The organism is Streptomyces albidus (ex Kaewkla and Franco 2022) (assembly GCF_013870515.1).
GTDB classification, from domain to species: Bacteria; Actinomycetota; Actinomycetes; order Streptomycetales; family Streptomycetaceae; genus Streptomyces; species Streptomyces albidus.
In genome coordinates this window covers 56,163-113,833 of record NZ_JACBXA010000002.1, presented here as the reverse complement: position 1 = coordinate 113,833, position 57,671 = coordinate 56,163, and the positions used below count along the sequence as shown (strand labels likewise).

The following is a 57,671-nucleotide window of genomic DNA, read 5'->3' as shown; positions in this document are numbered from 1 at the left end:
CGCGTACCTGCTCCACGAGCGGACGCACTCCGGAGGCGTCTCCCCCAAGGAAGGTCCACCCCTTGCCCGGAACCGACGCTACGACGCCTTCCTCGGCAAGTGTTCGAAGTGCTCGCCGCACCGTCGTCCGTGACACACCATGCCGGCGCATCAGCTCCGCCTCGGACGGCAGCACGGCCGCTCCGTTCGCTGTTCGGAGTTCGCCCCGGAGCACGTCCGCGACCACCAGATACGTCCCGCGTGGACTTGCCACCCGCACCCCTTCCGCTCGCGCCTCAACAACCCAGGTTGTCATGACTCTGGTCTCCCCGGTACGTGCCCTGCAGCGACGTCAACGGTTGCTGCAGGGCACGTACCGGGGGGGGCCTGCTTCCCCGTGTCGACTCCAGATGGGTGGCGGCAATTCCTCGCACCACGGCTCATTCCTCGTGGGCGAGGGGCGATTGCTGTGCTGCCAATTGTTCAATGAGCTGAGAACGACCATTTAGATCGAGGGCTTGATCGGAGGTCATCTCATACGCTTCGAGAGCTCTGATTTCCATCCGCCCTGCAGCAATGTCACCGGTGAACGCAACCACGAGCGCTCTGAACGACCGGAGGTCCACGATGAGGTCGGGCAAGTTGTATTCGGCCGTGATCGGCAACAGAGTGCTATTGATCATTCGTAGCGCTTCGTATGGATCACCTACCTCGAACAAGATGAAGTCGACGACGTCCTGCCCAGAGTCGATGGCCTGGCGCCACGCACCAGTGGCGAGGAAGAGCTTCATCGCAGGGTGAGCCCAGGCCCTTTCCCCCGAATCTAGATTTCCCATTTTCCGACAAGTACGCACGTAGGCAGCAATGCAGTCGGCGAGCCGCTTATAGTCATCCGAGGATGCATTTCCTTGGGCAATGTGGGCCTTCAGGTCATCGACGGAGAGTTGCGCATAGTCGCTGGGCAGACCGAGGTGTGTTACGTAAGACTGCTTAACGCTTTCCACGACGGAAATGCTGACTTCGTAGTCACCTAGATAGAACAGGGCGGCAGCATACTCATAGCGCAATGACCGATCGAACCGAGATGGGCGGGGCACCTGCTCGATGGCTTCATCGAATACCAGCTTCACACCCGCGCGGTCTCCGCCCTCACCAAGAAGTCGAATCTTTCTGGCGGCCACCAGGATCTTGTCACGCAACCCGAACTCGGAGTGACCAGCATCCAGGAGTTGCTCCATGGCCTCAACGTGGTGCGCGAAAGCGTCAAAGTCGCCGTTCCCACATGTCCGGGAACTCAAAGCGCTGTGCGCAGCGAACCGCATGGCCGTGTCTTGGCCAAGATCTTCAGAGATCTCAGCGAGAATCACCCAAAGCCCAGGCGGGTAGCCGCTTTCGTAAAAGCCTTCTTGCTCAGTCAGGTCCAGCAGGGTGTTGACCTGACCTGTGCGAGGAAGGAGCATCAGCCACCGCGACACCCGCGCAAAGTCATGGTGCTCTTCAAGTATCTGACACAGAGTGCGCAGCACCTGGTCCGTCTTCCCTCTATCAAGTTCGCCTCCGAACGAAGCCGCAAAGGAAAGCACAGCGTCATGACACTTTAGGTACCCGCCACCAAAAGACTGCAACAGACCATAACCGACAAGCTCGCGCAGTGCCCTCGCATTCGCAGATGAGGAATTTGTCAGCTCGGCAGCTTCAGTCAATTGCTGCAATTCCTCTCGCGTTATTGGCACCTCAGCCAACGCAAGAAGACCGGCGATGGTCTTCGCTGTCGTAGTGAGTCGCTCCCAGGAGCGCTCCAAAATGCGGTCCTGAGCAGAGGCCAGCGTGTGGGTTTGCGCTTCGAACGCATCGCAGAAGTCCTTGGCATCAGAGCCATATGCAATGCGGGTCAGGCGTGCTGCCTGAAGGACGAACAACGGCAGGCCGCCGGTCAGCCTGCGAATGCGCTCAGCGCTCGGGTAATCCAGCCCGCAGCCTTCCGTGACGAATGCTGCCGTAACCGTGTCGGTGCTCCACCCAGGCAGCGACTCAGCGCTGACGCTCATGTAGGCCTCGAACGTGAGTTGATCCGGCCAAGGCTGAGCCAGCAGGACAAGTTGAACTGCGTTCAGCGCGTCAATAAGTGTACGAATGTCGTCTATGGCCAGCCGATGGATATTGTCGAGCACCACGACGGGCCTCTTTGGCACCGCCGCTAGGCGGAGATGCACCGCCCTCAAGAGCTCCAAGCTGGTGCCGTTAGGTAGCGGCGTGTCAGCCGGGTTGTCTAGGTGCCGAGCAGCCAGCTCGCGGGCCATGGCCTCGGCCACAGCTTCAACCGACGCACTGTCAACATCGCAGTACGTGACCGGGAACGGGCACTCCTCAGCGGCCTTGGCAGCCCAACTGCTCTTGCCAACACCGGAGTAACCGACAATCAATCGCACCCGCTGCTCGCCGATCAGCTCCGGCTCGTAGTCATGCGGCAGGTAGCTATCGGGCACCTCGGGAAGAGTCCTCAGCTCCTCAACGAACCGCTCGCAAAGCGCCGACAGGTCTGCCGCTTGGAAGGTCTGATCATGGGCTCCGGTGCAGGCGTATTGCACCTGCGCGGCGAGCTTCCACACCAGCGTCTGCGCCTTCAACGAGGCGAACGGCACTCTCCCCGCTTCAGTGGTGCACCACTGAAGCATGCCGTCAAGGTCTTGGGACGGCGCCGGCAGCCAACCGTCCTGCGCGGGTGGTCCGCCAGGCCACAGCAGGTACACATCGTCCGGCCAGTCCGGTTGCCCCATCTTGACCTTCAGATTAGGGCCCGGAGGGACATTGCTGACCACAATCAGCGCGGGCGTACCGCTGCGGCGGCCTTCCTGGTGCTCCATGCGAATCTGACGGAATTGAGCAACCGCGCCGACAATATCGCTCCATCCGATCGCGTCCTGACGGGTCTTCACCTGCAGATAGAGCCGCCGCCCCGGAAGTGTGACCTCAAGGTCCTCATCAAGCTCCACCGAGAGGCACTGTGCACCCGCTTGCTGCAAACGGAGTAGGCATCCGACCGCATAGAAGTGCTGATAAGTGAACCCGCGGTGCGTAGCCCTGATCCGTCGCTGCTGCGCTGCATCGAGTGGCTCACTGGACTGAACTCGCTCTCCCTGCCCGGCATCCCGAGGCCCGTTCGTCTCCCCCTGCATCACATCAGCATATCCGCATCAAACCGTCCGGTTCCGGCGCATGACGGGTATCTCAACGCGCCGTCACCAACCCGCTGTGCAGGTGCCTGGGCCCGGGTGCGTGCGCTGTCGAGTGACATCAGTGGCCGACATCAACGGGGGTGCACTTCGCCACACGTCCACGGACGGTGAGGGCGTGCATGGCTGTCCCTCGAAGCAGAACAACGCGCGTGGAACGCGCCTGGGGGTCAAGGGGTCGTGGGTTCAAATCCCGCCGTCCCGACTACACGGTAAAGCCCGCTGACGGAGAGCGAATCTCCAGTTCAGCGGGCTTTCTTCTGCGCTCATACAGGGTCAGCGCACGATCCGCAGATGCTGTTGCGGGGACGGTTTGGGAACCACTTGGGGACCAGAAGCTGTGCGGGCCCTGGATTCCCAACTCCGCATACGCACGTACTCCCGCTGTTCCTCGGAACAGTTCAGCAGCCGGTGAGGACCGTGGCGCGGTCCTGCAGTCCCGGGGCTATCCGCTCAGCGGCGCCACAGTGATGTGTCGAGGGGTGCGGGAGGAGTGTCGTGCTTCTCGTGCCCGGCAAGGTCGGTGGCGGGGATGACGATCGCCCCGAGGCCGTCGGCGTCCAGCGCCATGTCGGCTGCGGCGAGTTGCGCGTGCAGGTGGTTCAACGTGCGGGGACCGAGGAGCTCGGTAGTCACGCCGGGATGCGCGGTCACTGATCCAAGCGCGAGCTGGATCATGGTCAGGTCGGCGCCAGGGGTGACCTTGGTGAGCTGTTCGACGGCGTCGATCCTGGCCCGGTTGGACGGGATAAACATGTCGAACCGTTCCGGCATGATTCTCAAGCGGTAGGTGGTGACTTCGCGGCCCTCGCGGACCGCGCCCGGCAGCCAGCGGACTCCACGCGAGCGCACCGAGCCCGTACTCCTCGGTCGCCGGCAGCACATGGGCCTCGATTCCGCGCTGCAGGATGGAAACAACTGGGCTGTTCGGTGATCGGCGCAAAGCGATGACATCTGCTGCCTGGACAGACAGGTCGGCACTCACACTTCGATCTCTTCTGGGACGTCTGGAAGGTGTCGCTGTTGGTTTGTCGGACGGCGCACCGGTGGTCCCTGACCTCAGCTGTGACGGCCACCCCTGCCGATGGATCGCGGCAGCCGCACTATGTGGACTTAGCCCTGCAGGCGTTTGACCCGCACCTACCTTGGCGAAACGCACGACGATTACAACCTCTGGGCCAGCGGCCGAGGCATACGCCTCCCGTGGAGGACCCACAGAAGGGTGCTGTCCTTGCTCCGACTCAGGTCACTGGATTCGGTGGCTCCGGTCACCATGCGTTGATGACCGGCGCCTCGGGTTCGTGCTGCCGCCAGGCCTCGTTGAGGCGCATGAGCCGGTCCGCGGCGGCGATGCCGCGCAGGGACGCCACCTTGCCGTCGCTGACTTCGAACGCCACGGCGCCCACCACCCGGTCGTCGACCACGGCGAGGACAGCCGGGGAGCCGTTGACCAGCGCGATATGAAGTGCGGGCGAGCCGCCGGCCAGCCGCCGCTTCGCCGGCGTGGGCTTGAAGCCGGCCCGCACGTAGGAGGCGACCCGCTCGCGCGTCTTGTACCGCAACAGCCGCTTGCTTAGTCCGGCGCCGTCCGAGACCGCCGTCACGTCGTCGGTGAGCAGCGCCACCAGCCGTTCGGTGCGCCCCGACGTGGCGGCGGCGAGGAATTCCTCGACGACCCGGCGTGCGGAGGCGGGGTCGGCCTCGCTGCCGCGGCGGTGCTCGGCGGCGACCCGGGTCCGGGCCCGGTGGACGTGCTGCTGGCTCGCGGATTCGGTGATGTCGAGGATCCCGGCGATCTCGGCGTGGCTGTAGGAGAAGGCCTCGCGCAGGACGTAGACGGCCCGCTCGACCGGCGAGAGGCGCTCCAGGAGGGTCAGTACGGCCAAGGACACCGATTCGCGCTGCTCGAAGGTGTCGGCGGGGCCGAGCATCGGGTCGCCCTCGAGGAGCGGCTCGGGCATCCAGGCTCCGGCCGCGCGCTCGTGGCGGGCCTGCGCCGAGCGGAGCCGGTCGAGGCAGAGATTGGTGACGACCTTGGTCAGCCACGCTTCCGGTACCTCGACCCGTTCGCGGTCTGCGGCCTGCCAGCGCAGGAAGGTGTCCTGTACGGCGTCCTCGGCGTCGGCGGCAGAGCCGAGCAGACGGTACGCGAGCGAGGCCAGCCGGCCCCGGCTGGCCTCGAACCGATCGACGGCTGCGCTGTCCATGCGGAGCATGCTATGCAGCGGCACTCGCACCGGCCCGGTCAGGCGCGGTAGCCAGGCGGCGCTTGCGCTTCGGCATGCCGAAGGTCGGGTGGGCGATGCCCCATCCGGCCCCCTTGAGTACCCCAGACTTGAGCCGCGCGGCGGTCCGGCCGCCCAGATACCAGGACTTCGACCGGACGTTCCCGTCCACCATCTGGAAGATCGCGTCCCGCCGCCCGAGGCTGATGTGGTTGCCGTGGTACTTCAGACCGGTGGTCGGGACGGCGCTGCCCGTCAGGCGCGCGATGATCGCGGCGGTCGCCTGCATGTTGGTGAAGCCGGCCGAGGCGCAGGACATCGGCAGCGGTCGGCCGTTCTCGCCGATCGCGTAGGCGCAGTCACCGGCCGCGTAGACGTCCGGATGCGAGACCGAGCGCATGGTGCGGTCGACGACGATCTGGCCGGTCTCGGCGACCTCCAGGCCGCTGGCGGCCGCGATGGGGTGCACGGCGAACCCGGCCGACCACACAATCACGTCTGCAGGCATGGACGTACCGTCGGCGACGAGCGCCCGCGTCGGCTCGACGGCTTCGATGGCGGTGTGCTCGTTGACGGTGATGCCGAGCCGATCGAAGGCATCGCGCAGGTGACGGCGGGCCTTCGGGGCGAGCCAGGCGCCCAGCTCGCCGCGGGCGACGAGCGTGACGGAGAGGTCGGGCCGGGACTCGGCGAACTCGGTGGTGGTCTCGATGCCGGTCAGCCCTTCGCCGACGACCAGCACGGTGCCGCCCTCGCTCAGGCCGGCCAGGCGATCGCGCAGACGCAGTGCCGAGGAACGGCCGGTCACATCGAAGGCGTACTCGGCCACGCCGGGGACGTCATGGTGGGCTACGGAGCTGCCGAGCGCGTAGAGAAGCGTGTCGTACGCCAGCTCGCCGTCGCCGTCCTCGCCGCTCGCGGCGACGGTCCTGCGCTCGGGGTCGACGCTGGTGACGCGCGCCAGGCGCAGCTGCACCCCGGTGCCCGCGAATACGTCGGCGAGCTTGCGGAACGCGACGTCCTGGCCGATTGCGACCTGGTGGAGCCGCATCCGCTCAACGAAGTCGGGAACGGCGTTGACGACGGTGATCTCCGTGTCGGCAGGAGAGAGCCGCCGGGCCAGGTTTCCGGCGGCGAAGGCCCCGGCGTATCCGGCGCCGAGTACGACGATGCGGTGCTTCATGGCGTTGCTCCTGTCTGAATCGCGTGCCCCTTGAGCGGGACAGCGCGGCGATTCCTGACAGGAGCCGGATGTGACGTGAGTCACCGAACCGGTGTGGACGGATCTCCGCGGGAGCTCGGGAGCTCCGGAGCCGTACGGGAGGGCTGCCGATGCCGATGCCGATGCCGAGAGTGCCATCGATTGGGACATCACGGTCGACTCCACCTCGGTCCGCGCCCATCAGCATGCCGCGGAGCTCCGAAGGTCCCACCGGTTTCGATGTCTCGCCCCCTCCTGCACGAGCTCGTTAGAGCGAGGTATTGAGGTCGGAGTCAACGTGCCGTGGAGATACCGGCGGGCTGAGGACAGGCCCGGTCCTGCGGGTGCAACGCCAGATGATCGCGGTGATGACGATGACGGCGAGAGCCGGAACAAGCTGTGTGGCGGAGCCTACGCCGGAGGAGCGATCCGAAAGTTGTCCACCGAGATCGATGCGCAGTAGTGGCGCGCCGAGGAGGACCACTGTGTTGAGGACGGCGTGGAGGACGATTGCTGTCTCCAGGCCGCCGGTGCGCCAGGTGATGACCGCCAGGCACGTCCACAAGACGAAATACCAGATGTTGATGTAGATGTCGGTGGAGCCGTGCACGGCCGTGAACAGCATGCTCGACAGGAGTACCCCGGCGATGACTCCCGCTCTGGAGCTGCGGGTCCAGCTGCCGATGACGCGGAAGATCAACCCGCGGACTCCGTATTCCTCTCCCGTCGTCTGCAGCGGCGTGAGAAGGAGGGTGGCGACGAATATGCCGATGAGGTCGGACCGCGCCCAGGGCACCTCGGCGCTGGGGGCCAGGAGGCCGATCACGTTCACGATGACCCAGACAGGGCCGAACACGAGGAGGGTTTTGCCGAACGTGTCGAATCGGAACCGGGAGGTTACCGAGTGCAGGGAGGCGCCGGGGATGCCGTAGAGCCAGCGCTGGATGAGCATGCTCCACGGGATGAGCAGGGCGAGCGAGATCATCGAACCGGCGTGGAAGAGCGGGGTGTAGTCGTCGCCGCCGAGAATCGGCGGGGTGTTGCCCATCTGTTTGTCGATGGCTCCCAGTGCCCTGCCGACGGCGGTGGGGAAGACCACCAGTCCGGCCAGTAGCAGGAGGATGGCGAGGATGCCGCGTGGGACGCGGCGCCTTTCGCCGGCGAGAACGCGGTGATATTCGACTCCGCCGGGTATGGCGTGGTCGTTCCGCGGTTGGCCGGGGCTGAGAAGCCAGCCGGCTGTGGTCGTGGTCATGCGTCTTTTCCTTCGTGGATCAGTGGCCGGCTATGTCGAGGAGGGGGTGTGTCGCAGGCGCAGCGCGCGCTCCATACTCGCCAGGACTGCACCGGCACCCAGAGTGATGTTCAGCCAGAGCGGCAGGTGGATGGGCGATTGGAAAGTCCCGGCCCTCTCCGCTACCGGCGGGATCTGTGAGACAGGTTCGGCGAGTTGCAGCAGGTTCAGGCCCACGCCGATCAGCAGCAGCAGCACTGAGGCGATGCCGATTGCCCGGCTCAGCGCGGGATGATCGGCATCGAGGCGGGCCCGGCGCCCCTCGGCCGAGGCGGGATCGGGAGTGAGTTGACGTGGCTGGCCTGCAGTAGGGCAGTAGTGGCAACGCTTGATCCCGTAGTTGCTCATCGTCACCTCGATGACGCCGCCCTCCACCGAGAACACCGCGGGTAGCTTCGACTCGGCCTCGTGCCTGCCGTCCAGGAACAGGTGTGCTCGGACTTTGCTGTTGTCCAATCGCGCCCAATGCCGCACGTCAACGGCGTTCATCCTGGTGCGGCCATCAGTGCCGGGGATCCGCAGCCAGAACAGCGAACGCAGGGGCAGCTGCCACCAGCGGAACCGCTGCAACTGTCTCCCGTCCCCCGGCCTGAGGCGCTTCGACGCCGCCCACCGCTTCCAGGACATTCGTTTGCACCCTTCATCCATCGGTCGTCAGCGCTACTAGTACAGCGTGTTAGTGCGCACGCTAACACGCCGTACTAGTACCGTGGGAAGGACCGAAGAGCGACGGAGAGCGGAGTATGGAGACACGGGAGCGGATCCTCCAGGCGGCGGCCGAGATGATCGCCGAAGACCTCGCAGCGAAGCTGAGCGTGCGTGCGGTCGCGGCGCGTGCAGGCGTGAGCACCGGCTCGCTGCGGTTCCACTTCCCCACCCAGCGCGCCCTGCAAGACAGCTTGCTCTCGCGGATCTACGGGCACCTGCTCCCTGGCGACCCGATCCGGGACCGGGAACTACCCCCCCGCGAAAGGCTGTTGAACTGCCTGCGGCAAGTGCTGGCACCCCTCGGTACAGGTCAGGACGCGCGAACCGCGTGGGGCACGATGTATCAGACCTTCATCGAGCCCGAGCCGACCGAGCAGGTACGCACCGCGTACCTCGGTCATGACCAAGAAGCCGTGCGGCGCGTCGAACACTGGCTGACCGTGCTCGCCGAGGAAGGCGCGCTGCCCCAGGGGGACCACACCCGGAACGTCAGATTCCTTCTCACCGTCCTCAACGGGCTCTCGGTCGAACGCGCCCTACCCACCCACGAATCCGTCCTCGCCGCCGAGACCGAGACCCTCTGCGCTGCCGTCGACTGCGTCCTCGGGACCAGCCCCACGCCCCCCATGCCGCCGAGCCAGCAATGAAGCCCCGAACAGGGGGATTTCCAAGATCCCGACAGAGTCACGGAAGATGCCCGGCCGGTAGCGATCACCCGCGCCCCCGCCTCGCGTGCGAGTTGGACCGCGATCGACCCGACGCCGCCGGCGGTGCCGTGGATCATGACCGTCTGCCCCACCTTGAGCCGCCCGTGGTCGAACAGACACTGCCACGCGGTCAGACCCGAGATCGGCAGCGCAGCGGCCACGCTGTGGTCGACATCCGCGGGAAGCGAGGCCAGGTTGCGGGCCTCCACCGCGGTGTACTCGGCCAGCGATCCATCACGGGCCCAGTCGGCCAGGCCGATAACCGCTGACCGACAGTGAGGCCGGTCGTTCCGTACCCCAACTCGGCAACCACCCCCGACAGTTCGTGGCCAGGCACACTCGGCGTCCGGTCGCGGTCCGCGGTCGGCGCGGTCGGCGCGGTCGGTTCACGTTGTGGGGACGGTGGTGGCTTGCATGGAGGTTCCTCTGGCTATGCAGCGGTGCCCAAGCACCCAGATGCCCGCTTGAGTGGACAGGGCACGCGATGCGTCGTGATCTCGACCGTCTGCTCCAGCCAGTCCATCCGCGTGGGCCTCTTCCGAGGCAAGCAGCGTGTCGCGAAGGGTCCCCGCTCCCCACTACGCACCCGCCAACTGCCCCCTCGCTCGGCCTTCACCGGGAGGGACATCACGCCGTCTCGTGCCTCAACTGCGCCCGAACCTCGTCTCGAAGCGCCACCCGCGCACATGCGGCCCAGAAGCGAGGGAAGCGCCTGGGGCAGCTGGCCCGTGGGCTTGTGACAGCCACCTTGGACGGCTGCCTCGAACAATGGGGTCGAGGGTGGCGCGACGAGTGGCAGGACCTCGGCTCGTGGCGGAAAATTCAGGCAATGAGTCACGTTGCCGACTGGCACTGTCGCCGGATCGGACGAGCGGGCTCCGTGGATGGTCAGCCGGAGCAGCCGCAACCTCAGGGGAGAGATCTCGAGGAAACGGAGGGTGGCGCGATGCCCCGCACGCAACTGTCTCCGTCGTACGGCACCGAGTCCTGGCCGAAGGCGCCCCTGGAGGAGTGGGCCGAAACGCGCGACACCCTGCACATGTGGACACAGATCGTTGGCAAGGTCCGGCTGGCGCAGGCACCGATGATCAACCACTGGTGGCAGGTGCCGCTGTATGTGTCCGCGCGGGGCCTGAGCACCTCGGCCATCCCGTATGGCGAAGGCACGTTCGAGATGGAGTTCGACTTTTGCGACCACCATCTGCATGTGCGCTCCAGTGACGGAAGGGAGCGCAGGGTCGCCCTAGCAGCCAAGTCGGTCGCCTCCTTCTACCGCGAGACCGTGGCCGCCCTCGACGCACTCGCCATCGCGGTGAGGATCCGGCCGGTCCCCGTCGAGGTCGAGCCGGCCATCCCGTTCCACGAGGACACCGAGCACGCCTCGTACCAGCCCGACCACGCCCACCGGTTCTGGAATCAACTCACCTCCGCCCAGCGTGTGCTGACGGAGTTCCGAACCAGGTTCATCGGGAAAGTCAGCCCGGTGCACTTCTTCTGGGGGGCCATGGACCTCGCGGTCACCCGATTCTCCGGACGGCAAGCGCCGCGGCACCCCGGCGGCGCACCTCACCTCGCCGACTGGGTCATGGTCGAGGCCTACTCGCACGAACTGTCCAGCTGCGGCTTCTGGCCTGGCGGATCGGACGAGGGCACCTTCTACTCGTACGCCTACCCGGAGCCCGGGGGCTACGCCCAACACCCCGTGCGACCCACGGCCGCCGCATTCAGCGCAGACGCAGGCGAGTTCCTCCTCCCCTACGAGGCCGTACGCACCTCCCAGGACCCCGACCTGGCGCTGTTGGAGTTCCTGCAGAGCAGCTATGAGGCCGCCGCCCAGCACGCGCGGTGGGACCGCGACGTCCTCGAGGATCGCCCCGAGCGGCGCTCCTCGCCCCGCTGACCGCAGCCGCACCAGTTCCTCCGTGAGGGAGACGCCGCATGGGTGACCACAACATCGATCCGAGAGCGCTGGTCGAAGGGTTGTCCTGTGCCGCACTGGTCGACGCGATGGGCAACCTTTTCCGGCATCGGGCACACATCTTGAGCCTGGTCAGCCCCACTCCCGAACGCCCCCTGTTCGGTCCGGCGGTAACGATCGCCTACCTGCCCTACCGTGACGACTTCACCGAGACCAACGAGCTGGGGTTCGAAGGCTTCTTCCACCGCACCGTAGGGGAAGCTCCGCGAGGCAAGGTGCTGGTCCTCTCCAGCGGCGGCTACCCGGACGCCTCGCACGGTGGAGGAACCAAGCTGTCCAGCGTGCACAACTACGGGCTGGCGGGCGTGCTCACCGACGGCCGACTACGCGACTTCAGCGAACTCGCCTCTTACGACTACTCGACCTGGTGCGCCGGCGAGGCCACCCGTTGGGGCGGCGACACCGTGGCTCCGGCAGCGGCCAATATCCCCGTCGAGGTCGGCGGCGTCTGCATCACCCCCGGCGACTACGTCTACGCCGACAGCTCCGGCGCCGTCGTCATCCCTGCCCACAGACTTCCCGACGTGGCCGCCGAGGCCCGCCGCGTCGACGCCGAAGACAAGGCATATCTCTCCCAGACGCGTACAGACGACCTCACGTAGCCGGTCCACGGCAGGGAAGGTGTGGACCTAGTGTGAGCGCATCCGGGCAGACAGTGCCCCCGGCAGGCAGCCGGTCGGGACACCACCCGCTCAAAGCCGCTCCGTCGACCTTGGGCAGAACCACGTGCGGGCGTGTGCAGCGCCGGACGTACGGCGGTCGAGGGCGACCCGGATTTCGGCGCGGTGCACGGCGCCGGACTGCGCACCGCACTGGCCGAGATGGACTACGACACACCACGGCACGGCGGAGGAACCGCAGCTGATCGTCGGCGATCTCACCACTCCGGACCAGCGCGCGCCGCCGTGGTGAAGTTGATGCGCCGCGCCTCGCCCCCGACGGCGGCGCTCGCCCTGAACCTCGGCATCAGCACCGGTGTGCTCGTGGAGCGCATCGCGAGCCGGCGGAGCTTCGCTCTCGTCTCTCTGGACGAGCACGAACTCTCCATGGGACTCGGCGTATCGGCCGTCGTCCGCGACCCCAGGAGGCCGGCAGGCAGGCGACACTTCTTGCCGTCGAGCGGATCAACGAATCGGACCGGCCGACACGCACCGTTACCCTGCCCAGCGTCCTGATCAAGCGAGGAACCGGCGAGATCCCCAACCCGTCGGCGGACGCGCCCAACTCCGCCTCGTCCTCCGGCAATCAGGCGCCTGACATCCACGCCCGGCGAGGGAGAGCAGGGGCGGCGGTAGCGGGAAACCGATTGCCCCGCTCCGTCGCGGCCGCCAAGCGTCGTGACCATGTCCGCAGCCATCCAGGCGATCATCAACGGTGTGTGCGCCGCCGCGCCGTGCGCGAACAACGGTTGGGCCCTCGCCTTCTCACAGCAAGGGGGCTAACGAGTTCGACCGCTTCCGCGAGTGCCGAGTCGCGAGGCGAGGTGGCGTTGACGGTCGCCACGATCGGCGAGCCGCCCACCGGCGCTGACAACCACCGGCCACCGGAGCTGACGGACGAGGGCGGCCCGAAGTGCGCTGATCCGTCGAAGCGAGTCACCGCCGAAGCGTCATCTCGGAGGCAAGGTGGGTCAGGCATACCTCGCCGCATGAGATGCGCCGACTGCCTGAAAGTGCCAATGACCGGACTGGAAGTTCAGACCTTGCCCTCGGGTACAAGTAGGCCTGCATGGCAGTCGCCTCAGAGGCCGAACTCCGTGGGCGACAGTCCGAGAGCCGCGCAGACCTCGCGCAGGACCTGCTCCTCCGCAGGGGCCACCCAACCGTCTGCCCCGGCCACCACAACGCCGGTCTGGACCACGGCACGGGCCTCGGCCGGCTTCTTCGCCGCCTTGGCGATCTCCTGTAGCGCCTCGGCCTTGCCATGCGCGAAGTTCGCCGCGAGTTGGTCAGCGTGCTTGTTGAACCGCTCCCGGAGCTGGGCCGGAGGGAAGTTCTGCAGGACGTCGTTGTTCAGGATGAGGGATTCAACGTGCTGGCGCTCGGCCGGATCGACATGCCCGTCCGCGGCGGCGACCAGGGCGCACGCGGCCATGCTCGCATCCCGGAACGCGCCGCTCTTGAGTTCCGCCTTGAGGGAGGTCAGCTGGGTCTTCAAGGCGCTGACGAGCTGCGCCTTGGAGCCTCCCGAGCCGGATCCTCCGCCGGGTCGCGCCTGACCCGCCCCACGCCTGCCCGGCGACTGCTGCTGGAGCCCCTTGGCCTGATCCTTGAGCCGGTCCCACATCGCCACTGCTGCCACCTCGACTTCGCCGTACGTCCACCGCGCCCGTCACGCGGCACCCTGCCAACGTGGCCCGCCCCGGTGAAGTTCCGTGACCGGGCGAGCGCCTGGCTGCCCGTCAGACACTCGGGAGCAGCCGGGGCACCCATTCTGCCGAGGTGGCGAACCACGACAGCGAACGGGGATTGCAGATCATCACGGCGGAAGGGCGCCACTTCCTGTGTTGGCCTGGTTGCCACATCCGGTCGCGTGCAGCAGCCTGCGTCCTCCTCATCGCCCCTGCCAGGGGTGGCGACTGTAGCGCGCAGGAACCCGGGGTGGACGACCCTCCCAATCGGCGACTCGATCGAGGACTGCGCTCGCAGCCTGGTCTGAAGCGCCGCGCGAAACCCTGGGGTGCCTCCCCATGGTGCACACGAGGGCTCGCGAGTACGGTTGGACCCATAAGCGACAAAGGGGACCAATGAGGGGACCCGCTATGTCAACCATGACCGATACCGAGCTCAAGGCGCGCCACCGCAAGATGTGGGCGTCAGGCGACTACCCGGCGATGGTCGAGACGTTCCTGCTGCCGCTCGGGCCCACGCTCGTCCAGGCGTGCGCGATCAGCCCGGGGATGAGGGTCCTTGACGTCGCATCGGGAACTGGCAACGCCTCGATTCCCGCGGCGCAGACCGGTGCCGACGTCACGGCGAGCGACCTGACACCTGAGCTTTCCCAGGCCGGGCGCAAGCGCGCCGTTGCCGAGGGTGTGACGCTCGACTGGGTCGAGGCCGATGCTGAGAACCTGCCCTTCGAGGATGGCTCGTTCGACGTCGTGATGTCGTCGATCGGCGCGATGTTCGCGCCGCGCCATAAGGCCGTCGCCGATGAGTTCGTCCGCGTCTGCCGCCCGGGCGGCACGATCGGGATGCTGAACTGGACACCGGAAGGCATGATCGGCGCACTGTTCCGCATGATGGGACCATTCGCACCGCCGCCACCGCCGGGCGCCTCACCGGCGCCGCTGTGGGGCAGCGAGGAGCATGTGGCGGAGATGTTCGGCAACCGCGTCGACTTCGGCACGCTGCGCCGTGAGGAACTGAAGATCACCGCGTTCGAGCACCCGCGCGACTACGGCGAGCACTTCAAGGCGTGCTACGGCCCCGCGATCGCCGTGCGGGCCAACGCGGAGAAGAACGGACAGGCCGACGAGTTCGACGCGGCGCTGGACGCGTTCTGCGACGAGTGGAACCGCGGAAGCGATGAGAACGCGCGCTTCGAGAAGGAGTACCTCATCGCTGTCGGAATCCGCGCGTAGACGCCGCGACAGGCGCGACTTCACCGCTCCCGAGCGGCAGTTGAGGACAGTCACCTCCGAACTCTCGCTTGCGAGCGGCTCGGCAGGGGCCGCGTCAACGGCCCGCAGCGTCCAGGGCCGCCTGGCTCAGCCCAGCGCGTCCAGCAGGGCGGTGACACAGGCATCCAGCCGCTCCTCCACGGCTCGCGTCGTCAGCTGTGCCCTCCCTGCCTCGCGCCATGGCTGGGACACCAACGCAGCACGGTGGCGCTGGTAGTTCGGTATCGACGAGCGTGAGTTACCGCATGGCTGTGGCCAGGACGTCGTCGCCCAGGCGCCGGAGTACGTCTGTGGCCAGGCGGTGGCGGACAGCTTTCCGTCTCGTTCCGAACGCACCAGGCCGGCTTCCCGCAGCTGGCGCACCGTCCGGGAGACCTGCGGGGTGGTGGAGCCGAGGCGGGCGGCGAGTCCGGCAGTCGCGGTGTGGAGGAGCCCGAGCCAGGGCGCAGACGTCGATCGTGGGCCACCCATCTCTCACGCTCACGTTGGCGCCGGCCAAGACGCGGAGGGCGCTTGGTCGTGTCCGCTCAAACCATTGACTCCTGTGCCAGGCCGAGCGCCGTCCAGGCAAGGGCTGTCGCACCATCGGTGAGGGTCCGCTCAGCCACCTCGCCGATGCAATGATCGGCGAACTCCCTCTGATGGTTGAGCACTGGAAAGCAGTCGAGACCGATGTAGGGGTGAATGGCGGGGACGACCTGCGAGACGTTGCCCATGTCCGTCGACGCGCGGCACATCTGCATCTCGGGACCTTCAGTGACGAACTCGCGCCCCAACTCGACGGCGTTCTGCTCGTACAACTTCAACGCCGACTCATGGGTGCGGAAGTCGGAGTACGGCTGCGACTCCGGCTCGATCTCCAATTCGCACCCGGTGGCCAGGGCACCCGCCTCGAAGCAGCGGCGCACCTTCTCCTCGGTTTCGGCGAGTTCCGCCATGTCCTTCGCACGCACGTACCAACGTCCCGCCGTCGTCTGTGGGATGGCGTTCGGTGCCTCGCCGCCGGAGGTGACGATGCCGTGCACGCGGACGCTCGCCGGCAGCTGCTGGCGCAGCAGTCCGATCGCGACCTGGGCGATCGTGAACGCGTCCGCCGCGTTCCTTCCGTGGGTCGGGTACGCGGCCGCATGCGCGGCCTTGCCCGTGTAGCGGATCGCTGAGTGCGACACGGCGAAGGGGACGGCGCGGGCGACGTCCACCGGGGCCGGGTGGGCCATCATCGCGAAGTCGAGGCCGTCGAACGCGCCGCGGTCGAGCATCTCGATCTTGCCGCCGCCGCCCTCCTCGGCGGGAGTACCGAAGACCTCGACGGTGATTCCGAGTTCGTGTGCTCGCTGGGCCAGTGCGATCGCTGCACCCACCGACATCGCCGAGATGAGGTTGTGCCCGCACGCATGCCCGATCCCCGGCAAGGCGTCGTACTCGGCCATGAAGCCGATTCGCTTCGCACCTGATCCGAGCCGGGCGTGGAAGGCGGTCGGCAGGCCGACGAAGTTCTCCGTGACCTCGAAGCCGTTCCGGTGCAGGACCCCGGCCACGTTCCTGGCGGACTCGATCTCCTTCCACGCAGTCTCGGGGTTGCGGTACAGGCTCTCCGACAGCGCGATCAGTTCGCCGCGAATACTCTCGACGTCGCTTTGGACGCGCTTCTTAGCCTCATTCATCGCCGGGCACCCCGTACGCCGGGGCCGTGCTGGGGTCGATGCCGCGCGTCACGTAGTCCCGGCGCTGTGGCAGCCACATCTCCAGCAGCACCTCCAGATCGGAGATCGGAGTCTCGCTCCAGTCGACGCGGAGGTCGGTCTCGCGCCACCCGGCGTCGCGAGCGACAGCGAGTCCGGCCGAGTGGAGGTCGCCGGCTTCGCCACCGGCAGCCAGACCGGCCTTCAGCGCTGTGAGGAGCCGCCGCTCCAACTCGCCGACGGCGGACTCGAACCCCTTCAGGACGGCGTCGACGACACCGGTGCTGTCGAGCAGATTGCCGGCGGCCACCGCGTGCTCCGACGTCCGCGAGTGGTGGACACCGAGGGTCCGCCCGCCGGAATGGACCGCCGGAGCGTCCTGAGCCCCGATGACGGCCACCTGACGGTAGTCCATCGTGTCGTCGTGCTCGCGGAGCCCTGCCAGGGCCTCGTCGGCCGAAGCTCCCTCGGCGAGCCTGTCGAGGAGCCAGTCACCGAACCGGGGGTCGGTGATGTTCTGGGAGGCCACGACGCCCACACCACAGCGAAGGTGGAGGCAGCGCGCAGCCACGCAGGGAGAGGATGAGGTGACCGCCATACCGAAGGCGCCGGAGCCGTCCCTGGCCACGATGGAGAACGTCATGCACGCTCCCCGAGAACGGCCGTGGCATCGATCTCTACGAGCCACTCGGGACGGGCGAGCGCCTGAACGACGATGCCGGTCGAGACCGGGTGGACGCCCTTGAGCCAACGCCCCATCACGCGGTACACCGTCTCGCGGTAGCGGATGTCGGTAAGGTAGACGACGACCTTGACGATGTCCTCGAGCTCGCCGCCGGCCTCTTCCAGCAGCATGGCGATGTTCGACATCGCCTTCTCCGCCTGGGCCTCGACGTCGCCGATGCCCACACTCTCGCGGGTTTCCAGATCCTGACCGATCTGCCCCCGCAGATATACGACGCCACCGGCGACGACGGCCTGGCACAGGTCATTGTCGAGGTTCTGCTCGGGGTAGGTGTCCTTGGTGTTGAAGGTACGGATTCTGGTGTGCTTCATGAGCGTTTCCCCATCTCTGGGAGCTCCCGGGCCGAACTGCAGGGCGCTGCAAGGGCCGTTCGAGACCTCTGAATTGAAGTCGGCGGACAGGTGGGTGACGGCGTGATCGAGGGGTCGCCCCGAAGGTGACGCAGCAGCGGGAGGCTCCAACTACGCGGTCGCCGCCGCCTCCGCGGAGTTGTAGGCGCGGTAGGCCCGGCGGATCATGATGTGGTCGACGAGGAATCCGGCGTCGTGCCAGACACCCCAGAGGAAGCTTGATCCGCGCCGTGACTGCCACGGCAGGCCGAGGAAGAAGACGCCGGGCTCGGAAGAGATGCCACGACGGTGCTGCGGTCGCCCCGTCTCGTCGAACGCGTCGACCTTCAGCCAGCTGTAGTCCTGTGTGAAGCCGGTGGCCCAGACGATCGAGGTCACGCCCGCCCCGGTGAGGTCGAGTTGGAGCAGGGGGTTCGTCACGCACTCCGGGTCGGGCTGGAGGTGGTGGGCCCCTGGCTCCTCGGGCAGGTCGAGGCCGTTGCGTTCGATGTAGGCGTCGGCCTCCTGGAGCAGTGACAGGTAGTTGGCGTCGCCCTGCGAGATGTTCTGCTTGAGGTCCGGAGCGAACCGGATCTTCCCGTCCTCGTAGGACTCGGCCGTCCCGACCAGCTTGATGCCGTCCGCGGCGAGGTTGCGGAAGTCGACGGTGTGGCCGCCGCGGGCGCCACTGACCGCGATGGTGACGTGCTCGGCGCCCTGGGGCGGCGTTGCCGCCTCCCACTTGTTCAGGACACCGAGCCACCAGACGAAGTCACGGCCGCGGTAGCGCCGCGGGGGCCGGTCGTGCGGGCCGACGGCAAGGTAGACCTCGCGGCCCGACCCTCGGAGTTCGTCGGCGATCTGCACTCCCGAGGACCCGGCCCCGATCACGAGGACGGCCCCTTCCGGTAGCTGCCGCGGGTTGCAGTAGGTGCTGGAGTGGATCTGCTGGATGCCGGCCGCGTCAGGCACGACGGCCGGGATCACCGGCTTCTGGAAGGGACCCGTCGCGGCCACCACGTAGCGGGCGTCGATGGTGCCCTCCGAGGTGACCACGTGGAATCCGGGCTCTCCGATGTTCTTGGTCACGGATATCACCTCGACCCCGGTGCGGATCGGAGCGTTGATCTTCTCCGCGTACTCCGCAAGATAGGCCGCCACCTCTTCCTTCGTTGGGAAGGCGTCGGGTGCGCACGGGAACTCCAGGTTCGGGAAACGGTCGTGCCACGCCGGGCCGTTGGCCACGAGCGAATCCCAACGGGACGTCCGCCACCGCTCGGCGACGCGGTCGCGCTCCAGGACGACGTGCGGGACGCCGTGGTTGCCGAGATGCTCGCTCATGGCGATCCCGGCCTGACCTCCGCCCACGACGAGAACTTCCGTGGCTGTGCTCGACATCCGTACGTACCTCCACTGCATTTGGTCTGTTGCACCGCCGGTCGGCGACTCGTCCGGGAAGGACTCACTTTGTCCTGCCACCGGTGAGGTGGAGTGAGGAGTGTCTGGCGTCCTGGCCTGGCGGCGATACTGGCGTCGGGACACGCAGGAACTCGACGAGTTCTGCTTCAATGCGCAGCACTTACCTGGCTCCCTTTGTCTCCACGGCCATTGCCCCGGTCGGATGTTCACCACCGTACGGAGAAGCGGTCTCGTCATCCAGAATGGATTTCCGTAGGTCCCTTCGGTTATCTCAATACCTCGGGCCTGAGGAGATGCACGGCCATCTCGATGAATGTCGCGACCCGTTTGCTGGGCACTCGGTCGCCCGGCGTGACCGCGACGACATCCAATCCCTCGTGTCTGACTGTGAGTTCCTTGGCCACGTACGGCAGGCCCTCGTAACTGACCGTCGTCTTCGGCCGTTGACTCAGCAGCGAATACCCCGCACCCCTGGCGACCAGGCAGCGCACGAGCTCGGAATTGGGCGTGCGGAAGCGGATGTCGGGGGTCACACCCTCCGCCTCGAAGACGGACAGGAAGTACTGCCCACCCGGCTCGAGGTCGAAGAGGATATAGGGCTCCCCCGCCAGATCACGCAATGCCACGGAGTCCGCCTGGGCAAGGCCGTGCTCAGGATGCAGCAGGACGTAAGGCGGCACGGACGTCAGCTTGGTGGCGGTATGGCCGAGGTCCGTCAAATGATTCCGGAACCGGTACGCGTACATGACGGCCACGTCGCTCTTGCCCTGTTCCATCTGTTCCAGGAGCGCGTGCTGCGACCCTTCCGAGAAGTTCACGTCCACGGCCGGGTAATGGAGCATGAACTCGGTGACGACGGCGGGAAGAAGGAGGGGCGCAATCGTCGAATAGCAACCGATGTGAAGTTCCCCTGCCAGCTCCCCACTCAGGCCTGCCACACGGCGCTCCAGGCTCGAGACCTCCCGCAGCAGGCGCCTGGCCTCGGCGAGGACCATCTGGCCGTCACGGGTGAGCGACAGCCCCCGGGCATGCCGCACGAAGAGGTTGATCTTGAGGACGCGCTCGAGGTCGGCAATCGCGGAGGAGACCGTCGACTGCGAGAGATGGAGAGCCTGCGCCGCGGCAGTCACCGTCCCATGCTCGGCGACCGCGACCAGGTAGTCGAGCTGCCGCAGGGTCACGTTGATCATGAGCACTCCCGTCCGCCACGGTGCACCGACAGCGGGGCCGGCCTGGCGGCCGCCGTCATCGCTGCTGCTCAGCGTACGGGTGCAGAGACTCGGCTTCCCGCGGAGACGTCCGACTCGTGGAGGAGGTCGGTGCCCTTGGTCTCCGGGATCGTCAGGACCGTCAGCAGGCCCACGATGCCGACGACGATGAGCGTGTAGGCCGGGATCATCGGGTCATCCGTTGCCGAGATGAGCCACGTGTTGATGTACGGCAGGGTGCCGGCGAAGGCGGCACCGGCAATCGCGTAGGCCATGGACAGGCCGCTCTGCCGGGTGCGGGTGGGGAAGAGCTCGGCGACGGTCGCGGAGTGCGTGCCCAGGATGATCGCCAGAATGGCGGCCAGGCCGGCGGTCGCCGCGAAGGCAGCGGACTCGGAGCCTTGGCGCATGAGGAGGAACAGGGGCACGGCACCCACGATGAGCATCCCGGCAGCGCTCAGCAGGACCGGCCTGCGCCCCACACGGTCGGAGGCGATCCCGGAAAGCGGGATGAGGGCGATGGCGACCAGTGACGCGGCCGTCGAGAGCAGAGCGGCCTGATCGGGGTGCAGCCCCACAACCTCCTCCTGGTAGGTGAGGAGGTAGACCAGCACCACGTAGAACGTGCAGTTCATGAAGGTCTCGACACCGATGGTCTGGAAGAACTGCTTGCGGTTGCTCTTGAAGACCTCGGTGACGGGCGACGCGGGAATGGTGTCGAGCTCCTCAAGCGCGCGGTACTCCGGGGTGTCCTCGACCTTCAGTCGGATGTACAAGCCGACGAGGGCCAGAGGAACCGTCAGGAGGAAGGGAATACGCCAGCCGCCGGCGATGATCGCCTCTTCGCTCAACGTCGCGTGGAGCGCCCACACGACGAAGGACGCGAGCAGGAAGCCGAGTACGGAGCCGACCTCGATGGCTGAGGTCCCCAGCCCACGACGCTTCGCCGGGGAGTACTCCGCGAGGAAGGCAGCAGCTGAACCGAACTCACCACCGGCCGCGAGACCCTGAATGATCCGGGCGACGACGAGGAGTATCGGCGCCATCACACCGATCGTGTCGTAGCCGGGAATCAGACCGAGCAGCAGAGTTCCGGCGGCCATGGAAATGATGACCAGGGAGAGGGTCTTCTTGCGGCCGAAGCGATCACCCAGGTGGCCGAAGATGACCGATCCGAGAGGCCGGACAAAGAACGCGATGGCGAAAACGGCGAAAACGGAGAGGAGGCTGGCGGTACCGTCCTGGTTGGGGAAGAAGATGTCCGCCACCGTCGTGGCCATATAGGCGTAGACCGCCCAGTCGAACCAGTGGACGAGAACGCCGATGGACCCAGCGATGACACTGCGTCGTAGACCCTTTTGCGTTGTCCGGTCATCCGCAAGCGTGGTTGCCATCGATGCTCCTACATCAGCGGGGATCTCCCGATAACCGGGGTGCGCAGCAGCGTAGATGGCCATCCCGGTCCCAACCAGAGGAAAAAATCGATGGTGCCCCCGGTCTGATCGATGCCTCTTGCCACTGAGACTGCAAGACGTTCGGCATGTGCAGCTAATGGGATCCTGCGGACGATGGGCTTTACTGCGGAAGGCGTTCGTAAAGAGTCTGGCCCTTGATTGCGCCGCGGCGGCTGTCCCGGTTCCACGCCTGCGATTTGGAGCGGCGGGCAAGTCGTCGAGTGTCCGGGTCGCCACATGGCAGGCCGTGGGTCAGGTGCTGGGACGAAGGTCCCACGCGTTCTGGAGAGCTGACTGCGCATCTTCCCCAAGAAGGCCGTGCGTCATCTCGCCTGGCAGGGTGGGAAGCTCAGCCCAGTGAGTCACGTTCTCCTCACTGGCAAGGCCGTAGGGCAAACGGACAATCCCGTCGGAGTCGACGAAGCAGTCTCTGTGCTCTGCCCCGTCCTCACTCCAGTGCAGAGTCATGAAGACCATTGGCCTCACCAGCCAAAATTCTTCACCCAGCCCCGTATCGGACTCAGCGGCGCTGTCAACTGGATACCGGCCCGTGATCGCTGCTGCCACCGGTGCACCACTCCAAGGCAGCCTCTCGCGTGCGTCCACCCACGTCACCACGACGTTCAGATTCGTCATCTTCCCTCTCGCTCAGGCACCCGACACTCAGTGGTTCGAGCCATACCGCCGGTCAAGGCAGCGCGGCGTCGCCAGCACGTATGTGGTTCTCGATGCGCCGGTCTTGAAGAGTTCGTGCCTGACAACCGCCCGCCACAACGTCCACCTCCATGCCTGGGCAATACCCATCTGTCGAAACTCATGTCTGCGCCTGACAGCATCTCAATTCGCCTAACTCATACAGCCCTTGACGTGCTGAAGGTGTTGCTCACTTCGAGCGCAACGACCCAGCATGGGTGTTGAAGCGCCGCTGCTGTCACGACCAGCGGGCAGCCACCAACTCCGCCCGTACCTGCTGCGGCGCGGCCGATACACACACCCCTCGGGAACCCATGACCACGGTATTGATCACCGGAGCCAGTTCCGGCCTCGGAGCCTGCTTCGCCCGCCAACTCGCCGCCCGCGGAGCGGATCTCGTCCTCGTCGCCCGCGACGAGGCCCGCCTCACGGCAGCCGCCGACGAGCTGCACTCCCGATACGGCGTCGGAGGCGAGGTGCTCGTAGCCGATCTTCTCGAGCGGGACGGTTGCGCACGGGTCGAGGCCCGCCTCGCCGCCACCGCCGGCGATTCCGTCTCCCCCGTCGACGTCCTGGTCAACAACGCCGGCTTCGGCCTGCCCGCGCCCTTCCCCCACAGCGCGATCGAGGACGAGGAGCGGATGCTCGACCTGCTCACCCGGGTGCCGATGCGCCTCACCCACGCCGCCACCCCAGGCATGACCGCGCGCGGGCGCGGCGCCATCATCAACGTCTCCTCCGTCGCCGCGCTCCTGCCCACCGGTACATACGGCGCCGCCAAGGCATGGCTCACCGCGTTCAGCGAATCGCTGCGCGTGGACCTCGCCCCGCACAACGTCAAAGTCCTCGCCATGTGCCCCGGGTTCACCCGCACCGAGTTCCAGGAGCGTGCCGGGATGGACCTCAGCAGCCTGCCCGACTGGGCCTGGCTCGACGTCGATGCCGTCGTACGTCAAGCACTGCACGACCTCCACCGAGGCAAGCCGGTCAGTGTCACCGGCTGGCAGTACAAGGCGTACGCCTTCGCGGCGCGCCACCTCCCCCGCGCCGTCGCGGCCAAGATGGCGCGCTCCCGCACACCCAAGAACTGACACACCACGTTCGCGTCACGCACTGATTCGAGCCAGGGACGACCCATCCCTCAAAGACTTGGGTGGGGCCTGACAGCCTGCCAATTGTGCTGATCCGTAAGGCACTTGGCGTCTTGGGCGTGTGCTGCTCGCTTCCAGACCCAGCGTGCACGGACCCCTCGAGCCTTGCTGACACCTGGCGCGAAAACGCGAACGCCACGACAGCCACCACACACCCGCGTCGACGAATCAGACAGCACTCCGCGCAGTCCACGAGCAAACGGAGATCGTGCCAGGGGATACCGACGGGCCGGAGACGTAGTGGCTGAGTCCCTCGGCTCATTGTCGGCCACCACTTGTTGGCCTCTTGCTCGTTCGTTCTCCGCTTCGCTGGCCCCTCGGGGGTTCCGGGTGCTCTAGCTGTCCCGGCTCCCTGCCAAGTATTCGCAGTGGGGCTGCGTGTACCCCTTGGGGCGCTCTCTTTACGGATGTGGTGGTGGAGAAGAACCCGTGGATTCGACTCTGGCCGGGAAGTGTCGACGCTGCTACTTTGGCTCAGCCATTCGTCCAATTATCGGGGGCTCTCACACTCACGGAGCGCCAATGAGCGACAACACGCAGGACGCGGCGGAGACCACCGTCGACGCGGGCCCTCACAAGTTGCCGGTCAGGACCCTCGTCGCAGCCAGCATCGGCAACGCCATCGAGTGGTACGACTGGACCATTTATGCGACATTCCTGATCTACTTCGCGACGCAGTTCTTTCCCGGCGACAACCCCGAGCTCGCTCTGGTGAACACGACGGCGACGTACGCGGTCGCCTTCTTCTTCCGCCCGGTCGGCGGGTGGCTGCTGGGTCGCCTGGCCGACGTCCGCGGCCGCAGGACGGCCATGATCTTGACCATCCTGATGATGGCCGGCGGCTCGCTGGCAATCGGCCTGCTGCCCACCTACGAGCAGGTCGGCTGGCTGGCTCCGATCCTGCTCCTGCTGGCCCGCATCTCGCAGGGCATGTCGCTCGGCGGCGAAGTCTCCAACGCCTCGGCGTACCTGGCCGAGATCGCCCCCCGGGGACGCCGAGGGCAGTACTCGTCGTTCTTCTACATCTCGACCGGCTCGGCACTGCTGCTCGCCTCGCTGCTGGGGGCCTTCCTCTCGTCCGTGCTCACCGACGACCAGCTACGCGAGTACGGGTGGCGTATCCCGTTCATCGTGGGCGGACTCCTCGCGGTCGTGGGTGTGTACTTGCGGCGCACCATCTCTGAGACCGAGCGGTTCGAGCAGAACAAGAACAAGGCCGCGCGCACGAAGCGGCCCCTGCTGACGACGATCACGCAGCACCCCAAGGCGGTGGGGCAGCTGGTCGGCATCACGCTGCTGAACACGCTGAACTACTACACGTTCTTCAGCGCGCTCACGCCGTACGCCGTGAATTCCCAAAAAGCCGACGACAACGACGTGTTCATCGCGCTCTCTGTCGGAACGGCGCTCTTCATCGTGCTGCAGTATCCGTTCGGCAAGCTGTCGGACCGGTTCGGACGCAAGCCGCAGCTGCTTTTCTGGTCCGCGGCCCTCGCCTGCCTGATCATCCCGCTGTCCAAGCTCATCACCCCCGGGGCCGGGCTGCCGCAACTGCTGGTCGTCTTCTGCACGGGTCTTGGCCTGTACGCCCTGATGTCATCCATCGCACCGGCCATCATGAGCGAGCTGTTCCCGACCGAGCTGCGCGGCGTGGGCATCGGCGCCTGGTACAACATCACGGTCGCGATATTCGGCGGGACGGCGCCGCTGGTGATCACCTCCCTGTCCAACGCAGGCCACCCCGACCTGTTCTTCGTCTACGTCACCGTCGGCTCGGTCATCGCGTTCCTGACGATCTTCACGCTACGCGAGACCGCCCACGAGGAGCTCCGGTGACCGCCGTCCTCGACCTCCTGACCGAGCTGGTGCGGGCGCGGACGGTGGCGTCCGGCGAGGGCGAACTGGCAGCGCTGTGCGCCGCCCGGCTGCGCGACAACGGCTTCGATGTGTCCACGCCCGGCTGGGAGGAGGGACGCGACCAACTCGTGGCCCGCACCGGCTCGGGCTCCTCGCCGCTCACAGTGACGGGACACCTCGACACGGTGCCGGCCGACCCCGATCAGTGGACGGTCGACCCGTGGGCCGCACAACGGGACGGCGACCGCATGATCGGGCGCGGTACCAGCGACATGAAATCGGGGGTGGCCGCCGCCGTTGTCGCAGCCGTCGACCACACCGCGCGTCCGCACCACTGCCACGGCCTGCAGCTGGTCCTGACCGCAGGGGAAGAGACCGGTTGCACCGGAGCCTTCCGCCTCCCGCAGTCGTCGCTCGCGACTGGGGGTCCGCTGCTCGTGGCCGAGCCGACGGCCAACCGGCTCGTCCTCGGTCACAAGGGCGCGCACTGGATGCGCCTGACCGCCAGGGGCCGCGCCGCGCACGGGTCGGCGCCCCAGCTCGGCGACAACGCGGTCGTGCGGCTGGCCCGTGCCGCCACCGCGCTGCATGACCACGACGTCTGGCCGTCCCACGCGGCGTTCGGCCCAGTGACTGCGAACGTGGGTCTGCTGCGCGGCGGCGTCCAGCCCAACGTCGTACCCGACTCCGCGGAGATGCTCCTCGACGTCCGCACTGTCCCGGGTGTGGCCGGAGACGACGTGCGCTCTGTCGTCGCCGAGTTGAGTGGTGACGGCGTCCGGGTCGACGACCACGTGGTCCTGCCCGTCGTCGATACGGACGAGCGCGACCCGTTCGTCGGGCTCGTGCGCGAGGCTCTGATCGCCGCCGGCAAGGACGATGAACCTCACTCCCCCGCCCGGTACTTCACGGACGCTTCGGTGCTGGCACGACTGCTGTCGCCGTCCGGGGAGGGTGGCCCGGCACCTACCGTCGTGCTCGGCCCGGGTGAGCCCGACCAGTGCCACGTCGTCGACGAGTGGTGCTCGGCGTCGAAGGTCGAGGCCGCGGTGGAGATCTACCGCCAGCTGTTCGACCGATGGTGCCACGGCCGGTGACCTCGCAAGAAGGGAGCCGGATGACGTCCGCCGATGCCTCGCAAGTTCCGACTTAAGCGATCTTCTGGGGGCAAGGGTCGTGGGTTCAAATCCCGCCGTCCCGACAGTAACGAGAAGCCCGCTGACGGAGAGCGAATCTCCAGGTCAGCGGGCTTCTATGAGTTCGTAACCAAGTTGGAGCACGACCTCGACCCAGTAGGCGGCTTCGCGCAGCACGGACCGTACCCGCACCCAGCGCGAGGTCGCCGGTTCGATCCGCCGACAAGGAAGCGACGGTCACGGTCGGAGATGCTGCCCACAGCCGATGCGGTCGGTCCGGTGACGCCGCCTCCCGCATCGGTGCCGGGCAGCCGTCGACGTCACGGCCGTTGCTTGAGCTTGTCGACGATCGCGTAGTCCTCCAGATGCGAGAACTGGTCGTACGTCTTGTCGCCCGGAGTGCGGATGCTCGTGGACCCGAGGACTTTGTGAGTGTCTTCATCGAGGACGAGCAGGCTCTCTTCGAACAGGGCGTTCTTGGACCAGATCCCGATCGCGGGGCGTCCCTCGCCATCCTTCACCGGCTTGGCCTTGATCCCGGGGACCATGGCGAGCGCTTCGAAGGCGGTGGCCCGCAGCTCGTTGGGCATCACCGGCGCCCGCGCCACCATTCCCTTCAGCTGGTAGTGAAGGTCCCTCCACTCCTCCTTGCTCACTCCCTTCAACGACTTCGGCTTCAGCGGCGGATCGACCGGGCTGCACAGTCTGAGAATGAGTTTGACCGGGTCCGTCGGGAGTTTCTTCAGCTCGCTCCAGTCGTACTGCGGCGGCTGGGTCCGGTTCTCCCCCGGGTTGGTCCAATTGCCCTTGCCGAGAAACACGATCCACGAGTGCTTCGAGCCGTCGACGGACGTCCAGCTCTCGTCCGTGTAGGTCTTGCCCTTGCCGGTCTTGCGTTCGGTCTCCTCGGTGACGCTCTTGGTGTAGATGAACTGGTCGTCCCGCGGGATGTCGGGCTCCGAGCCCTTCCGTGCCTCGTCCGCGGCACTACGGAGCACCTTCTCCGCGTACGAAGGCTTCGGACGCGCAACGTCCGCCGAACTGTCCTGCCTGTCACCGATGTTGTCGGCGACCACTGCCGTGGCGATGACCGCGACGGCCGCCGCGGAGGCCACAGCGACGCTCAGCAGTGGGCGTCTGCGTACGGGATTGCGAGAGCTGTCCTTCGTGTCGGTCATGAATCCCCCTGTGATGATCGGTCGTCGCAGCTCCGTATCGGCTGCGGTCGCTTCCTCGTCGATCGCGGCCTGGAGCCGCTCCCGGCCGGTGGTCAGCCGGTCCGGGCCGGGGCGAGAGATCTCCGCCCGCATGTGCCGAAGCGTTGTCATCTCATCCACGGTTGAACTCCTCGCGTGCCGCGGTGGGGTCGACCCCACCGAGCGCTTTCCGGACCTTCTTGCGAGCCCGGTTCAGTCGGGAGCGCACCGTCCCGACGGGAATCTCCAGCGCCTGTGCCACCTCGTCGTAGGTCAGCGACTCCCACGCGATCAGCAGGAGCACGTCCCGGTCGCCCTTGGAGAGTCGTGCCAGAGCCGCACCGAGCTGCCGGGTCACCGCGGCTGCCGCCACCCGGCTGTCCGAGCGCTCGTGGTGTCCTTCGACCACGGGGTCGACCGCGGTCTTCGCCAGCACGCGGTACTGCATGACCTCCGAACGACGGTGTCCGGCGATCAAGTTGCTGGCTATCCCGTAGAGCCACGGGCGTGCGGCACCCCGCGACGGGTCGAAGCGGTCCCGGCGGCGGAACGCGACCAGAAAGGTCTCCGCCACGACGTCGTCCGCGGTTGTCTCTCCGAGGCGACGCGCGGCATATCTGTGAATGTCCGGCGCATGCCGGTCGTACAGCTCGGCGAACCGCTGCGGATCGGTCTGTGACGCCTGCACCAGGACCGAGTCCTCCAAGGGGTCCGGCCGGCGCTCCACATGGGAGGGCGCTGTCACATCGGGCTCCGTTCGTCTCGCCTCGCCGGGCGAAACAGAGCCCGGTCACTCCCTACTCCGCACGAGCCCGCAATCGAGTTCACGCTCTCGCCCGATCACTTCCGTCGAGGAGCCTTCTCAACGCCCGGAGAACTGCCCCTTGTTGTCGTCTGGAGCGTGAGCCGGGGAGTCATACGCATCGCTGGAGGGCGTCAGTCGGGTCGGCCCGAAGCGGTCCTTTGCCGTGGCAAGTACGCACGGCGAAGCCGGCGAGAAGCCGGGTGCCTGCGTCGCCGTCACCGTCTCGGGCGCTCCGGAGATGCCTTGTTTGATCGGCCGAGGGCTTGTCTCTGCCTGAGCTCTACATCCCGGCCGGCTCTGAACCGATCGGCCTGCGGGCGGCAAGGTCGCTGCGCGGGCCCGCTGATCTTGTCTCCGGATGGCTGGAGGCGTCGGTCACCCTTCGTCCTTGCGGGGAGGATTCTGCTCTTCGCGCGCCTTGGTTCGAGCAGTGGCCTGGGAGGGTCGCTGGTCGTCGTTGGCTTCTGTCGAGTGCTGGGACCAGTTGCGCGCGCGCAGCGCCGTCGGTGACAGGCCGGTGGCCTCCTTGACCTTGCGCGCGAAATGGAAGCTCGTCTTGAACCCCGAGCACGCCGCGATCGATCCGACAGGCAGCCCCGAGCTGGTCAACAGCTCGATGCCGTGAGTGACGCGTCGGTCCCACAGGTAGCGCATGGGTGTGGTGTTCATGTGCTCACGGAACAAGCGCACCAGGTGCTCAGGGCTCACCCTCGCGACTGTGGAAAGTGCCGTCAGGTCGATGTCGTTCTGGACGTTGCGGTGGATGAACAGCCGGGCGTCCTCGATGGGCGCCGGCAGCGCAGCGGGCAGATTCTCGAACTCGGCGATGAAGCGCCACAGCAGTGCCGTAGCCAGCGCGTCGACCAGTGCGCCTTGGGCGGTGAGGCGGGTCTGTTCGGTGATCAAGGCCTCGCGCGCCATGTACGTCAGGGCGGAGGACAACGGTCGGGTCGGGCGCAATGCCTCCAGCCACCGGTTCATTTGTGGGGTGAGCTCGTCGAGCTCACCGCGGACGAGCGTCTGGCGAGTCTCGGCGCCCTCGGCGAAGCCGATCACCTCGGTGTGCCCGGGCAGCAGGATGCACATCTGCCCCGCGGGGACGGTGTACGGGTCGCGGTCGTCCACGTTCACGACCATCGTTCCGGCATGGATCAGCATCAGCTGAACATTGCTCTGCACGCGAGGCCCGATTCGGGAGCCGGGAGGGTGGACAACGCCGCGGACCACAGAATTGACGATTCTCAGGCGCCGAGAGACGGCATCAATTCCAGACACAGGCTTGCTCACCCTGGCCATGTTACCGGCGCTTTTCCGGTGGTGAGATCTCGGCATGAACGAGATTGAGACACAACTTCTCGTGGTCGGCGGTGGTCTGGGCGGCGTCTCGGCCGCTCTGGCCGCGGCGCGACGTGGCGTGAGCGTTGTACTGACCGAGCCGACCGACTGGCTCGGCGGCGTCCTGACGAGCCAGGGGGTCCCCCCGGACGAGCACGTGTGGATTGAGCAGTTCGGCTGCACAGCCACCTACCGAGAATTCCGTGAGGCGATTCGCTCCTACTACCGCCGCCACTACCCCTTGACCGAGGCGGCCCGCCGCACGGTGGCCCTCAATCCCGGCTCCGCCAAGGTCTCCGACCTCTGCCACGAGCCGCGCGTGTCCCTGGCCGTACTCGAGGCTCTCCTCGCGCCGCACCGGGCCTCCGGGCGCATCCGGGTGCTGATGGAGCACGAGCCGCTGTCCGTGACGAACACGAACGACCCCGACACCCTGGAGTCGATCACTCTGCGTGATCGTCGTACTGGTGATCTTACGACGGTGAGCGCTACCTGGTTCGTCGATGCAACGGAGACTGGCGATCTGCTTCCGCTGGCCGGCGTCGAGTACGTCACCGGCGCCGAGTCCCGGGATGTCACCGGTGAACCGCACGCTCCGGAACTCCCGGCCCCGCTCAACATGCAGCCGATCTCGGTGTGCCTCGCCCTCGACCACGTCGAGGGCGAGGACTTCACGATCGCGCGCCCCGACAACTACGAACACTTCCTGACCTCATCGGCGATGCACTGGCCGGACGGCCGGCTGTCGCTGACCGCGCCCCATCCCAAGACGCTCGCGCCCTCGCACCACACGTTCTTCCCGAACCCCGTCGAGGACCACACGCTCATCCGTCCGGACTACGCGGACCAGCGGGTGGGGCGTATGGACCGCAACCTGTGGACCTTCCGCCGCATCGCGGCAGCCCAGAACTTTCTGCCCGGTGCCTACGAGTCCGACGTCACGCTGGTGAACTGGCCTCAGGTGGACTACTGGGACGGTCCCGTCTTCGATGTTCCCGCGGAGCAGGTGGAGTTCCACCTGCAGCGGGCCCGTGAGCTGTCGCTGAGCCTGCTGTACTGGCTGCAGACCGCCGCTCCGCGTCCCGACGGCGGCATCGGATGGCCGGGGCTGCGTCTGCGTGGCGATGTGCTGGGCGACAGCCCCGATGGGCTGGCCAAGGCGCCTTACGTCCGAGAGTCGCGTCGCATCGTGGCCGAGCACACGGTCGTCGAGCAGGAGATCTCCCTGGAGATTCGCGGGAACCGCGGCGCCGTGCAGCACCGCGACAGCGTCGGCGTCGGCATGTACCGCATCGACCTGCATCCCTCCACAGGCGGCGACTCCTACATCGACATCGGCTGCTGCCCGTTCGAGCTGCCCCTGGGCGCGCTCATTCCCGTGCGGGTCACCAACCTGCTCGCCGGCGCGAAGAACATCGGCACCACCCACATCACCAACGGCGCCTACCGGATGCCCCTGGTGGAGTGGAACATCGGCGAGGTCGACGGCCACCTCATCGGCTTCTGCGCGGCCCGAGACGTCGCCCCCTCCCAGGTCCGCGCCGACGACAAGCTGCTCGACGAGTTCCAGGCCGAGCTGGACGCCGCCGGCGTTGAGCGGCACTGGCCGAAGATCGTCGGCTACTGACGATCACCACTGAAGCGCCTCGGCGCTCGGCCTGCATTCCAACCTGCCGGCCGGCAACGGACCTCTCAACACCCCGACCACGCCGTACGAAGAAGTGAGGCGGACCATGCGTAGCACCAAGACCGTCGCCGCCGCGACTACCGCCGTCCTCATGGCGGGAGCTCTCGGCGCCTGCTCAACCTCGAAAGGCGGGTCCACCAACGCCGCCGGAGAGATCGAGATCACCTGTGCGACCTGCCAAAAGTCCACCACCGACCCGTTCCTGCAGTTCAACTTCGAGGCAGCACAGCGCTTCAACAAGGCCAACAAAGGCAAGTACCACGTCAAGACACTGCAGAACGCGAACGCCGGCTCAGCGGACGCCAGGCTGCAGTACTACCAGCGCCTCGCGCTGGCCGACGACCTGCCCGACGTCTTCCAGCTGAACAACGCAGAGATCAAGTCGTTGTCGAGCACGGGCAAGCTGCACGACTTCGCGCCCGACCTCAAGTCCGACGCGAAGTGGGCCGCCTCGTTCCAGCCCCGCGCCTTCGAAGCGTTGTCAGGCAAGGAGGGACAACGGTGGGCCATTCCGCAGCAGCAGGATCCCATCGGGATCTTCTACAACAAGAAGCTCCTGGCAAAGGTGGGCTACGAATCGTTCCCCACCACCTGGGACGACTTCGAGGCCATGGCCGCCAAGCTCAAGAACGCAGGCGCGACCCCGATCGCCCTCGACGGGGACTGGGCGACCCTCTTGATGTGGTCCAACCTCATAGGCACGCAACCAGCAGGCCGTGACTTCCTTACCTCCGAGATCGCCACCAGCAAGGACTGGTCGACCAACAAGGCCGCCGTCAAGGCCACCGAGCGCCTCCGCGACTGGCAGGCCAAGGGCTATGTGAACGCCGACTCCCTCTCCGGCGACTTCCAGAACGCCGCCTCGAAGTACCTGGCCGGCAAGGCCGCGACCGTCCCCAACGGGCCATGGTTCGTCAAGACCAACCTGAAGTCGGCAAACGCCGCACCAGGGCTGTACGACAACACCGAGTACGCCCCGTCCCCCGGATGGGACGCGGGACGAGGGCTGATCGTCGTCTCGGGCGCCGGCTGGGTGTCGGGTACGAGCGACCAGACCGAACTCGAAGCGGTGGGCGCGTTCGTGAGGTTCATGTCATCCACAGACGAGGTCGTCAAACAGGCCAAGGCGACGGGCTCCAACCCACCCGTCAAGGTGCCCGCCGCCACCGTCAAGGCGGCAGGGCTCGAGCCGCTCAGCTCGCGCCTGGTCTCCCGGATCCCCCGGGTTGCTCAGAGCTTCCCCCACGCACGGGTCCACGCCCCCGGGGGCATCGATGCGGCGTGGAAGAACCTGTGGCCCGCCTACGTCAAGGGCAAGATCGATACGAAGGCCTTCTTGTCGCGCCTGGCCACCGACTCCGCGGCGGGGAGCTAGAGCTGTGAGAACCACGCACCAGGTTCGGCCACCGGCGCCCAAGCCCACGGCCGGGCCGCGTATCCCCGCCGGCATGCACGGCCACGTCGCCCTCTCGATGCTGCCCGCCCTCGCCCTGTTCGCCGTGTTCTTCCTGGTGCCGCTCGTCGTGCTGGCCGTAACGGCGTTCTCCCGCTGGGGCGCCGGCGACTTCACGTTCACCGGACTGGACAACTACCGCCAACTGTTCTCCGACCCGGTGTTCTGGAAGGCCGCGGGCAACACGCTCTTCTACTGCGTCGCTTCCATGGTCATCCAGGTGCCACTCGGCGTGGCAGTCGGCATGACCCTTGCCATGAAAGTGCCGGGCTGGAAGCTCTTCCGCACGATCATCTTCATCCCGTTCGTCATCTCGGGGGCCGCGTACGCGTTGGTGTTCTCGATGTTCTACAACCCGTCCTACGGTCTGCTGAACAATCTGCTCGCCCCCGTTACGGGCGGCCAGCACGACTGGCTGTTCAACAGCGGTACCGCCCGGTGGGCTGTGGCCGGCACATTCGTGTTCATCATCGGGTTCGTGGTCGTGGTCGTCATGGCGGAGGTGGCCTCGATCCCCACCGAACTCCTCGAAGCCGCGGAAGCGGACGGTGCGAGCCTGATGCAGCGCCAGCTGTTCATCGTCCTGCCGCTGCTGCGCAACATCATCGGCACGGTCATCCTCGTGCGGCTCTTGGTCGACATCGGCATGTTCGACCTGGTCTACATCCTGACTTCCGGCGGCCCGAACGACGCCACCACCACTCTTGCCCTTTACGCCTACCGTGCCTACGTGCACGGGCAGTGGGGCTATGCCAACGCCGTCGGCTCCGTGATCTTGATCCTGGGCGCCACGCTCATCGTCACGGTGCGGCGAGTCTTCCGGATCGGAGAGCGAGCCCTGTGACCGCCATCCTGCCTGCCTCCACGTCGACCTCCGACGCCCGCCGACGTAGCGTGCGACGCACCCGTCCACGCTCGTGGGCCTTGGTGCTCGTTTACGGCTTCCTCACCGTGGTCACGCTGCTGTCGCTGCTGCCCGCCGCGTGGGTGATGCTGTCTTCCTTCAAAACGGGCCCGCAGGTCTACTCGGGCAAGGGGTTCTTCCCCTCTCCCCCGACCTTCCAGGGCTACATCGACGCGTTCACTGAGATCCATCTGCACACCTACGTGCTCAACACGCTGCTGTACGCCGGCGGTGGCACGATCGGCGCCGTCACCGTGGCGTTTCTGGCCGCGTATCCGCTCGCCCGCTACGCATTCCTCGGCAGGAACTTCCTCGTCGCCATGTTCGCCCTGGCCCTGGCCATCCCCTTGGTGGGGCTGGCGACGCCGGTGTTCTTCGTGGTGCGCGAGCTCGGCATGTTCGACTCCCGCATCGGATTGGTGATCTTCTATTCGGCGCTGGAGTTGCCGTTCTCCTTCATCGTGATGCGATCCTTCCTGCTCTCGTTGCCCCCAGAGGTCGAAGAAGCCGCCCTCATCGACGGTGCCGGGTACTTCACCACCCTGCGGCGGATCATCCTGCCCCTGTCGCGACCGGCCATCGCCACTGTGTGCGTCGTGGCGTTCGTGAAGATCTGGAACGAGTTCTTCTTCGCCAATCTGCTCACCGTCACTCAGTCCAACCACAACGTGCAGCTGGCCTTGTCCGGCTTCAAGTCGCAGTTCGGGTACAACGTCACCGGCGCCATGGCCGGGGCGACCGTCATCATGCTGGTCCCTATCGCACTGTTCCTCCTCCTGCAGCGCCAGGTGATCGCCGGCCTGACCGCAGGAGCCGTCAAATGAGCAGCACGCCGATCGTCCCGACCCTTGGCAGGATCCGAGACCGTCCTCATAGACCTCGACGGCGTCCTGACACCCACCCCGCGGTTCACCGACCCGCGTGGGCCGAGCTGTTCGGTCAAATTCTGCCGACCCGTCAGGACCGGGGCCTACCCGCCTGACGGCAACTACGCGCACGTCGACGACAAACCGCGTCCCGGCAGGGGTCGCGACCTGCTGGCTTCCCGGGGCATTCAGATCGTGTCGAAGGCTGTGCGCTGGACGGCCGGGAAGAGATCAGCGTTCACGAGATGGAGCGGCGCAAGGACGAGACGTTCATGACGCTGCTGCCCCATCTGGACTCGCACGGCATCGAGGCAACTGTCGTGCCCACCTCGGTCGTCACCACCAACAGACCAGCTCTACATCCGCAGTTGCACGCTCGCGTCCCTGCCGGTGATCTCGGTGGCGGTGGCGCGGGTCAGCAGGTGTCCCTCGGGGTCCGTGGACACCTACACGCCGACGGCATCGCGCGGGCGATCACCTCCGAGAGGCGCTCGGGGCGCCCTGCCGGCCACCCGGCGCCGGGTCCGAAGACCTGAGAGATGCCTGCCTCCTCGAAAGCGAGCGACGGTGTGGCTGTCGAATGCCGGAAACAGCCCGATGTCGTGGAACAGCCCGGCAACGTAGAGGAGTTCCGGGCGAAGGGGGTGCCGCCTGCTGCGCGGTGGGCGGTCGCCCACACGTAGGTACGCACCGAATGGTTGAGCAACGCGGGGGTCTGGCAAGCGGTCTCGCCACGTTTGAGGAGGCGTCCTCCCAGGGCTCGACGGCCGGTTCCCCGAACAAGCTGCTCGACAGCTTGTTCTGAGTCAGGATCTACGCACGACACGTATCGCCAGACCCGAAGCGCGCGCACGCCATCCGCGCGCTTCGGGGCACCCCCCACTCCCGATACAGGAGTTGCAATGCGACTTCGCATATTCCGAAAACCGACCAGAGCCCTCATCGCCCTGCTGGCAGTGGTTCTCACGGGGGCGCTCATAGCCACCGCGAACGCCACCGCCTCTCCCCCGGACCGGCCGTCCAACACAGCCGCGGACGAGGACATCAGGCAGTACGAGGTCCATGGGCCCTCCAGCGTCGCCGACCGCACGGCACTCGCCGCCACCGGCGTCTCGCTGGACGAAGTCCACGATCACTCCGTGGTCGTCAGCGCCGACTCGGCCCAGGCCGGCAAGTTGCGCAAGCTCGGGCACAAACTGAAGAAACTGGCCGGGCCCCCTGCCCGTACAGGCGGAAAAGCCCGCAAGCCCGGCGACTTCCCGCCCGACGACTCCGGCTATCACACCTACGCCGAAGCGATGAAGGCGATCGACAAGCGCATCGAGCAGAACCCCGAGATCATGAGCAAGAAGGTCATCGGCAAGTCCCACGAGGACCGCGACATCATCGCCGTCAAGATCAGTGACAACGTCAAGAAGGACGAGGGCGAGCCCGAAGTCCTCTTCACCCACCACCAGCACGCCCGCGAGCACCTCACCGTCGAGATGGCGCTCTACCTGATGGGTGAGTTCGGCGAGGACTACGACTCGGACGACCGGATAAAGAAGGCCGTGGACGGCCGCGAGATCTGGATCGTCCCCGACCTCAATCCGGACGGCGGCGAGTACGACATCAAGTCCGGTTCCTATGAGAGCTGGCGCAAGAACCGGCAGCCCAACTCCGGCTCCGATCAAGTGGGCACGGACCTGAACCGCAACTGGGACTTCAAGTTCGGCTGCTGCGGCGGCTCCTCGGACGATCCCGGCGACGAGACCTACCGAGGCAAGGCCGGCGAGTCCGCTCCGGAAGTGAAGGTCGTCGCCGACTTCGCACGCTCCCGTGTGGTCGGAGGCAAGCAGCAGATCAAGGCGGCCATCGACTTCCACACCTACAGCGAACTGGTCCTCTGGCCCTACGGGTGGACCAACGACGACACCGCCGAGGGCCTCACCCAGGACGACCACGACGCGTTCGAGGCCGTGGGCAAGAAGATGGGCAAGAGCAACGAATACACCGCCGAGCAGTCCAGCGACCTCTACATCACGGACGGGTCGATCGACGACTGGCTGTGGGGCACGGAGAAGGTCTTCGCCTACACCTTCGAGATGTACCCGACGGACGCGGGCGGCGGCGGCTTCTACCCGCCCGACGACGTCATCGAGCGCGAGACGAGCCGCAACCGGGACGCGGTGCTCCAGCTGATCGAGAACGCCGACTGCATGTACCGGTCCATCGGCAAGGAAGGCAAGTACTGCAAGGACGAGTGAGTCGCCAGGAACGCGGACGGGGGGGGTCGGGCACGTGAAGCGCGTGCCCGACCCTTCGTCCGTTCACCCGGGGACCGTCCAATGCGGGTTCGCTCCATGAAGGGCTGAGTCCGCACGCGCCGAGGGCCGCGCACGGCATGTGCGCGGCCCTCGGCGTGTGCCCGGCCCGACGGGAACCGGACGGGCGACGGTGCTTCGTGAAGCGAACCAGCAGAGCGATCACGAACGTTGCGAACCATCAGACTCTGATCTGGGGGTCGTGGGTTCAACTCCCGCCGTCCCGACGCAGATCAGGGGCCTCGTCGAAGAGAGAAGGCCCCTTTTGCATGTCTGACGCCCAACTTTGACGCCAACCCGTCCGGTGGGGGAAGACGGGGCCACCACTGCGGTGGTCGTCGACATGATGTTCTTCCTGACCCTTGCCGCGTACGTCCAGATCACCGACGGGCACAGGCGAAACGGGCTCGTCGCCATCCGACTCGACAGAGGCGGACAGATCGCCCTCGTGCCCTTGGACCGGGATCACTCGGTCTGACGAGAGTTGCTTCCGTCTTCGTGCTGCCGCATCTGATCCATGAGGCGGCGCAGGAGTGCGCGAGCAGCGGTGATCTCGCTCGGCGGGATGCCTGCAGTGAGCGACTCGTGGACCTCAGCAGCTCGGGTCGTGATCCGCTTCAGGGTCTCCTGTCCGGCGGGAGTGAGTGCCAGTAGCGGAGAGCTTCGGTGATCCGGGTTGGACCGGAAGGCCGCAAGGTCTTCGCGTACGAGGTCGTTGGCGACGCGCTGTACCCCTTGGCGAGTGATGCCGAGTCGTCGGGCCGCCTGCGCCACGCTGAGCGGACTCTCGGAGACGACACTCAACAGCTGCCACCGAGCCTGTGTCTGCCCTTCCGCCCCGGCGGTGGCTTCCCCTGACCGGCGCAGCAGACCTGCTGCCTCGTAGATGTCAGCCACCAGCAGGGCCATCTCATCAGCCATGTGCACTCCATCGTGGTCGACTCTGACATTGACAGCATATTGTCATTCTGTATATCTATTGTCAATCAGCCGCGGCGAACCACGCCCGGCGCCGACGCCGTCCTGGAGATGTCCATGAATTACGCGATCAAGAACCTGGGGGCCGCACTGGAGCGTGCAGCCGCCGTACGCCCCAAGGTCGCCGGCTTCCCGTACCTGGCTGAGGCTCTGCGGCAATACGGGGCCACCCGTTGCCAGATGGCCGTCCCGTCGAACGCGATGCTCTACCTGACGGGAGCCGGTCCTGTCGTCGTCCAGGGCGAGCCCCTCGTCACGGGCATGGTCGGCGTCTCGACATTCGACCGCCGGGCGCTCATTGCAGCGCTGCGCGCGGACCAGGCGGGCCAGACCACCCTCCCCGAGTTTGTGCAGGGCTGCTGGGACGCCGGCGTGGTCTGGTACGACGTCGACTTGGATACGCGGACCTGCACCTACTACGGCGCCGACGGTGACAGCTACACCGAGACGTACCCAACCGTCGAGATCTGACAGTCAGCGCCGCTCCCCCAGCGAGCTCTTCAGAGGCGAGCCGGGAAGACCAGGGCACACGATCGTCGTCCTGCTCAACCCGCGCCGACGACGAGAAGACCTCGATTCACCGGGGCATCACCCAGGGCCGAAGAGTCGCCACACTTCCCGACTGACCCCGCAGCCACACGCCCCTTCGCGCTTCGGACCGGTGGAGCCCGGACGGCGTCGGCTGCATGCACGGTCAGCGGTCGTCCGCCTGATGATGCAGGCACGTGCACGCGCCTAGAGCGGACGGTCCGGGGTCTGTTTGCATGGCCCTGAACAAGCAATCCCGGAGGTGAGGGCTACATGGTGCCCGTAGAGAGCCTTCTTGCGTTCGCAGCGATGTCGCTGTTGGTGATCGTGATCCCGGGGCCGAGCGTCCTGTTCGTGATCGGCAGAGCCCTCGCGCACGGACGTCGGACCGCGCTCGCGACAGTCCTGGGCAACCTGGTCGGTTCGTACCTCCTGGTGATGGCTGTGGCTTGGGGCCTGGGCGTGCTGGTCGAGAGATCGGCGACCGTGTTCATGGGCGCGAAGCTGGCCGGCGCGGCGTATCTCATCTACCTCGGCGTCCAGGCGTTCCGGCACCGCAAAGAGATGCGCGCGGCGGACATGGAGGTTCCGGCGGGTGAGCGGCGCAGCGATCTGCGCACGATCCTGGACGGCATCTTCGTGGGGGTCACCAACCCGAAGGGCATCATCTTCTTCGCGGCCGTGCTGCCGCAGTTCGTGGATCACGCTGCGGGCCATGTTCCCGTCCAGATGATGGTGTTGGGCCTGGTCCCAGTCGCCATCGGCATGATGACGGACACGCTGTGGGGCCTAGGAGCATCGGCGGCCCGTTCCTGGTTCGCACGCTCGGACCGTCGCCTGTCCATGGTCGGAGGTGCGGGCGGCTTCGCGATGATCGGCCTCGGCGTGACGGTTGCGGCGACGGGCCGTGCCGACTAGGGATTCTCCGGTGGCCCGCGTCAACACCCGCCCGGCGCCGCCCATGGCCGTGTCCGGCTCAGAGACAAGCCCCCGGAACGTTCATCGGGTGCCCGGACGACACTGAACTGCAGGCTGACACAGGCCGAGTCCCGGGGTTGGTGGGCTGTTGAGTGCCATGGCATTGCGCACTCTTGCCCAGAGCGCCGACCGGAGGCGTACGCGAAGGCTGGTGGAAGTGGGTGCTGGCTCATGCCCGTACCCGCACGCGTCGGCGCTTTCCAGTCCCGTTCCCGGGACCCCGTACGCCCCTCCGCGCTACTTGTTCGCTCTCCGTGCGGTCTGCCTAACTGATGACGTCTAGCGAATGCAATCTGCGCTGTTCCAGAGGCTCGGATCGTCGACTCAAAGGCAGCCTGACCGACTGTGCGACTGCACTGCGGTATTCGCCGAGTCCAAGGAGAAGGCCATGAAGAAGATGATTCTTGTTGCCGCGTTCGCGGCAGTGGCTACGGTGTTCCCGGCGGCACCCAGCTACGCCCAGTCTGTCCTGACCGTCGATGACGACGGAGTGCAGTGCACGAATGCAGGTTTCGACAGTATCCAGGATGCTGTGAACGCGGCTGCGGCAGGCGACGAGATCAGAGTCTGCGCCGGGGAGTACAACGAAACCGTCGATGTGCCCGCCACCAAGCCAGATCTGCGGCTGGTCGGGCCGGTCGCCGACCCCACAGGAACAGCGTGCAGGCAAGCCGGGGCGCCCGATCCGACCACGCACGCGATCATCGAGAACCCCGACGCGACGGCCACTGTCCGGCTGGGCGCGGACGGGGTCAGATTCTCCCGCTTCACCGTTCGGGGAAATACCAGCGGTTCGGGAATCTTGACGAACGCTACACACTCGGGCTACCAGGTTCGTCAAAACAGGGTTCAGAACAATGTGTTGGGGATCTATTTCAACTCCGACGGCAGCAGCCTCTCCGACGTCGAGCAGAACTGTATCCGCGAGAACAATTCTGCAGGTGCCGCGACCGGGAACGGGGTCTACTCGGATCAGGGTCTGGAAAACGCCGATATCGAATCGAATGCTTTGTTCGACCAGAACACCTCCGGAATCACTCTGACAGGTGCGGTGGCGGACGTCGACGATGTCAGAGTCCGGGCGAACGACTCCACCGAAGACGATTCCCTCGTGGCGCTCTTCGAGACCAGCAACGTCACCGTGACCAGGAACACCGCCCGCGCCAACACCGGTTCCGCGATCTTCGTCGGACCTGACAACACAGAGCTGGGGATCACTTCCAACAACGTGACGGGAGCCGCTCGAGGTCTGCGGGCCAATGCCTCCGACTTCGCCGGCCCACCCAGCACCGACGTCACGATCGTCGGCAACGTCATCACAGGCTCCACAGACACTCACGGCATCAGCGCGGCAACGAACTCCCTCACTCAATCCCTCCTGTCCGGGAACATCACCCGGAACAACGCGGGCGACGGCATCAGCCTCGCCCTCGGCAACGGCGACAACCGCCTCGTGGGCAACGCCGCCATCGGCGACGTCGGCCTCGACTGCCGCGACGACACCACCGGCAAGGGCACAGCCGGCACAGACAACACCTGGATCAACAACGTTGGCTCGAAGGCAGATCCTCCGGACATCTGCATCTGACCTCGGCCATTCGTTGGGCCCCCGCCGTCAAGCCGGCGGGGGCCCAACGCCGTTCCAACGATTCGATCTGTGACATCCGTTGGCTGTCAGGCATGCCACTGGTCTCGAACGTCTGTTAACCGTTGAGCAACACCGCGCGATGGTGCTGTCGGGGCTGGGATGCTTCCTGTGCGCTCATTGGCCGCCCCGAGTCTCCCCCGCGGGATCTCAGAGCAGGCAGAGCCGTTGGCGGCCAAGGTCCGAATGCGAGCCGAGTAGCTGCGGACGGAAGCCGAGCGAACCACGACGGCGTTCGTGGAACTCACCAGGCTCTTCGGCCTGGGCGACAGCGACGGGCACTTCCGGTGGTGCGCGAACCGCTGGGCCCGAACCGCTGGGCCGCAACGCCGTGTTCAGCACTTAGGGTGGGCGCCCGTCACGACCACTCCTTGATGGTGGCGACGAGGACACTCGCTCAGGGGAGAACATGCTTCGATCTCGGCCTCGCCCGGCCGCTGCGGCCGCTCTCGCCGCCTCCGTTCTGGCGGTCACCGCACTCGGCACGCCGTCTGTGGCCTCGGCGGAGGACCGTGAGTTCGCCAGATCCAACACGTCGACGGAAATGGGACAGAAGGCAGTTCGGCAGCCGGACAAGTCGTTCGCGACCTACATCGGCAAGAACCGTTCGTCGACCGGTCACACCATGCTCGGGGGCTTCGGGCACGAACCGTCCAGCCACTGGATGGAGCTCGTGCCGGCCCAGCATCATCCCGAGGGTTCCGAGATCACCGTCGGAGCCACCGACGAGGCCGACATGCCTGGCAAGCCGACCAAGATCCCGCAGGCCCGGCACACTTACCGCTATCTCACGTCCAACTACTCCGAGTTCACCGGCATGCCGGCCCCCCTGACCAACGGAGGTCTGAACGAGAAGGGCGTCGCCGCCCGGGACGTCTGGTCCAACTCCCGTAAAGAATTGCTGGACATGACCCCGAAGGACCAGACCGGGCCGCAGTACTCCGACCTCTCCAGAATCGCGATGGAACGCGCCGGCTCGGCACGCGAGGCGGTGGAGATACTCGGCGAACTCATCGACACCCACGGTTACACCACATACGGCGGCAACTCGCACCTGTTCGCGGACGGCGACGAGGGCTGGGTTCTCGTGGAATACGCCGGAGGAAAGGGACTCTGGGCGGCCGAACGGCTTGGCCCCGACGACATCCGCGTCTCGTACCCCGGCTACATCAAGGAATTCCCCACCGACGCCGTGGACGGCAAGAACCCTGACTTCAAGGCATCGAAGAACCTCGTGTCGTTCGCCGAGAAGAAGGGCTGGTACGACCCGTCGAAGGACAAGGTCTTCGATCTGCAGAAGGTTTATCAGGAGCCGTTCCCCACGAAGTCCTTCCCGGTGGGCAAGAACGCGGACCCCAAGGACCCGGCCCCGTACCGCAATCCGGTCTCGCTGGAGAAGGAGTTCGCCGGGCTGGGCAAGGTGAGGCTGGAGGACATGATGCGGATCGTCCGTGACCCCCGCTGGTCCGACGACCGGTCGGGCTACGGGCATGTCGCCGAACTCGACCCCGACCTCCCGGACCCCCGTCTCGCCACTTTGTGGATGGCACCCACAGCAGCCGTGACCGCGCCCTACATACCCGTGGCGATCGGCACCAGGAAGCTCCCGGTCGAGTACACCCAGCACCGGTACATGACTGCCGGCGCCTCGTCCGAGTACCTCGACCCCGAGTACGCCGAGCAGGAGGCGACCGAGTCGGCGACCCAGACCTTCAAGCGCCTCATGTACGCCACCTGCGCCCGCCCGCGTCTGTATCTGGGACGTGTGACAGGCGCCTTCGAAGGGTTCGAGGCCCAGCAGATCAAGGCCTGGAAGAAGGTGCAGCAGAAAGCCGAGGCGGATGCCGACCGGAGCGCGGACATCCTCACCAGCTACACCAACAGGCAGGCACTGGACGGGCTCAAGCTCGGCAACCACCTGCTCGACGACATTCTCACCAAGTCACGAGCCCATGGCGGCCTCCACGAGCCCAGCACCGGCGACACCTCGGAAAACGACGGCAGCACCGCATCGGCGCGCTCCAGGCCGATGGGCCTGCGGGGGCCAGAATCCGCACGTGATCGGATGAACTGCGACACCGGCGGCGGCTGGACGGACGGATCCAGCGTCGACCGGGCCGGCCACTACGGCGATCCGGCCAAGGTGCCCGACTACTCCGCTGCCCGCGTCTCCGGCCGTACGGCAGCCTCCACCGAGCAGTCTCACGACTCCGCCTGGCAGACCTGGGCTCCATGGAGCATCGCTGGCGTGTCACTTCTCGTGGCTGCGGGCGCGGTATGGCGCTCGCGCCGAAGCGCGTAGACAACACCACGTGCTCGCGAACACGGTCCCTGCCACCAACACGACTGCGACCACTGCGATGCTCAAAGCCGCGGTGACGTTCTTCCTCACGGACACGTAGTCCGGCGGGCACCAACTTCCCGCAGGTCCGCGAACAGCACGCCGATTCGCTTGAGTTGACGGAGGCCTGCTTCCTGGCGACCGGCCCGACCCGGCCTTGTCGCCGGTGATCGGGCGGTCGGTCGCTGCCGTCCCGTGCGCCCGGCGCCATCCCCGTGGCGCTGTCTTGCCGGGCACTCGTCGCACGGCAAGACAGCAGCTCCCACGCCATGCGGCGTGAGCGTGACCTCCTGACTCGAGGCCCGGGGCACCGATCAGAGAGTCGGATCGGGCATGAACTCGCGGACCTCTTGAGCACAGCGGCAGGCCAGGGCGATCTTCGCAGCCCACTTCAGCGCCTCCTCGCGTGAGGGCACGTCAACGACCGCGAATCCACCGAGGGACCCCTTGCCCTCCGGGGGCAGACCGTCGGTGACCGCCCCGTCGGTGGACACGACGCTCGCCTCCTTGTGATCCTTCAGCCCTCCGCCGAGGACCCAAACACCGGCGGCCTTGGCCTCCTTGGCCACCTCGTGCGCGGCCTGGGCCACCTCGAGCAACTCCTCCTCGGGGACAGCCATCGCGCCCTCATCGAAAGAGATCAAGTACTGGGTCATCTCGCGACTCCTTGTCCCGGCGACCTGCTCCGGCCGCACCGCCACCTGTGCCACAACGCCGCGCCTCGGATCCGACACGCTGTCAGCAGAATTTCCCGCTGGACTGTAGGGGCGCTAAAAGACGTTGCCAGCTGCTGGGCGGTGGGGCCTTGCGAGCCGAACCGTCGAAATGGCTGTCCGAGTTGGCGCGGCACTCCGCACTGGTCACCGCTTCCTCACCGTCCCAGCCGAGCAGCGCTCCCTCGAGGTCATCGCCAGGCCGCTGTCAGAACTATCGGCGCGGTCGGCTACCAGCGCGTCGCCGCTACTGGCGAGGCCACGACGTCACCTCTTGGGAATCTCCGACGATTCGGCGCAAATCTGCGCCAACACCATTCAATCCGCTCGGTGGTGCACAGAAGAACGGAGGAGGGAGGCACGGGAGCGATCACCTCCACAAACAAACTTGTTCTGTAAGCGCGAGAACGCCATCTTCGCGGAAACGCTGCGCTAAGCTCACCGCCGTCTTTAGGCCCTCATAGGCCTAGGCCTGTACGCGATCAGACCCGCAATTCAATGGTGTTGTCGTTCGCGACGACCCGCCCAACGCCATTGTCCTCGATCACCTCGCGGCCCTGGGGGACACCGGGCTCGTGGAATTCGAGGCGCTGAATGACGCGAAATGAGTGGAGTGAAGGCAATATGGGAAGAAAAGACCATAGACGCTCACGCAAGGCGAACAGAACGATAGCGATCGTCGCAGCGCTGGTGGTTGGTGGTGGCGGCGCAGCGGCGATAGGTGTGAGCGCCTTCGCGGGGTCGAACGGAGACCCCGCGCCTGCGGCGAGCACGGTCAACTGTCCTGACGTGAGCCTTGCATTGGACCAGGTGCCCAAGGGTGCCAAGGAGCCCGTGGGTCAGAAGCTGGCCACTCTGGACCAGCAGGTCGCGCAGGCTTACGGCCAGTGGAACTCCCAGGAGCAGAGCTCCGAGGAGACCCTCGGCCAGTTGAAGCAGCAGCGCTCGGAGACCATCAAGAGCTTGAGTCAGGACATCCAGAACGCCGGCGGCCAAGTCCCCGACGGCATGGAGTCCATGGCCCAGTGCCAGATGATGCAGGACCAGGCAACCCAGGAAGGCCAGGAAGGCGGGGGCGAGGACGGCAAGCAGGTCCAGGGCCCGGTCGCCGAGGACTTCGTCAACATCGAAGACGTCGCGCCCAACGCCTCGAAGGCCGACGACCCGGGCGGCAGCTTCGAGACGAAGTGCGGCAACAACGCGGAAGAGCACTTCAACTCGGACAACGTGATCGCCGCTCCCGGTGTTCTGAACGGCGCCCACCACGTGCACGACTACGTGGGCAACGAGGACACCAACGGCCAGTCCAGCGACGAGTCCCTCGCCGCAGCCCGTACCACGTGCGCCAAGAACGACCAGTCGACGCACTACTGGCCCGTGATCCGTTCGCTGGACGGCAACGAGGACCAGCGGGGCGCCGTGCAGGAGGGCGACGTCCAGAAGGACCAGGGCGGACAGGCAAAGCCGCAGGGCCAGCGGACCGGTGAAGACGCCGGTCAGGACCAGGGCCAGGGTCAGGACCAGGGCGAGGAGCAGCCTCCGGCCGAAGAGCAGCCCCCGGCTGAAAGCCAGGACCAAGGTCAGGGTCAGGGCGAAGAGCAGCCCCCGGCTGAAGGCCAGGACCAAGGTCAGGGCGAGGGCGAGGACCAGGAACAGCCTCCGGCCGAAGAGCAGCCCCCGGCTGAAGGCCAGAACCAGGGCCAGGGCGAGGAAGACCAGGTGGGCGGCGGCCAGGGTGCCGAAGCCCAGCCGGGCGACGGTGGGGCCAACGACCTCAACCTCGGCAGCATCCTCGAGCCCGACCCCGAGCTGAAGTTCACCTCCGGCGGCGCCGACCAGGTCATCGAGATGCCGCGCTTCCTGCGCATCATCACCGGTGACGCCAAGTCCTTCACCAACGGCGACGAGAACGCCAACGCGTCGTGGAGCTGCGAGGGCTTCGAGGACCGTCAGCTCAAGGACAAGTACCCGATCTGTCCCGAGGGCAAGGCCACTATCCGTACGTTCAAGTTCCAGAACTGCTGGGACGGCCAGAACACGGACAGCGGCAACCACCGCGACCACATGAAGTTCTCGGACGACCAGGGCAACTGCCCCGAGGGCTTCCAGAACGTCCCGCAGCTTCAGCAGACGATCAAGTACGACATCCCGCAGAAGAACTTGCTCAATGCTGACACGCCGTTCGCGGTGGACTCCTTCCCGGAGCAGCTGCACAAGCCCATCACCGACCACAGCGACTTCATCAACGTCATGCCCAGCAAGCTGATGAAGGAGGCCGTGGACTGCATCAACGAGGACAAGGAGTGCCCGGGCGACGCCAGTGACACTGACGGCGGAGAGGGAACGGACTCGAAGCCTGAGTCGCCGTCGAAGCCGGACGATTCCGCCCCGTCCGACTCGACCCCGGACAAGCCGGATTCCGACTCGAAGCCGGACTCGGACTCCAAGCCGGACTCGGACTCCAAGCCGGACTCGGACTCCAAGCCGGACTCCGACGCCAAGCCGGACTCGAACTCGAAGCCCGACTCGGACTCGAAGCCGGAGTCGAACTCGGACTCGAACTCGGACTCCAAGTCGGACGACAACTCCTCGTCGGCCACGAACCGTGATGAGTCGTCCTCGGACTCGGGCTCGGCGGACTCCGAGTCGAAGTCGAAGTCGGAATCGGACGACTCCATCTCGTCGGCCGTGAACGATGATGACCCGTCGCCGGCTGCGGACCAGTCGCCCCAGCTGGCGAAGGACGACAGCGACCTCGCCATCACCGGCTCCGACACCCCGGTCGGGCTGATCGTCGGGATCGCCGTCGTAGTCCTCGCCGCCGGTAGCGCCCAGGTGTGGTGGCTGCGCCGCAGGCGCGCCGCCCAGGACTACATGCTGTGACACGTCGGCTGTGAAAGCCCTGGTCCCGTACTCGCTCGTGGTGAGCGGGTACGGGACCAGGTGTGTCCGAGGAGCCCGCCCTGGTGCCCATTCGGTCGGCGCCAGACACGGACACGGGTGCGCTGCCCGCAGAGCACCGGGGCGCCCGGACCGGCTGGATCGAGCACTCGGCGTGAGCCGTCAGCGCCTCTGGACGGTGGCTTCTCTGTCGACTCCGAGTACTGCGATCACTGTGCAACCCTCTCGGGCTCACTGCGCCTGACGGCATGTCAATTCGCCCGGCGGGCGGGCGGGCGGGTGCCTACGGCTCTTGACGTGCTGGAGCCGTGCGGCGGGAGACGCCATGCCGGGGGGGCTCAGGACCCGCGTGGCACAACACGCCATGCCGCGTACGCCGCCCGCAGACTCGAACGCACCGTGACCGTCAACTGCCCGAAAAAAGCTCCGAGTTCGGAGCACTCATCCCGCTGTGCGGCGTCCTACGGCTGGTACTGACGCGTTGACACCACGGGGGCGCGTTGCTTGGATACGGCGAGCCTTTCCGGCATACGGTCAAAAAGTGGAGCGCCCCATGGAGCTGTCGCGCCGCGCCCTGTTGTCCATGATCCCCGCGAGCGCGCTGCTCAGCCTCGTCGAGCCGCTGCGTGCACGGGCGGCAAGTGCTCCGCGGGACCCGGCCTGGGGGCACCTCCCGGCGAAGCCAGGGGGAGACCTAACCCGGCTTGTCGACAACACGGTCGCCGTCTTGGCAGGCACCGCCGAGGTCAACGCCCGTCCCGAGGTGGCCGGCAAGGTGGCCGCCATCGCCGACGCCGCGCGGGACCGTCTGGACGCGATGGACGCGGCCGGCGACGGTGAGCTGTTCCAAGGACTCGGCGACCTCGGCACCAGCGACAAGAACCTGACGAAGTCCTTCCAGGGCCTCTACGAGATCGCGCTCGCCACCCGTACACCCGCGGATGACAACCCCCTGCACGGCGACGAGGCCGTGCAGCGGCGCTGCATCGACGGCCTGACGTGGCTCTACGACCACTATTACGGCGACCAGTCGAAGGGGTACTACGGCAACTGGTTCAACTGGGAGATCGGCATCTCCCAGCACGTCAGCAAGGTCCTCGTACTACTGAGGGACCAACTCGCCGCCTACCGCCCGGGCCTCACCGCCACCTACGTCGCCGCGATGGACGGCTACCTGCGCAACGGCAAGGACGGAGACGTCGACCTCGACTCCCGCTTCCACACCGGCGCCAACCTCGCCGACATCACCACCGACCGGATCATGCAGGGCGCCGCCCTCAGCGACGACGCCCGGGTCAGCAAGGCCGTCGCCGACCAGCTCACCGTGCTCGCCACGATCGACCCGTACCACCCCCGGCACGGCGTCACGGACGGCTTCTACGCCGACGGCTCCTTCGTCCAGCACGCCTCCGTCGCCTACACCGGCACCTACGGCACCGGGCTGCTCAGCCGTGTCGTACAGACCCTGAAGATTCTGGACGGCACGGCCTACCTGCCGCAGGACGAGATGGCCGCGGTGGCGCGGGGCTGGGTGGTGGACGGCTTCGCACCGGTGATCTTCGAGGGCTGGATGATGGAGGCGGTCAAGGGCCGCGGGGCATCGCGCGAAAAGAGCGGATACGGCGACGCGACCACAGTGCTGGAGGCCGTCACCGACCTCTCCGCCCACTCCTCCGGCGACGACGCCATCGCTCTCAAGGGATATGTGAAGTTCATCCGCGAGGCTTCAAAGGCGCCGCTGGACCCGACCGCGTTCGTCTCCCCCGTGACCGTCGCCCGCTACGCCGACATCCTCGCCGACGGCTCCCTCCCCGCAAGGGACCTCAAGGACGCCTCGTACACGACGGCGTTCAACGCCATGGACCGCACGGTCCACCACCGCCCCGGCTGGGCGTTCGCGCTGGCCCGCAGCTCACGGCGGATCAGCAAGTACGAGTACATGAGCGGCGAGAACCTCAAGCCGTGGTTCCAGGGCGACGGCGCCCACTACTTGTATCTGTCGAAGCAGGACCAGAGGCATGCCTTCGGCGTCGACTACTTCACGGCCGTCTCCCCCTACCGGCTGGCCGGTGTCACGGCCCCGGTGGAGACCCGCAAGACGATCCCCGAACTGTACGGCGCCCAGTGGTACGACAACCCCGACGCCGGATTCACCTCGTCCTCCGAGAAGCAGAACACCTACGTCTACTTCCCGTGCGGCACGGTCTCCCACTCCGGCGGCGCCATTCTGGGCGTCTACGGAACGGCGTCGCTGGTCCAGTCCGACGACGTCGCCTACGCCGCGAAGCAGGCCGGGCGGCTTCCGGACGACTTCGTGGCCTACCGCAACGCCCGCGCCACCAAGTCGTGGTTCCTGCTGGACGACGAAGTCGTGGTGCTGGCAGCCGGAGTGGACGATCCGGCAGGCCGGGCGGTGACGACCACGGTGGACAGCCGCATCGCCGCCGAATCGGACACCGTCACCGTCACGGGACGCCTGCGCGACGGCACGCGCTGGCGGCGCCCCGGCTCGGCGCCACTCGCCTGGCTGCGCTACGCCAACACCAACGAGAAGACAGCCGTCGGTTACGTCTTCCTCGACTCCCCGGACTCACCTCACGGCCCTCGCCCCACCGTCACGCTCGAGACCGTCACCCACAGCCGCCAGGACGTCAACGCCTCCAACCCCGACACCCGAATCACCAAGCAGGTCTTCAGCATCGCCTTCGAGCAGCCGCCCGGCACGCCCGCCGCCACGCTGGCCTACGCCCTGGTGCCGGGCGCCACCGAACGGCAGCTGCGCCGCTACGCGCACGGCCCGCTGAAGGTCCTCGCGAACACCCCGGACCTCCAGGCGATCGCCCACCCCGAGCTGGGCCTGCTCGCCGCCAACACCTTCACGCCGGGCACCCACTTCGCCGGACCACTCGCTGTGGACGGCCCCGCGTCAGTACTCATCCGGCGCGGCCCCGACGGCATCACCACCGTCGCCGTCGCAGATCCGACCACCGAACGCGACAAGGTCACCGTCACCCTGCGCGGCCGCTCTCTGCGTCTGATCTCCGCAGACGACGGTGTCCACGTCACCCGGCCCCCCGGCGCCACCCGAATCGACGTCACCACCCGGCACGCCTACGGACGAAGCTTCGTGGCACGGCTGCGGTAGGAGCCACCCGCACCGGCTGCCGCACTCACCGCCGCCCCGTAGGGGCACTGGTGGACGGGCTCCTCGCACATCGCCGCACAGGCCGGCAGGAACCGGTGATTCCTCAAAAAGAAGAGCCCTGGATGAATTGACATCCGGGGCTCGATTCTGCGTATATTGATCCTTCATGTCTTCACGAAAAGACATGAAGAGGAATTCTTCTGCGAGAAGCATATCGCGTCAGGAGCGGAATTGTCAACCGAGGAAATGCAGCAGGAACAGCAATTCGTCACCGGCCTCTACGCCCGGCTCGATCAACTCAGGGAGCAGGCAGAGAACTCGGTCCGCGACGCGCTCGTGCAGGTCGGGACCGGCTTCCAGGCCAAACTCGAGCGGGATGTGATGGTGGCTGAGCAGTCCGGGCTGCTCAGCGCTATCCACGCGGGAGAGAACGGGCTCTGCTTCGGACGCCTCGACTTCCGGGACGGCGCTACCCACCACATCGGGCGCATCGGAATTCGCCAGGACGACTCGTCTCGTACACCCCTGGTGATCGACTGGCGCGCGGACGTCGCACGTCCCTTCTATCTGGCCACCGGCCATTCTCCGATGGGCCTGCGGCGGAGGCGGCACATCACCACCGAGGGACGCACGGTCACCGCACTCCACGACGAACTGATGGACCTGGACGACGCGACCCGCACCGGCCACGAGGGCGCCGACGAGGTCCTGCTGGCCTCACTGGACGCGGCCCGCACGGGGCGGATGCACGACATCGTCCGGACCATCCAGGCTGAACAGGACCACATCATCAGGGCGCCCCACCAGGGCGTCATGGTGGTCGAGGGCGGCCCCGGCACCGGCAAGACCGTCGTCGCGCTGCACCGGGCGGCGTATCTGCTCTACGAGCACCGGGAGTTGCTGGCCCGTCGGGCGGTGCTGATCGTCGGCCCCAACCCGGCCTTCCTGAGCTACATCGGCGACGTCCTGCCGTCCCTGGGCGAGACCGGGGTGCTGCTGGCAACCCTCGGCGAGCTCTTCCCAGGCGTGCGCGCCACCGGCACCGACAGTCCCGCCGCCGCCGAGGTGAAGGGGCGTACCGCGATGGCAGATGTGCTGGCGAAGGCGCTGCGCGACCGGCAGACCGTGCCCGAGTGGGCGACGGAGATCGACCACGACGACTACGGGACGCTCTTCCTGGAGCGGGCCATGGCGGAGGACGCGCGCCATCGTGCGCGCGAGAGCGGGCTGCCCCACAACCTGGCCAGGCCCGCCTTCACGTTCCACGTCATCGACGCGCTCACCGAGCAACTGGCTGAACGGATCGGCGCCGACCCGTTCGGCGGGCCGAATCTGCTGGGGCCCGACGACATCGCCCAGATGGGCAAGGAGATCGCGACGAACCCTGAAGTCCACGCAGCCGTCGACGAGTTGTGGCCGCAGCTCACCCCGCAGGAGTTCGTCGCGGACTTCCTCGCGGAGCCGGTCCACCTCGACGAGGAGTCGGCAGAGCTGATCCGGCGGCAGGGCGGAGCGTGGACCCAGGCCGACGTACCCCTCCTCGACGAGGCCGCCGAACTGCTGGGCGAGGACGACAGTGCGGCCCGCGCCGCGGCCGCGGCCGAACGCGAGGAACGGATCGCCTACGCCCAGGGCGTGTTGGAGCTTTCCGCCGGCTCGGAGACCTACGAGTACGAGGACGAGGAGTCCGAGGTCCTTGCCGCGCACGACATCATCGACGCCGAGCGGATGGCCGAGCGGCACGAGGAGGCCGACCACCGAAGCGCGGCCGAGCGTGCGGCGGCCGACCGCACCTGGGCATTCGGGCACCTCGTCGTCGACGAGGCGCAGGAACTCTCGGCTATGGCCTGGCGGTTGCTGATGCGGCGCGTCCCGACGCGCTCCATGACGCTCGTCGGGGACCCGGCGCAGACCGCGGAAACGGCCGGACTCGGCTCCTGGAAACGCATCTTGGAACCGTACGTGGGCGACCGCTGGGAGCACGTACGACTGGGGGTCAACTACCGTACGCCCGCCGAGATCATGGACGTCGCGGCCGGGTTCCTGCGGGCGCACACCCGGTCTTTCGAGCCGCCCAGTTCGGTGCGGTCGACCGAGGTGCGGCCCTGGGCGCTACGAGTCACCGCGGACGGTCTCGCCTCCGCCGTCGCGCGGGAGGCCGCAGCGGCCACGGACGGAGGACGGGTCGCGGTCATCGCCCCTGCGACGCTGCACGCGCCGCTCCTCGCGGAGCTGCCGGACGGGGGTCACGGGCAGGCGCCCGACCTCACCCGGGACGTCGTTCTGCTGGACGCACGGCAGGCGAAGGGGCTGGAGTTCGACACGGTCCTGGTCGTCGAGCCCGCGGAGTACGGGGTGAGCGATCTGTACGTGGCACTGACCCGCGCCACCCAGCGCCTCGGAGTACTGCACACCGGCGATCTGCCCGGGGCGCTCGGAGGGCTGGAGGAAGCGGGGCGCCGCTGAGCCGGCGGAGAGGCACGCGGCTTGCTGGTTCTCCGGCGAGGAGGACTTCCCCCCACATGTCCACAAAGGCAGGTAACGGCCGAGTGGTTGGCGCCGACTCTCGGTCGGTCTCGCTGCTCTGGTGACGTCGAGAAGGCGTCACCGAGCGGGCAGTGCTCGGGCCGGCCGAGAGCGCATCCGCCCCTGAGCAAGCACAACAACCCGCACGGCGAACCCGTATTGGTGGAGCAGAGCCGAGGTCGGGCTCATCCCCCAGCGCCCGGATCTTCGCGCCGGCGCGGTGGGCAGCCTGTTGGGCCTGCGGAGGGGCTCTCCCAACGGCCCAGACCAGAAACGGCGTTGAGGGTTTCCGCTCAAGGCGGCCCGGGCCTCGATCTGCGCAGGCCCGGGAGTCGGTAACGGCGGTGGTCTCATTGCCCCTGACCACGGATCGGCGACGCGGCGCGGCGACTCTCGGCGAGCCCTCGTCGCGGCGGCGTGATGACGTGCAGGTCAAGGATCTCCGGCCACGGGGCGACGCCGGGGCCGCCCGCACGCACCCAGGCGGTGACGTCCTCGGTCGCATCCGGGTTGTTGACCAGCCCCAGCCAGACGGGTCGGGCGCCTGCGGCACGGGCCTCGGCGGAAGGCTGTACGACGATGACATTGGCCTGGTCACATACGTCCAGGCAGGCGGACACGCGAACAGGTGCCTCCTCCCGCAGTCGAGCCGTCTGCGCCACGTGATCCAGTCCGGTCACCTTGGGACTGCCGCAGCAGCAGTCCCGGCACACGACGATCCGACACGGCGCAAGGCCGGCCGTCTCCGCTGCCTCCGCTTCGCCGGATGCCTCATCGACCGATGCCTCGGACACGCCGAACCACCCTCTCTCCGGGGAGATCCGCCCCGGTACCCGTCGAGGAGGCGACCGCGTGAGTCTCCTGGCTCTCGGGTCAAGGCTCGTCCCGGCCTTCCCACCTGCTTGAGGCAGTGGCCTGTCGGGGATCCGCTCGCCGATCACAGTGGCGGGACCGCGCCGGATTCACACCGGCTTCCTCGGACCGCCGTCGCCATGTCACCGGCCATCATTCCATCCGGGTGCCGTCCGCTCCCGCGGGCCTCCGCGGGCGCCTATGCGGTGCCAGACGTCGAACTGTGCGAGCGGCAGGGAGGGTTCAGCGCATGCCGTCCGAGCGGGACCGCTGTACAGCCGTCCCTTTGACCTGACGAGCTGTCATGGCGACCGACGCAGCCCCGCGATCCGGTGCCTGACCACCGGCGGCCTCCCGGACTGCGCATCCGTTGCGGCAATCAGAAACAGGGAGGCGTTCGACGACGTGGGCCCGGGTCACCGACCCGGGCCCACGTCGTTCAGAGGAGCGTTCGAACCCCGCGTTCTGCCAGGGATCAGGAGCTTGCCGGAATTTGCCCTTCGGTGATGAGCCACTCGCGGTTCACGGGTGGGAAGTCGATGTGCTTCGAGGGACGGTTGCCGATGATCACGAACGGCAGTTGTGCGTACAGAGAGCTCTCGAGAGTCAGGCCCCCGTACAGCTTCCACGCGCCGCGTCCCTGGGGGTCCTGCCCCGAGTCCGCCAACTGGCCGGTCGCCCGCAGGTACGGGCCGATGAAGGCGACCACTCCCACGGTGTCGTAGAGGCTGACATTCGCCTCGGGGCCGAGTGCTGTGCGCAGTTCGCCCTGGCCGGAGACTTCGGCCCTGCCGCCCGGAAGGGTCTCGCCGTCGGCGTGGGTGTCGGGCTCCCAGCCCGACTCCTTCGCGTACTGCGTGCCCACCTTCACCGATCCGGTCGCGTCCTGGTCGACATCCACCTGTATCCGGCCGTTCGCTTGCACCTTCAGTGCCAAGGTCAACTTCACCGTGACGACGACCGGCACCGGACCGACCATGATCACGGGATGTGCGGTCGCCTCGGCCAGGGGGATGCGCTTCGCGAAGTCGGGTTCGACGGTGCCTTGCACGCGCCAACTGGCCTTGTAGTCCGCGCCGATGCCGATGGATGCGGTCGCGTCCGCGGGGTCGCCCGAGCCGTGACCGTCGTAGGAGAAGTCCACCTCGGGTGAGATGTCCAGGAACCCGCCCAGCGCGGTCCCGGGCTGTTGGCCCGCATCGTCTGCGGAGCCGGGCAGTTCGGTGTCGAAGTCGAAGTGCAGGTTGCTGCTCTTGGCGCCGGCACTGCCCGATTTCTTCCCGGACGCCGATGCTCCGCGGGAGGTCTTCGCGGCGCCTCGTACAACGTCGAGTCCCTTGACCTGCGGGTCGACCTTCCAGGCTGAGGGCGAGACGGGGACCGTCCCGTCGGCATTCGCGCCGCCGAGGACCTCTGCGAGGTTGGCCCGGGAGGTGCGGAGTTCAGCCTTCCCGCCGTCATCGGACCGCACGTCTGTGACCTTGACGAGTGCGCCGGCGGGGGCTGCCTTCGTGGGCGGGCTGGCGATCACGTCGCCCTTGCGGACGTCGATGTTTCCGGTGCCGCCGTCCCGGTCCTTCTGGCTGAGAACGACCTGTCCGGCCTCGGCGTCGTAGGACGAGACGGTGACGTCCGCGTCCTTGACCGTGTTGGGTCCCCGGCGGTCCGACGGGCGGCTGATCCTCGCGGACTCGGACCCGCCCGGTGCGACGGTCAGTTCGGAGCCGGGTCTTCGGCTGTCGTCCGCGGAGAGACCGTCAGGGCCGGCGCCCTCGGTGGTGGTGCCGAACGCGCTCGGAACCGTCATGCCCGCGACCAGCAAGCCGGATACGCAGATCACTGGGAACCAGGCGCGGCTGAATACACGCTTCACGCGGAACCTCTTCGCTCGCGCGGGCACGCGGCCCGTGGGGGGTTGAGCGGTGAAAGCTACTACTCGGTTACTCGGGTTCCAAGCCCTTCGGCGGATACCTGTCCCGGCCTGAGCAATCCGCTCCGGACAGTCCGGTCATATGCGTACCAGAGCGAGACGATGCCCGGGACGTCTACGTCAGTTGATGACTCGCTGCCTTCCGGAGGGCGGCGACGACGGGCCGGTCGCGATCCTGCCTGCGCCAGGCGAGCGCGGTGCTGCATGGCGGAAGGTCGGTGACGTCCACGTAGGCCACGCCCGGGCGTTGATACAGCAACCGGGCTGGTTCCGGGGGGAGTTGAATGCCGTCGCCGAGGGCCACGGCGGTCAGCGCAGGTTCGAACTCGGTGACCTGGTGCGCGGTGTACTGGACTGGCTTGCCGTCCGGCCGGGGGTCGGTGGCCCAGAAGTCACGCCAGCACTTGGGGATCTTGGGTGACCAACCGATGTGCGGGTGGTCGGAGAGCTGCTGGAGAGTCAACGGGCCCTCGGCCGCAAGAGGATCACCGGCCGCCATGCAAGCGACCCGTTTCATGCCGGTCAGCGCCTGCGTCTGGATGCCCGCGGGCAAGGGCGGAAAGACGAATGCCGCGTCCACAGCTCCCTCAAGAAGGATATCGGCGCAGTCGACGAAGCTCATGCGCAGTACTTCCAGCTCAATGCCTGGGTATGTGGCCAGCAGTTCCTCAAGAATGGCCGGGATCGGAGGCAGCGCTGTGACGGCTTCGAAGGATCCGATCACCACTCGACCAGAGGGACCACACGCCTGCCGGCCGGCGGCGAGGCGAAGTTGGTCAGCTGCCTCCACCACCTGGCGAATCTCAGGGAGCAGAGCACACCCCTCCGCCGTGAGACCTGCGGTACGGGTGGTGCGATCAGCCAGCTCGACGCCGAGGCGGCGCTCCAGCGAGCGGATCTGCTGGGAGAAGGCCGGCTGGGTCATGAACGCCCGTTGTGCAGCTCGCCCGAAGTGCAGCTCGTCTGCCAGGAGCAGAAACAGCCGCAACTGATGTGCGCTGGGGTCCCCAGGCCTGACGGCAGGGCCTAACGGCCCTTCAGCTCGCGTCATAGGCGAGAGCGTATCAATGCAAGTCGAAGGCCGATCAAGATGCACTTCCCTCGACCACGTGGGGGCATCAGGCTGATTCACGCGGCACGGACAGGCGGCGGCGCTCAGCGGAACTCGGGGGGAATTCCGGCGCCGCCGCTGTCCAAACGCATGGTGGGGGAACCCGGGCGGAAGTGACCGGGACCATGCTCGCCGTTGCACCGGGCCGGCCTGGCGCCGGGGGCGAGACCACTGATCCCCGGATCTGAGTAGCGGACTCGGCGGCCAGGTCGGACGGGCGGATCAGCGCAGCCCGGCGAACAGATCGTTCTCGGGGACGGCCGCGCCGGTGGAGTCCTTGACACGTACGAAGGTCTCCATGCCCATCAACTCGCCGAACCTCTCCTTGCCCATCCTGAGGAAGAAGATGTTCTCGCCCTGGCTGGCGTGCGCGGCCAGCGCATCGAACTTCTGACCGCTGAATGCGGTGGTGTCCACCCACGTGGTGATCTCATCGTCGGGGAGGCCGATCTCGGCCATCGCGGCGGCCTCGGCAGGATCCGGCTCCGGCATGTCCTCCTGGAACTCGCGGACGGTCTCCCCGAATCGCTGCATGATCGAGCGGGGGACCGTCGTCCAGTACGTCTTCGGCGTCAGCGTGGTCATCTCCAGTGCCGCCATCGTGATGCGGTGGGCCTGGATGTGGTCGGGGTGACCGTAGAAGCCGTTCTCGTCATAGGTGACGACCACATCAGGCCGGTAGTGCCGCATGAGTTCCGCAAGCCGGGCGGCGGCTTCCTCCACGGGGGTCTGCCAGAAGGATCCGGGGGCGTCGTTGCTCGGCCAGCCCGTCATCCCGGAGTCGGCGTAGTCCAGCATCTCCAGATCGCTGACCTTCAGGACGTCACAGCTCGCCTTGAGTTCTTGACGGCGC

At 66.9% G+C, this 57,671-nt stretch carries 45 protein-coding genes, 3 pseudogenes and 1 riboswitch (2 of these 49 cut by a window edge); of the genes and pseudogenes, 21 read left to right on the top strand and 27 right to left on the bottom strand.

Annotated features, from left to right (window positions below; all coding sequences use genetic code 11):
- The 7 genes and pseudogenes from H5J26_RS01015 to H5J26_RS00985 form a co-directional block, all read right to left on the bottom strand.
- Nucleotides 1-295, bottom strand: the 5' portion of a protein-coding gene (locus tag H5J26_RS01015; protein WP_210770865.1) for a GntR family transcriptional regulator. It extends 200 nt beyond the left edge of the window; the window shows 295 of its 495 coding nt (coding positions 1-295); the start codon lies at nucleotides 293-295; its stop codon lies beyond the left edge, outside the window.
- 124 nt (nucleotides 296-419) lie between these two features.
- The gene (locus H5J26_RS01010; RefSeq protein WP_181763695.1) at nucleotides 420-2,972 is read right to left on the bottom strand and encodes an ATP-binding protein; all 2,553 of its coding nucleotides are present in this window, start codon (nucleotides 2,970-2,972) and stop codon (nucleotides 420-422) included.
- Nucleotides 2,973-3,665: 693 nt separating this feature from the next.
- Nucleotides 3,666-4,147, bottom strand: a pseudogene (locus tag H5J26_RS01005) (aldo/keto reductase); the annotation flags it as partial.
- A gap of 333 nt (nucleotides 4,148-4,480) precedes the next feature.
- Nucleotides 4,481-5,419 (bottom strand): sigma-70 family RNA polymerase sigma factor, encoded by a 939-nt coding sequence (locus H5J26_RS01000; RefSeq protein WP_181763694.1) that lies wholly within the window; start codon nucleotides 5,417-5,419, stop codon nucleotides 4,481-4,483.
- 10 nt (nucleotides 5,420-5,429) lie between these two features.
- The gene (locus tag H5J26_RS00995) at nucleotides 5,430-6,620 is read right to left on the bottom strand and encodes an NAD(P)/FAD-dependent oxidoreductase (RefSeq protein WP_181763693.1); all 1,191 of its coding nucleotides are present in this window, start codon (nucleotides 6,618-6,620) and stop codon (nucleotides 5,430-5,432) included.
- A 286-nt stretch (nucleotides 6,621-6,906) separates the two neighbouring features.
- Complete coding sequence (locus H5J26_RS00990) at nucleotides 6,907-7,893, bottom strand: CPBP family intramembrane glutamic endopeptidase (RefSeq protein WP_181763692.1); 987 nt, start codon at nucleotides 7,891-7,893, stop codon at nucleotides 6,907-6,909.
- Between the two features lie 30 nt (nucleotides 7,894-7,923).
- Nucleotides 7,924-8,559, bottom strand: coding sequence for a hypothetical protein (locus H5J26_RS00985; RefSeq protein ID WP_181763691.1), 636 nt, complete (start codon nucleotides 8,557-8,559; stop codon nucleotides 7,924-7,926).
- Between the two features lie 116 nt (nucleotides 8,560-8,675).
- On the opposite strand from H5J26_RS00985, the gene H5J26_RS00980 reads away from it, so the two are divergent.
- Nucleotides 8,676-9,287, top strand: a complete 612-nt coding sequence (locus tag H5J26_RS00980; protein ID WP_181763690.1) for a TetR/AcrR family transcriptional regulator — start codon at nucleotides 8,676-8,678, stop codon at nucleotides 9,285-9,287.
- 44 nt (nucleotides 9,288-9,331) lie between these two features.
- Here the strand turns inward: H5J26_RS00980 and H5J26_RS00975 are convergent.
- Nucleotides 9,332-9,708, bottom strand: a pseudogene (locus H5J26_RS00975) (alcohol dehydrogenase catalytic domain-containing protein); the annotation flags it as partial.
- 585 nt (nucleotides 9,709-10,293) lie between these two features.
- Here H5J26_RS00975 and H5J26_RS00970 point away from each other — a divergent pair.
- Both H5J26_RS00970 and H5J26_RS00965 read left to right on the top strand, forming a co-directional pair.
- Nucleotides 10,294-11,247, top strand: coding sequence for a DUF5996 family protein (locus tag H5J26_RS00970; protein WP_181763689.1), 954 nt, complete (start codon nucleotides 10,294-10,296; stop codon nucleotides 11,245-11,247).
- A 38-nt stretch (nucleotides 11,248-11,285) separates the two neighbouring features.
- Entirely contained in the window at nucleotides 11,286-11,927 is a 642-nt protein-coding gene (locus tag H5J26_RS00965) for an RraA family protein (protein ID WP_181763688.1), read from the top strand.
- 1,138 nt (nucleotides 11,928-13,065) lie between these two features.
- Here the strand turns inward: H5J26_RS00965 and H5J26_RS00960 are convergent.
- Nucleotides 13,066-13,617, bottom strand: a complete 552-nt coding sequence (locus H5J26_RS00960) for a tellurite resistance TerB family protein (protein WP_181763687.1) — start codon at nucleotides 13,615-13,617, stop codon at nucleotides 13,066-13,068.
- A gap of 478 nt (nucleotides 13,618-14,095) precedes the next feature.
- Here H5J26_RS00960 and H5J26_RS00955 point away from each other — a divergent pair, with 478 nt between their 5' ends.
- Nucleotides 14,096-14,908 carry a class I SAM-dependent methyltransferase gene (locus tag H5J26_RS00955; protein ID WP_235980124.1) on the top strand — a complete coding sequence of 271 codons (813 nt, stop codon included), beginning with the start codon at nucleotides 14,096-14,098 and terminating at the stop codon, nucleotides 14,906-14,908.
- A gap of 126 nt (nucleotides 14,909-15,034) precedes the next feature.
- Here the strand turns inward: H5J26_RS00955 and H5J26_RS00950 are convergent.
- The 8 genes and pseudogenes from H5J26_RS00950 to H5J26_RS00910 all read right to left on the bottom strand — a co-directional run.
- Nucleotides 15,035-15,139, bottom strand: a pseudogene (locus H5J26_RS00950) (aminoglycoside phosphotransferase family protein); the annotation flags it as partial.
- Nucleotides 15,140-15,474: 335 nt separating this feature from the next.
- Nucleotides 15,475-16,611 (bottom strand): M20 family metallopeptidase, encoded by a 1,137-nt coding sequence (locus H5J26_RS00940; protein WP_181763685.1) that lies wholly within the window; start codon nucleotides 16,609-16,611, stop codon nucleotides 15,475-15,477.
- Nucleotides 16,604-17,272 (bottom strand): DUF1028 domain-containing protein, encoded by a 669-nt coding sequence (locus H5J26_RS00935; RefSeq protein ID WP_181763684.1) that lies wholly within the window; start codon nucleotides 17,270-17,272, stop codon nucleotides 16,604-16,606. Before H5J26_RS00935 ends, H5J26_RS00940 begins: the two co-directional genes overlap by 8 nt.
- Nucleotides 17,269-17,685, bottom strand: a complete 417-nt coding sequence (locus H5J26_RS00930) for a RidA family protein (RefSeq protein ID WP_181763683.1) — start codon at nucleotides 17,683-17,685, stop codon at nucleotides 17,269-17,271. The genes H5J26_RS00935 and H5J26_RS00930 overlap by 4 nt, the downstream gene beginning before the upstream one ends.
- A gap of 150 nt (nucleotides 17,686-17,835) precedes the next feature.
- Entirely contained in the window at nucleotides 17,836-19,101 is a 1,266-nt protein-coding gene (locus tag H5J26_RS00925) for a flavin-containing monooxygenase (RefSeq protein ID WP_181763682.1), read from the bottom strand.
- Between the two features lie 287 nt (nucleotides 19,102-19,388).
- Entirely contained in the window at nucleotides 19,389-20,312 is a 924-nt protein-coding gene (locus H5J26_RS00920; protein WP_210770863.1) for a LysR family transcriptional regulator, read from the bottom strand.
- A 68-nt stretch (nucleotides 20,313-20,380) separates the two neighbouring features.
- Nucleotides 20,381-21,724, bottom strand: a complete 1,344-nt coding sequence (locus tag H5J26_RS00915; RefSeq protein WP_181763681.1) for an MFS transporter — start codon at nucleotides 21,722-21,724, stop codon at nucleotides 20,381-20,383.
- 312 nt (nucleotides 21,725-22,036) lie between these two features.
- Nucleotides 22,037-22,420: an AQJ64_40280 family protein gene (locus H5J26_RS00910; RefSeq protein WP_181763680.1), complete on the bottom strand. Its 384-nt coding sequence runs from the start codon at nucleotides 22,418-22,420 to the stop codon at nucleotides 22,037-22,039.
- A gap of 371 nt (nucleotides 22,421-22,791) precedes the next feature.
- On the opposite strand from H5J26_RS00910, the gene H5J26_RS00905 reads away from it, so the two are divergent.
- The 3 genes from H5J26_RS00905 (at nucleotide 22,792) to H5J26_RS00895 (ending at nucleotide 26,582) form a co-directional block, all read left to right on the top strand.
- On the top strand, nucleotides 22,792-23,568 hold the full coding sequence (locus H5J26_RS00905; RefSeq protein WP_181763679.1) for an SDR family NAD(P)-dependent oxidoreductase: 777 nt from the start codon (nucleotides 22,792-22,794) through the stop codon (nucleotides 23,566-23,568).
- 582 nt (nucleotides 23,569-24,150) lie between these two features.
- On the top strand, nucleotides 24,151-25,464 hold the full coding sequence (locus H5J26_RS00900) for an MFS transporter (protein WP_181763678.1): 1,314 nt from the start codon (nucleotides 24,151-24,153) through the stop codon (nucleotides 25,462-25,464).
- Nucleotides 25,461-26,582, top strand: a complete 1,122-nt coding sequence (locus H5J26_RS00895) for a M20 family metallopeptidase (protein WP_181763677.1) — start codon at nucleotides 25,461-25,463, stop codon at nucleotides 26,580-26,582. Before H5J26_RS00900 ends, H5J26_RS00895 begins: the two co-directional genes overlap by 4 nt.
- 359 nt (nucleotides 26,583-26,941) lie before the next feature.
- Here H5J26_RS00895 and H5J26_RS00890 read toward each other — a convergent pair whose 3' ends face one another.
- The 3 genes from H5J26_RS00890 to H5J26_RS00880 all read right to left on the bottom strand — a co-directional run bounded on the left by H5J26_RS00890 (nucleotide 26,942) and on the right by H5J26_RS00880 (nucleotide 29,909).
- Complete coding sequence (locus H5J26_RS00890) at nucleotides 26,942-27,949, bottom strand: CU044_5270 family protein (RefSeq protein ID WP_235980160.1); 1,008 nt, start codon at nucleotides 27,947-27,949, stop codon at nucleotides 26,942-26,944.
- 1 nt (nucleotide 27,950) lies between these two features.
- A complete protein-coding gene (locus H5J26_RS00885; RefSeq protein WP_181763675.1) occupies nucleotides 27,951-28,562 on the bottom strand; it encodes an RNA polymerase sigma factor in 612 nt (203 codons plus the stop codon).
- Between the two features lie 435 nt (nucleotides 28,563-28,997).
- A complete protein-coding gene (locus tag H5J26_RS00880; RefSeq protein WP_181763674.1) occupies nucleotides 28,998-29,909 on the bottom strand; it encodes an AraC family transcriptional regulator in 912 nt (303 codons plus the stop codon).
- 43 nt (nucleotides 29,910-29,952) lie between these two features.
- Between H5J26_RS00880 and H5J26_RS00875 the strand changes: the two genes are divergently transcribed.
- From H5J26_RS00875 to H5J26_RS00845, 7 genes are all read left to right on the top strand, one after another.
- Nucleotides 29,953-31,584 carry an FAD-dependent oxidoreductase gene (locus H5J26_RS00875; protein WP_181763673.1) on the top strand — a complete coding sequence of 544 codons (1,632 nt, stop codon included), beginning with the start codon at nucleotides 29,953-29,955 and terminating at the stop codon, nucleotides 31,582-31,584.
- A gap of 106 nt (nucleotides 31,585-31,690) precedes the next feature.
- Nucleotides 31,691-33,019 (top strand): ABC transporter substrate-binding protein, encoded by a 1,329-nt coding sequence (locus H5J26_RS00870; RefSeq protein ID WP_181763672.1) that lies wholly within the window; start codon nucleotides 31,691-31,693, stop codon nucleotides 33,017-33,019.
- 4 nt (nucleotides 33,020-33,023) lie between these two features.
- Complete coding sequence (locus tag H5J26_RS31160) at nucleotides 33,024-33,941, top strand: carbohydrate ABC transporter permease (RefSeq protein WP_181763671.1); 918 nt, start codon at nucleotides 33,024-33,026, stop codon at nucleotides 33,939-33,941.
- Nucleotides 33,938-34,825 (top strand): carbohydrate ABC transporter permease, encoded by an 888-nt coding sequence (locus H5J26_RS00860; protein ID WP_181763670.1) that lies wholly within the window; start codon nucleotides 33,938-33,940, stop codon nucleotides 34,823-34,825. The genes H5J26_RS31160 and H5J26_RS00860 overlap by 4 nt, the downstream gene beginning before the upstream one ends.
- Nucleotides 34,826-35,112: 287 nt before the next feature.
- A complete protein-coding gene (locus tag H5J26_RS00855; protein ID WP_181763669.1) occupies nucleotides 35,113-35,403 on the top strand; it encodes a hypothetical protein in 291 nt (96 codons plus the stop codon).
- 366 nt (nucleotides 35,404-35,769) lie between these two features.
- On the top strand, nucleotides 35,770-37,113 hold the full coding sequence (locus H5J26_RS00850) for a M14 family metallopeptidase (protein ID WP_181763668.1): 1,344 nt from the start codon (nucleotides 35,770-35,772) through the stop codon (nucleotides 37,111-37,113).
- A 361-nt stretch (nucleotides 37,114-37,474) separates the two neighbouring features.
- Nucleotides 37,475-37,648, top strand: coding sequence for a hypothetical protein (locus H5J26_RS00845; RefSeq protein ID WP_181763667.1), 174 nt, complete (start codon nucleotides 37,475-37,477; stop codon nucleotides 37,646-37,648).
- Here the strand turns inward: H5J26_RS00845 and H5J26_RS00840 are convergent.
- A complete protein-coding gene (locus tag H5J26_RS00840; RefSeq protein ID WP_181763666.1) occupies nucleotides 37,636-38,091 on the bottom strand; it encodes a MarR family winged helix-turn-helix transcriptional regulator in 456 nt (151 codons plus the stop codon). The two genes, H5J26_RS00845 and H5J26_RS00840, sit on opposite strands and share 13 nt — an antisense overlap.
- Before the next feature lie 114 nt (nucleotides 38,092-38,205).
- Here H5J26_RS00840 and H5J26_RS00835 point away from each other — a divergent pair, with 114 nt between their 5' ends.
- The 4 genes from H5J26_RS00835 to H5J26_RS00820 all read left to right on the top strand — a co-directional run bounded on the left by H5J26_RS00835 (nucleotide 38,206) and on the right by H5J26_RS00820 (nucleotide 43,601).
- Entirely contained in the window at nucleotides 38,206-38,619 is a 414-nt protein-coding gene (locus H5J26_RS00835) for a DUF1398 family protein (RefSeq protein WP_181763665.1), read from the top strand.
- 330 nt (nucleotides 38,620-38,949) lie between these two features.
- Nucleotides 38,950-39,594 carry a LysE family translocator gene (locus H5J26_RS00830; protein ID WP_181763664.1) on the top strand — a complete coding sequence of 215 codons (645 nt, stop codon included), beginning with the start codon at nucleotides 38,950-38,952 and terminating at the stop codon, nucleotides 39,592-39,594.
- A gap of 448 nt (nucleotides 39,595-40,042) precedes the next feature.
- Nucleotides 40,043-41,242, top strand: coding sequence for a right-handed parallel beta-helix repeat-containing protein (locus H5J26_RS00825; protein ID WP_181763663.1), 1,200 nt, complete (start codon nucleotides 40,043-40,045; stop codon nucleotides 41,240-41,242).
- A gap of 601 nt (nucleotides 41,243-41,843) precedes the next feature.
- Entirely contained in the window at nucleotides 41,844-43,601 is a 1,758-nt protein-coding gene (locus H5J26_RS00820) for a C69 family dipeptidase (protein WP_235980106.1), read from the top strand.
- Between the two features lie 353 nt (nucleotides 43,602-43,954).
- Here the strand turns inward: H5J26_RS00820 and H5J26_RS00815 are convergent, their stop codons facing one another.
- Both H5J26_RS00815 and H5J26_RS00810 read right to left on the bottom strand, forming a co-directional pair.
- Nucleotides 43,955-44,296, bottom strand: a complete 342-nt coding sequence (locus H5J26_RS00815; RefSeq protein WP_181763661.1) for a YciI family protein — start codon at nucleotides 44,294-44,296, stop codon at nucleotides 43,955-43,957.
- Nucleotides 44,297-44,835: 539 nt separating this feature from the next.
- Entirely contained in the window at nucleotides 44,836-45,132 is a 297-nt protein-coding gene (locus H5J26_RS00810) for a hypothetical protein (RefSeq protein ID WP_181763660.1), read from the bottom strand.
- A 10-nt stretch (nucleotides 45,133-45,142) separates the two neighbouring features.
- Here H5J26_RS00810 and H5J26_RS00805 point away from each other — a divergent pair, with 10 nt between their 5' ends.
- The 3 genes from H5J26_RS00805 (at nucleotide 45,143) to H5J26_RS00795 (ending at nucleotide 52,865) form a co-directional block, all read left to right on the top strand.
- The gene (locus H5J26_RS00805; protein WP_309237730.1) at nucleotides 45,143-47,236 is read left to right on the top strand and encodes a DUF1996 domain-containing protein; all 2,094 of its coding nucleotides are present in this window, start codon (nucleotides 45,143-45,145) and stop codon (nucleotides 47,234-47,236) included.
- Nucleotides 47,237-47,807: 571 nt separating this feature from the next.
- Nucleotides 47,808-50,399: a polysaccharide lyase family 8 super-sandwich domain-containing protein gene (locus H5J26_RS00800; RefSeq protein ID WP_181763659.1), complete on the top strand. Its 2,592-nt coding sequence runs from the start codon at nucleotides 47,808-47,810 to the stop codon at nucleotides 50,397-50,399.
- 246 nt (nucleotides 50,400-50,645) lie between these two features.
- Nucleotides 50,646-52,865, top strand: coding sequence for a HelD family protein (locus tag H5J26_RS00795; RefSeq protein WP_181763706.1), 2,220 nt, complete (start codon nucleotides 50,646-50,648; stop codon nucleotides 52,863-52,865).
- Between the two features lie 410 nt (nucleotides 52,866-53,275).
- Here H5J26_RS00795 and H5J26_RS00790 read toward each other — a convergent pair whose 3' ends face one another.
- The 4 genes from H5J26_RS00790 to H5J26_RS00775 form a co-directional block, all read right to left on the bottom strand.
- Nucleotides 53,276-53,644, bottom strand: coding sequence for a (2Fe-2S) ferredoxin domain-containing protein (locus H5J26_RS00790; RefSeq protein WP_181763705.1), 369 nt, complete (start codon nucleotides 53,642-53,644; stop codon nucleotides 53,276-53,278).
- A gap of 135 nt (nucleotides 53,645-53,779) precedes the next feature.
- Nucleotides 53,780-53,903: riboswitch (cobalamin riboswitch) on the bottom strand.
- A 349-nt stretch (nucleotides 53,904-54,252) separates the two neighbouring features.
- A complete protein-coding gene (locus tag H5J26_RS00785) occupies nucleotides 54,253-55,650 on the bottom strand; it encodes a hypothetical protein (protein ID WP_181763658.1) in 1,398 nt (465 codons plus the stop codon).
- Between the two features lie 172 nt (nucleotides 55,651-55,822).
- Nucleotides 55,823-56,758, bottom strand: coding sequence for a LysR family transcriptional regulator (locus H5J26_RS00780; protein WP_235980095.1), 936 nt, complete (start codon nucleotides 56,756-56,758; stop codon nucleotides 55,823-55,825).
- Between the two features lie 282 nt (nucleotides 56,759-57,040).
- Nucleotides 57,041-57,671: the 3' portion of a PIG-L family deacetylase gene (locus H5J26_RS00775; protein WP_181763656.1), read on the bottom strand. The gene runs 203 nt beyond the window's last position; 631 of the gene's 834 nt are visible here — the last part of the coding sequence; its start codon lies off the right edge, out of view; it ends in the stop codon at nucleotides 57,041-57,043.

Bases quoted from the DNA above. Each gene is read 5' to 3' on its own strand.
- H5J26_RS01000 (WP_181763694.1), bottom strand. From the start codon at position 5,419: ATGGACAGCGCAGCCGTCGATCGGTTCGAGGCCAGCCGGGGCCGGCTG.
- H5J26_RS00995 (WP_181763693.1), bottom strand. From the start codon at position 6,620: ATGAAGCACCGCATCGTCGTACTCGGCGCCGGATACGCCGGGGCCTTC.
- H5J26_RS00990 (WP_181763692.1), bottom strand. From the start codon at position 7,893: ATGACCACGACCACAGCCGGCTGGCTTCTCAGCCCCGGCCAACCGCGG.
- H5J26_RS00985 (WP_181763691.1), bottom strand. From the start codon at position 8,559: ATGTCCTGGAAGCGGTGGGCGGCGTCGAAGCGCCTCAGGCCGGGGGAC.
- H5J26_RS00980 (WP_181763690.1), top strand. From the start codon at position 8,676: ATGGAGACACGGGAGCGGATCCTCCAGGCGGCGGCCGAGATGATCGCC.
- H5J26_RS00970 (WP_181763689.1), top strand. From the start codon at position 10,294: ATGCCCCGCACGCAACTGTCTCCGTCGTACGGCACCGAGTCCTGGCCG.
- H5J26_RS00965 (WP_181763688.1), top strand. From the start codon at position 11,286: ATGGGTGACCACAACATCGATCCGAGAGCGCTGGTCGAAGGGTTGTCC.
- H5J26_RS00955 (WP_235980124.1), top strand. From the start codon at position 14,096: ATGACCGATACCGAGCTCAAGGCGCGCCACCGCAAGATGTGGGCGTCA.
- H5J26_RS00940 (WP_181763685.1), bottom strand. From the start codon at position 16,611: ATGAATGAGGCTAAGAAGCGCGTCCAAAGCGACGTCGAGAGTATTCGC.
- H5J26_RS00935 (WP_181763684.1), bottom strand. From the start codon at position 17,272: ATGACGTTCTCCATCGTGGCCAGGGACGGCTCCGGCGCCTTCGGTATG.
- H5J26_RS00930 (WP_181763683.1), bottom strand. From the start codon at position 17,685: ATGAAGCACACCAGAATCCGTACCTTCAACACCAAGGACACCTACCCC.
- H5J26_RS00925 (WP_181763682.1), bottom strand. From the start codon at position 19,101: ATGTCGAGCACAGCCACGGAAGTTCTCGTCGTGGGCGGAGGTCAGGCC.
- H5J26_RS00920 (WP_210770863.1), bottom strand. From the start codon at position 20,312: ATGATCAACGTGACCCTGCGGCAGCTCGACTACCTGGTCGCGGTCGCC.
- H5J26_RS00915 (WP_181763681.1), bottom strand. From the start codon at position 21,724: ATGGCAACCACGCTTGCGGATGACCGGACAACGCAAAAGGGTCTACGA.
- H5J26_RS00910 (WP_181763680.1), bottom strand. From the start codon at position 22,420: ATGACGAATCTGAACGTCGTGGTGACGTGGGTGGACGCACGCGAGAGG.
- H5J26_RS00905 (WP_181763679.1), top strand. From the start codon at position 22,792: ATGACCACGGTATTGATCACCGGAGCCAGTTCCGGCCTCGGAGCCTGC.
- H5J26_RS00900 (WP_181763678.1), top strand. From the start codon at position 24,151: ATGAGCGACAACACGCAGGACGCGGCGGAGACCACCGTCGACGCGGGC.
- H5J26_RS00890 (WP_235980160.1), bottom strand. From the start codon at position 27,949: ATGACAACGCTTCGGCACATGCGGGCGGAGATCTCTCGCCCCGGCCCG.
- H5J26_RS00875 (WP_181763673.1), top strand. From the start codon at position 29,953: ATGAACGAGATTGAGACACAACTTCTCGTGGTCGGCGGTGGTCTGGGC.
- H5J26_RS00870 (WP_181763672.1), top strand. From the start codon at position 31,691: ATGCGTAGCACCAAGACCGTCGCCGCCGCGACTACCGCCGTCCTCATG.
- H5J26_RS00855 (WP_181763669.1), top strand. From the start codon at position 35,113: ATGGAGCGGCGCAAGGACGAGACGTTCATGACGCTGCTGCCCCATCTG.
- H5J26_RS00850 (WP_181763668.1), top strand. From the start codon at position 35,770: ATGCGACTTCGCATATTCCGAAAACCGACCAGAGCCCTCATCGCCCTG.
- H5J26_RS00840 (WP_181763666.1), bottom strand. From the start codon at position 38,091: ATGGCTGATGAGATGGCCCTGCTGGTGGCTGACATCTACGAGGCAGCA.
- H5J26_RS00835 (WP_181763665.1), top strand. From the start codon at position 38,206: ATGAATTACGCGATCAAGAACCTGGGGGCCGCACTGGAGCGTGCAGCC.
- H5J26_RS00830 (WP_181763664.1), top strand. From the start codon at position 38,950: ATGGTGCCCGTAGAGAGCCTTCTTGCGTTCGCAGCGATGTCGCTGTTG.
- H5J26_RS00825 (WP_181763663.1), top strand. From the start codon at position 40,043: ATGAAGAAGATGATTCTTGTTGCCGCGTTCGCGGCAGTGGCTACGGTG.
- H5J26_RS00820 (WP_235980106.1), top strand. From the start codon at position 41,844: ATGGGACAGAAGGCAGTTCGGCAGCCGGACAAGTCGTTCGCGACCTAC.
- H5J26_RS00815 (WP_181763661.1), bottom strand. From the start codon at position 44,296: ATGACCCAGTACTTGATCTCTTTCGATGAGGGCGCGATGGCTGTCCCC.
- H5J26_RS00800 (WP_181763659.1), top strand. From the start codon at position 47,808: ATGGAGCTGTCGCGCCGCGCCCTGTTGTCCATGATCCCCGCGAGCGCG.
- H5J26_RS00795 (WP_181763706.1), top strand. From the start codon at position 50,646: ATGCAGCAGGAACAGCAATTCGTCACCGGCCTCTACGCCCGGCTCGAT.
- H5J26_RS00780 (WP_235980095.1), bottom strand. From the start codon at position 56,758: ATGACGCGAGCTGAAGGGCCGTTAGGCCCTGCCGTCAGGCCTGGGGAC.